We start from the raw sequence: 57,671 nt of genomic DNA, 5'->3' as shown, positions 1-57,671 counted from the left end.
TCAACGTTAGCAAGTACATCAAAGCTACCCAAATGCTTGCTTTGGATGTGAGTGCGGTTGAGGGCGAGCTGGCCGAACTACGCGAGAAGTTAGAGCCACTACGCAAAGAGGTGGAAGAAGATCGCCTACGTGCAGAGGGCGAGAAGCGCGGCAGTTGGCAGCACAAAACCTACCAACGCACCAAAGGCAGACTGTTTGCGCTAGAAAGCCAAATCAAAACCTATGAGGCAGCGATCAAAAACCGCGACAAAGCGAGCGATACCATCAAGAAATTGAAACCAGCAATGGAGCTGGCCATCAATGACGGTGTGTTAAAGGATTACCCTGACTTCCTAACTCATCCAGAGTTGTACATTGTTCGCAACGGTGTGATTGTGCGCAATGGCTACACCTACAAAGCCGAAGTTAAGAGCCGTTCTTGGAGCGCCGAGTACGATTCAAAAGCAACAATCATGATCACCAACTTCGACCGTAAATCTGGCACGGTGGACGGCTTTATTACTGAAATGGACGGCGAACCAGCGTCACGCAACTATGTCGATCTACCTGTTGAGCGCATCATTGAAATTGCGCCAGTGAATCAGGATAGAGCAGCACTAGAAGCAAAAGCGCTCCAAGGTGTACCACTAAGTGAAGTCGCTCATACGTTTGACCGTGAGACGTTCTTTGAACTGGTCGCAGAGAAGAAAATGAAAGCCTACGGTAACAGTCGCCGTTGTTTGGTGCGCAATGCTGACGGCTCATTCTCTACGCCGTGGGGATTGGATGTTGAACCAGACCAAACGCTGATTTATCCAGATGCGAGCGATAAAGCGATCGTGAAAGCCCTACTCGACCAAGTAACCAAGCAATTGGAAGATAAAGGCCGCGTGATGCTGGAACACGACATTCTAAGTTTCTTTATCGGTAGCGATTGGGACAAACAGGCGATGGAAAACGGCAACCAAGTGACCGAACAGGAAGTCGTAGAACTGGTGACACTTGAGATCAAAGCGTTCGAGGAAAAATACCCTGAGCTTTATCAAGAGGCACTACTGAAAGCGGAGACGACTTACAAAACGTCTATCACTTTCCTTAAAGACCTAGATAACCATCTAAGCAATTTGAAATGGACAGGTTACACCAACGCACACGAAGCGCGCCGCCTATCGGCTCGTGAGTTCACTCGTTACACCGATATTCTGACCGAACGCTCTAGCGAATACCGCACAGAGCTGGAAGATAAGCTATTCGCTGACTTCACTAAGCTGGTGGCTAACGACCCTGACCGTGCGAAACGTCTATCACAGATCGCGTACTGGATGACGCAATACAAACCAACGACCGATACTCACCTACTGAAAAAGGTCGATGCGATTTACGGGGAAAACTCACAAGAAACCATGCTTAAGGTATGTGCCGACCTACACGCTATTGGCGAACGTGAGTTTCTATCCGGTGATGGCCTAATCTTCTCGGATGACTGGTCATTGAATCGCATGAAAGGTGCGTATGGTTCGCTATTCACTTACCGCAGCACACAGCGCGAAGAATTTATCGAGAAGTACCTAAATGCGGATAAGCCGGAAAAGGCCGAGGTTCAAGTGACCGAAACGCAGAAAGTGAAAATCGATAATATCTCTGCCATTAACGTAGAGAGCATCGAGAAGTTTAGCGAACTAATGTCAGGCATTGGCATCGACGTTAAAATGGTGACTTCACCAATTAGCTGGAAGCCTAAGCGCGGTCGCAACCGAAAAGAGATTGTTGTAGAGCCATACGAACGCATTGGTTTGATGGACAACAACGGCCTTAAAGGTTCGCTGAAAGTGATGTTCGCTGGTGACAAGGAAGCCAAGGCCGAGTACGGCGCTGACTTCGCTTCGAACGCAAGCAGTGAGTTTAATGGTGGCTGGTGGTTTATCTCTGCGAAAGCGGATTTAGAACTGCTGGCGAAATCGCTATTAACCATTCACAACACGTTGGCCGAAGCTGCCTAACTTAAATTTTCGCATGCGAAAAAGTTCTCGCATGCGAAAACTTTTTGGAGATAACAATGATTACCCAAGTGAAATTGCCTACCGTTGAAGATCTACAGCCCCTACTCGATGAGGCGTTAGAAACAGCGCAAAGCAAAGAGGCATTTATCCAAGCTCAAGTAGATGGCATTTACAAAACACTTCAAGCCAATCCGCTCATGTACCGTCACTATGGCGCTTATTGGTGGGCGGTTAAATCACTCATGGCCAAGCATGGTTATGACCTTGGCAGCGATTCAGAAGTGATCACAGAGCAACACTTCAATTTCGAAGACCCTGCGATTTTGTTGTGTGCTGCGTGGGCGTACCAGCAAGAGCAAATTGATAAAGGCTACTGGCAAGCAAACCTACATACCTACTACGCCGATGATGAAGAATTTGAATATTCTATCGAAGACGTAAATCTCGAAGCGTGGAGTGTTAACAGCAGATCGATGCGTTAAGTTCTCGCATGCGAAAACTTTTTCTCATATGCCCGTCATCTTTGGCGGGTATTTTTTTGCATGGAATTTGGTAGAGAGTTCTCGCATGCGAAAACTATATGGAACGGAATGCTTTAAAGTTCTCGCATGCGAAAACTTTTGCTAGAAAAAAATAAACCCCGCCACTGAGAAAATGGCGGGGATTGCACGTTGAATCGATAAGCATAAACACAAGCACTACTACCCCTAATAGTTTTCGGCATCGCTTATCTGGTGTGTAATTTATATGAGATAAATTTCATATTCAACAGTTTTTTTAGTCTTTTTTATTAAAAACAATTGGTTATGCAACCGCTCACACTTGCTGATTACGCGCTGGCAATTCTGTCACTTTGCTGGATTGAGTAAGTAATAATTCTGTCAAAAAGTTTTCGCATGCGAAAACTCTCGGAATCAATCTCACATTTTTCTCAAAGTTCTCGCATGCGAAAACTTGTGCAATCGGTTCTGTTTGTTCACTTTTTCGCTTGTGCTGTTGCTTCTGGCAACGTATAGTGTAACCCCGTTGCCAGTGACAACAATTAAGAGGCGTTGATATGGCATCCAAGGAACGATGCGAAAGACTAATTCAATTAGTCGAGAAAGCAGGAAGTACCAGAAAAGCCAAGCTGCTTATTGATGGCGTTAAGGGAGTAAGTCCTTGTCACACTGCCATCTACAAAGCCATGAATGGCGGCGGTACGACCGACTATGTGGTTCAGTGCTATATCGATGATCTTGAAACAGCACTGAGCAAACCAAAACAGCAAACAAACTCCACCAGCAAAGGAAATCATTAATGAGCACTATCATGGCGATTGCCAACCAAAAAGGCGGCGTAGGTAAAACAACTTGTACTTACAACTTTGGCATTAGCATCGCTAACCAAGGCAAGAAATGTCTATTCCTGGACTTTGACCCGCAAAACAACTTGGGCGGCTCTATTGCACCGGAAATGGTCGAGAATCCAGAGTACACATCTGCGAGCTGCCTACACAACGCTTACAACCTTTTCGAAAATCCAGTAAAGGCTAAGCCTTTTGTAGTAAGCGAAAACGTACACGTTATTGGCGGCGATAAGCGCATGGGTAACATTACTCAATCACAAATCTTAAACGTGGCTGAGTCTATCGACCTTATCAAAGACGACTACGACTATATCTTTATCGACTGTCCACCAGCGGCGAACGCGCTACAGCATGCAGCGCTACTTGTGGCCAGTAAGCTACTTATCATTAGCCAAGCACAAAAAATGTCGATCAAAGGCGTTAATGAGCTGGTTAAGACCTCGCGCCAAATCCGTCGAATGAACCCTGACTTGGAAGTGTTAGGCATTGTCCTAAACCTTATCGAAGCCAATATCACAAACGACCAGCGCGAACAGGAAGCGGAACTTCGTAAAGAGTACGGCAACCTAGTTTTTGAAAACAAACTGATTAAAACAACGCGCGTAAGTGAAGCTCTAAACCAAGGCAAAGCACTGATTGAAACCAACCCTAAAGCGGCTGAGAAATTCGGCTTTACAGCGGTTTGTGATGAACTTTGCAAGCGCATGGTAGAGGTGACAGCATGACCAAAAGCTTAAGAGATCGAATCAAGCTTAGCGACCTAGATAATCTCTTGGATGAATCAGCGGTAGAAATCCGCGATGCAGCGAAAGTGCTGGCTATCCCTAAAGACTCTTTGTATTCAGTTGAGCAAGTACGTGAAGAATTTAACGATGAGTCACTACTTGAATTGTGCGAAAGCCTAGAAGAAAACGGCCAAATTCAACCTGTCGTTGTTTACCCGTTTGATGGCAAGGGATACAAAATCCAAGAGGGTGAACGCCGTTGGCGCGCCGCTATGTTGAGCGACAAGCTGACTCACGTTGAATGTATTGTCCGTGAAAAGGGCGATATTTTTGGCCAGCTCATTGAAAACATCCAGCGTGAAGATTTAACGCCAATCGAATTAGGTAAGGCGTTTGACCAAGCTAAGAAAAAGCACAATCTGGATAACCGTGGCTTGGCTAAGCGCCTTGGCAAATCAGACGGCTACATTTCGAAATACCTAAATGTACTTAAAGCCCCTGACTTTGTTTTGGAAGCATTCCAAAAAGGGATTATTGGTGATGTGGAGTCCATCAACGAACTACGCAAAGCAACCATCGATAACTCTGAGCGCGTTCGTGAAGCACTGGAAAGCGGCGAGAAGCTAACACGCCAAGATTGTGTGAAGTTACGCACCAATGCGTTTGGCAATGAGGTTGAGGTCAAGCTTAGCGAAGCAGATAAAGCAGACAAGGTAGAAAAGACCCAAACGACACCAGCAAGCAAAAAGCCTACGGCAAACCAAAAGCCTACCAGCATTTGTGTCATGGTTAATGGTCGTCATGGTTTGGTGTTCGCATCTGGTAAGCATAGCGACAAGCTAACGGTACTGTTTGATGATGGCGAACTTGAGCAAGTGCCAGTTGGTGAAGCTCAATTAGTCGGTTATCGCGTGTAAAGTTCTCGCATGCGAAAACTTTTTAAAGCGGGTGGCTGATAGGCTGCCCGTTTTTCGTTAAGACGTAGTACCCGCCGTCACGGTACACGCCAACCAAATAGTGATCGAGCGGCACGTCTTGCCAGCCAAATAGCCCTAGTTCGTCATCGCAGTAAGCGACGATATTCACCAGCTTCACCTTTTGGACATGCAGTAGATAGATATTATCTAGCGCCCCTTTGAATGGTCTGTAGATATACTCGCCATCTTTCCTTAAAGCGGGGATCTCATTCCCTGCGACTGAATGGCCATCGGCAACGCCGTCTTCGTTTATGTCGATTAGCCCGTAGTGATAACGATGCCTGATAGTAAACATCCCCCTACTCCCAAATGCAAAAACGCCAGATTTGACAATTAAATCTGGCGTTTTTTGTCGTGTCTTCTAGCTTGTCACAGGCTTGGAAGCCCAGACCTATTTTATAGCGGCATAATGGATTCTTGCAAGTTCGTCCGGTCGCAGAACAGACTCGAACATAAAGCCTGTTTGTACGCCCTCGTTTTCCAGCTCTTGATTCACTCGGCCAAGAATATCGATAAGCGATGCACCGCCACCGCCAAACATATCCCCTAGCGCTTGCCCTTGGTGAAGCAGTTCACTATTGATTGCCTCGGCCATTGTCTTAAATGCCAGCGTCATGCGTTTTGCGCTTCGGTTGTTAGCAGCAATGAATCTCGCCAGCGCTTCGGCCTCGGGATCGTTGTCGCCAAACAAACCGGACTGAGCCAATAGCTCGTCTATATGTTGGCCGGACTCTTTTGCCTGTCTTACCAACTCGGTTGCTTGCACCAGTGAGTCAAGTGCTGACTTAGCGAGGTCAGGTTGTGAAGCGTTAATTTCCACGGCCTCTGCCAGCGTTTCAGACGTGTTTTTGTGTACTTCCCCGCTAAAGTATTGCATCTCAACAAACGCGCTTGCTGCGCCGTTTAGCGCGCTCAAAATATTGCGAATTTCCGGATCGGCTTCCTCGGCTACCAGCTTCACCAACTTCTCGTTTTTGTACGCTTTGGCGAACACGGCATTTTGCATGCGCTCGATCAGTTGCTTGGTTGGTCGGCCATCTTCGGTCAGTAGTCCGGCGGTTGAGTTATCCCCAATTTCGGTTAGGAAGCTGTTTATAAATCCTTGGTTGGATTTGGCCAAAAGGTTGCCTGTTTCGCTCGGTTGGAACAGGGCAATCATGCGGTCATCGATGCGCTCTGCGTCAACCCAAGCCGTCTCGGCTGCGCTCATTTGTTGCAAGTCAGAGAGGTTGGAATCTCGGGCAAACTTAGCACGGTTAACTTGGGTAACACGTTCTCGAACCAACACTGGCTCGCGCATGCTTTCAACTTTCTCCGGTGATAGGTCGAAGCGCTCCGCATTGTCGATTAGGAACTGGCGGTACTTTTCAGCCTTGCCCTCTCTATACGCTTTGATGATAGCGATGGTTCGACCGTTCCCCGACTCCACCACATTGTCCGAGCCGACAATCGGTGCGCCGTGGCTAGATAGTCCAGAATCGGTTAATTGTTGTGGGCGCAAATCGTTGGCCATTTTTGAGATCTGCAATTTTGAGGATACGCGTGTACGGTCGCGCGGTTGCAGCTCTTGTGGAAAATTCGGATTGATTCGACCGTCCAAATCGTTCGATGGAATAAGGTCGCTGGCTTCCACGACTTTAAAGCCTGTTTCTACTTCGTCGCCTTTTGCTGTCACAACGTAGCTGGTTCGACCTAGCTTGGGTTTTGGATTGTCTGTTGCGTACAGTTGAACAATCGCGGCTAGGTCATTGATGTTTTTTGCCTCTTTGATTTCGGCGTTAATTGATGTGAGTTGATTCAATTTGACCGCTCCGGTTTGGAGTGGCGAGTTCTCGCATGCGAAAACTTTTGGGACAGGGAAAAAGGATTAAAGACTCTTAAGCAATGCGAAAAGCGCCTTGGCGTAGTTGTGACGCTCACTGGTTGCCAGTGCAAGGTTTAGAGATTGCTTGTAGTAATAGTCTGCTCGGATTTTAGTTAAAACATTCATTTTGGTTTTCTCAAGTTCTCTGAAAAGTTTTCGCATGCGAAAACTATATCGAATGCCATCTTTTAAAGTTCTCGCATGCGAAAAGTATATGGAATGTCATGTTTTAAAGTTCTCGCATGCGAAAACTTAAGCGGCCAGTTTGTCAGGATTGTGCTCGAACCATTCAATCGCTTTTTGCTTGATGCTATCTAGCTCCAAGCCCTCTGAGTGAACGTCTCGCATTACATCAACAAACACCGATGGTTTGGCGTTATTAAACTCGCCAGCAAGGAATCTCGCAACTAGATCGCTTTGCTCAACTGGACGTTCGCCATTGTCGCGCTCATTCTGCTCGATGTGCTTCGTAAGAGTCTTGATAGCCTTGTTACGGTCAGCGCGCGACCAGCTACCAAAGCCACCATTTTTCTTAGCTGAACCCGCATCGTTTTTCCAGTAGTCCAAACCTCGCGCGATATGCCCCTTGTAACCAAACTGGAAGCTTTCGCCATCTTTGTACACAACGTAGTTATCGCCCTTTTCAACCACTTGGTAGTTAGGGAAAAACGCCATTTCGTATTCGTACCAGTTAGGCAGAAATAGCACTTCATTGAGCTTTTCAATCTTATCGGAGCGGCCTAACTTGGAAAATTCTTCTACCGATATTGGCTCATCCGAACTTGATACCGGTTCCTGCTCAACCTTTTGGTTAGCGCCAGTCAGTTTATTAAGAATTTCCACCAGCTCACGGTTCTTTTTGATGCGTTCACCAATCGATAGCTGGCCACTCTTAAGCTCTTTCAACAAACCCGCAGCATCGCGGTTGAGCGTCATTTTTTCTCTTAAGCTTAACACTTGATTCTCTCCGGTTTAGGCCGCCGATGTGGCGGCCTTGGTTGTGATTAGATTTGCGCTTGGATCATGCTGGTGATGTTGCTTAGAGCGGCATCCATCAACGCTTCATTCTCTGCCACTTGGTCGTTAGCTTCGAAGTAGGCGTAAGCTTGTTCTAGTGCGGTTTGGAACTCATCAACCAATTCCGGCGTAGGTTCACCAGTGAAATCTCGGATTTCTTTTAGTTTCTCTACATGTTCCATTTCTTCGTTATCACCCTCTGTTTCAGATTGAGGCGCTTCACTACTTAGATTGAACGCTTTCACTAATAACGCTTCCATTTCCGCTGTATCGTCAAATTCACCGATCAAGTCATTGCCTTGGTATAGCGCGAACTTGTACTCGCCATCTTTAGCGATTGGGTAAATATCAACGTAGCGTTCGTTTAGCCATGAACGCACGGTTAGCGGAGCGTACACGTTCGCTGGTACAGAGCCATTTACTGAATGGATACCAGCCGCAACGCTTGGTTGTGCCAATGCGCCTTTTTCGTTGTAGTAGGTATCCGCAGATTGCCAGCCCTTAATCGTCTCAAGCTGAGCTTTCGCTTTTTCGCTTAAGTCGGTCGCTAGAATGTCGAACAGAACGTCTAGGCTGTAAGTTAGTCCGTCCTCATCTTTCGCATTAATCGACTTCACTCGGCCTGTTGGGAATGTCACTTCCTGCTTACCAAGTTTTAGCTCTAGGTTGGTAAAGGCTTCTAGCTGCTCAAGTGCTTTCGCTTCTTCTTCGTCTAGGCTTTCACGGAATGAGTTAACGTCTAGTACGTCATCCTCTGCCTGTTCGCCTTGCTGGTGAATTTCAGTTAGAGACGCGAGCTCTACCACTTTGCGCTCTTTACCAAAATCAAAGTCCACGGTTAGGCGGCCACCAAAGAAATTGCGATCGTGGTAATCGGTCATTGTGTCGCTGTTGTTGTAGTCGTATTGGCCTACATAAGCGTTAACGAACTCGATCAGCTGATCTACTGCTTCGGTATAACGGCTCATACCGTGTGGCGTTGGCGAGTTAGGGTTATCAATCTCGAACTGTAGGTAAGCTGGATTGTAGAGCATGACGTTTCTTGGCAAGTCAGTCAGCGTTAGATCTAGTGTACCGTAGCGAGGCTTGCGTACTGAGATTTTAACGTCATTACTGATTTTGCCAGCTTTCTTAAGCTGAGCGATAAAGGCGCGGATTCGCTTAGCGATTTCACCCGTATCTCGAATGCCCTCTTTCTCGTAGATTGAGCCAAATGAATATTGAGTTGGGTCTAGTGCGAGAAGTTGTTTTTCTTCCTCGGATGCACCCTTGCTCACTTCATCTGCTGTGTCAGATTCTACGGCGTTCTTAGCACCCAATAGCTCAAGCAGTTTGTTCGCACCGTCAACCGTTAGGTAGCTGCGAGAATTGGTGTTAGCGATAAAGCGTAGCTCTTTACCCTTGTTCGACTTCGCAGAGAAGAAACTGTAGCCAAATGTATTTTCCATTTGGTTCTCTTGTTCTTCGGTTAGCGCAATGCCGTTAATCTTGCCGTCATCGTCCAGCTTGGCCAGTAGCTTGTCGGCGTTCTCGCGTAGTGTTGGGCGCGAGTGAAGCGAACCTGAGCCGTTAATGGCCAGCGTTGAATACAATGATTCAAAGCCGTTGATTGTGGTGAACATAGCCGGACTGACAGGCTCAAGTGGTGCGCTGTATTCCGTCTCTGCAATTTGCTCAAGCGTTTTGCCGTCCTTAAGCATGTTAAAGATTGCAATAGTGCTTTCTTTCACTGCTTGGTCGTTTAGTTGAGTCGCTTTTTGCTGCGCTGCTGCGCCCTCTAGGCCAGTTTCTAGCACCTTGCCTGTGTACGTATCGATAACGCTAAAGTCAGCTTGGCCAGTAGTGCCTACTGGTGCGTAGCGCTTCTCGCGTGTCGCCTTGAATTGGCCTTTATGGTTCAAGTCAGGCAATGCAGCAAGGCTAGGGAAGCCACGGCTTTCGTATTCCGCTTCGATAGCTTTTGTGTACCACAATGGCATGACTGAGTTATGGATAGCGCGCGCCATCTGTTCATTGTCGATCTGCTCATCGTTATCCAAGAATCTAAAACCATGAATTGCCAGGATGTCTTGGTTGGTAACACTCGCCATTGCGTAGTGCTGAGCAAAGAGCTCATCTGAACTTAGTTCGGATAGGTCAGGGTAACTACCGTCATCGATCGCCTTAATGAAGCGCTCAACTTTTTGGTAGTCCTCGCCTTGGTCTGCCATTGCTGGAATGACGGTTTCACCTTTTGCCTTGGTGTAAGCTACGTCACCCTCATGGTAAACCGTAGTCGCGCTAAACGCTTTTTCTACGTCATCCAGTACCAACGCTTCGCCGTTCTCAAACTTCTCGTATAGGTCGCCACGTAGCGCGCGTAGGTCGAACATTTTCGCCGTTGCACTAAAGAATCCGTCACGGTAGTTCAAGATAGCTTGCAGTAGGTCAGCACGTTTCGCACGGCGGTTAAATGGGATGCGATGAGCCGTTAGGAAATCAGTGATCTCTTTGCGGTTCTTAAATTGCGCTTCCAATGACGCTAGGGTTTCACCTTGTAGTGATTCCACTAGGTGCGCTTGTTCTGAAATGCGCTTAGCTTGGTCATCCACTTTCTCGCCACGTTTTAGCGTTTTACCAGTACCTAGCGTTAGGTCAGCCAGCATAACAAGACGTTTGCGATCGCTTGGGCTCACTGACTGCATATCCTTAAGTTTGGATAGGGCAGTTTCTTGGAAGCGCATGCGGCCTTGCGTGTGTTCTGCTTGGCGCTGTAATTCAGCATCGCTTTGAACCAGCATTAGGTCTTCGGCAATCTCTTGAATCATTTCCGGTGTCACAAGGTCAATCGATGCGCTCCATAGCTTGTACGCTTTTGGATTTTCCTTGCGGTTCTTCATTTCCGGCTGCTGGCGTAGCTGCTTAGCGAACGCTGCTTTGAAGCCCACTTGTTTTAGGGTATCGAGCGTAGACTGAGGAATTTCATCAACGCCTTTGTCCTCAACCCATTGGTCTAGCGCTTCGGCTGCGATGCGCTCCGCTTCCTCTAGGTCGCCCTCAACCATGCCAAATAGCGGCTCTAGGTCAAAGTTGCTTACTAGCTCTGGTGGCAGTTTTTGGTCATAAGCGATCGCGCCGTGGCGAATGCCATTACCAGCGTCAGCGAATTGCTCTTGAGCCGATTCTGGATCGAGGTACTTAACCACTTGATGTTGTGGCGGCGTTGTACCCAAGCCATAAGGGCGTAGACGTAGGCCATACCAGAATAGGTTAGCTGTGGTTTCGTCTTTGTCTTGGTCGTTCGCGTTTGGCTCGTCGTTCTCAATTGGTTGCGGTTCTTCGTTGCTGTCATCGGTATCTTGAAGCAACTTAGATTCACGGTCGTAGTCAGCCAGAATAAGCGATTTAGCCGCTTCCCAACCTTGTAGATCGTCGCCACCAGCAAGCGGTGAACCCTCGCCGTAAGTGACAGCCAAGGTTTGGTTATCGCGCGCGTGGATCATGTACTGGCCAAAGCTATCATCGTCGTTCGCGTCAGGCGCTTCGAAGTAGACAAACGGCTCGCTGTCTTCGCCTTTATCCATCTTCCAACCTTTAGCAATAGTCTTGCGGCCAATAAGAGCCAATAGCCATTGTTTGCGCTCGATATTCGCTTTTCGTTCCCGTTCTTCGTCTGACAACTGAGGAAAATCATCTTCAATTGAATCACGGATGTATTCTTTAGCCTCTGAAAGCTCTGATACCGTCATAGCACCTTTATCGAGGTCATAAATCACATCATTGATGTACGACTCTGAATAAGTGCTAGGAACGTTTTGATTTGCTGCACCTGCAAACTCTAATGAGTCTTTAAACTCTTGGCTTAGCTGCTTAACAAAGGCATCGAGATCGCCATTGAAAGCGCGTTCAATGATGAAGTCGCGTTTCTCTTGCTTAGTCCATGAAGCGTCCCATTGCTCGATCACTTGAGACGGACTGCCACCAGCGTCCACATTGGTCGCTGCTGTATTTGCTGCTGGCTTGATAGCAGCAAGCTGTTTGCGTAGTTCTTCTTGGATTTCGTTTTGCGTAGCAATCTGAGTTTTTAGGCGTTTCTCTTTCTTGGCCAGCTCATCAAGTTTCTGTTCCAAGTCTGTTGTTTCTTCGCCTAGCTGAGCGGCTTGCTCATCGAGCTCTTGTGCCTTTTGTTGCGCTTCTTCCAATGCTTTCTTGTCAGCGTCTTTCTTCGCCTTAGCGGCGACAAACTTCTCGCTGTTGTTTTCAAGCAATTGCGCTAGCTTGTTGGTCACTTCCTTAAGGGATAAATCCATGTTGCCCTTTGGCGCGACTACGTGAGTAATGTCGCGTGAGTTCATTAGGAAGCGGAACGCAATTAGCGTGTCGTCTGGATTGATTTTTAGCGGATCGTTATCCGGCGCATGGAACGCAATAGAAATGCTCTGGCCATCCGAAAATGGGATTTTCACCATTTGGACAGCGACCGCACCAGATTTGCGCGGTTTACCCACTTCTACAGCTTCTACCGATAGCGTAGGCGTTTTACGTTCCAAGTGCTTACCAAATTGCTGAGCACGAAACTCAAGCTTTGACGCTTTCGATTTGAACGCCTCTAGCATCATTTGAGGCACTGGTTTGCACTGGTATAGGTAAGTGTTCTCCAAATCCTCAAGCGATAGTGCTTCTAGGATTTGGTCGGCGTTTTCACCTTGCAGTACCGCTTCGATTCGCTCCGGTGTTAGCGTTTTAGCTAGATGGTCGATGCGATCCACAATCTTGATTTGATTTTGACTGGTAAACATCATGCTTTGGCCGCCTCTAATTGCGCTTCAAGTTCCTTGGTTTCTTGCTTCTCTTGCTCTAATGCAGCTTCAAGATCGGCTACACGGCGTTGGTCTTCTTCCAATTTCGTGCGAACGCTGTCCCGAGCGGCTAGGGCGTTGGTGTAATTGGATTGTGCAACCTGCTCGGCTGCCTTGGCTTCTTCCAATCGCTTAGCAATAGAACGTGTGGCTGGTTGAATGTCTGAGGTGTCTTTAACGGCCTGTGCCGCTTTGCGAGCTACTTGCTTGTCAAACTTGCTTTGGTTGCGCTCCATTAGGCGAACCATTTCACGCGCAAGCTCGCGTTCGTTCTTCACGCTTGGGATAGGCTGTTTCGTGTTGTTCAGTGTCATTTGGTAAATGTCACCCTCATCACCAATAAACAGCGTCATGGACTGGCCATTATCAAAGAACAGTTTGGCGCGTTTTACTGTCTCGCCGTCTCGTCTCGTTTTCTTGTTCGAGGCTTCTACGTCTGTAACAGTCGCACCCGCTTGTTTTAACGCAGTGGTCAGACTCTTAAGGCCGCGTTCGGTCACGTTGTCAAAATCGACCACCACATAGTTGTGCGACTGGTCTAGTGCAAACTTGCTGTTGTTACGCAATTTCAAATTCCTCTGAATATGTCGTACAGGTAGGGAAGATTTTGTATAGCGGATTGATTAGGGAACAGGAGCGCTCAATCTTCACGTCCAGAATCCACTCGCCGTGTAGCTTTTCCCCTGCTTCACGTTCAAGCAATTTGCGGTCGAACGTTAGGTATTCGCTGTTATTTCCGGCGTGTGAAAAGTCGAGTTTACGTGTGCGAGTAATGACGGCTTTTGGTCGTTTCTTACTTCGCAACGAATAGGTTAATGTCCCATTCGTAATAGCTCGGTTAGATTGATAACCAAGAACGAATCGAATCACTTCGGGATCGTCCATCTGGTTTGCATGCAGTATTTTTACTGCGTTTCGTTTAAGCAAAAATCGGTCAGCAATGGCTAGGCCAATTACTGCAAATTCCATCATTTGCCTTGCCCTCCGGTATTAAAGAATCTCGCTAACGTGTGGCTAGCTAGTTTGCGGATAAAGTTAATTGAGTCTGCTCCGTTGTTAGACGCGATGAGGACAAGCGCGCTGGTGTAACCAGACTCCACACCCTCACTGTCACACAAGTAAGCGACTATCAAACCGACCACCAACGCCAGCGTTAGCTCGGTTAAAAAGTCAAGGAATCCACCAGCCAAACGTTGCTCGCGTATGCCTTGGAGATATGACCCAACACCACTGAGGACGGATAGAGCCAGAACGCTAATAGCAAAGCTCTCACCAACAACTGATACTGGCATTAAACCCCCCTTTTATATGTGTCCTGCAAAGTGTATTCGGAATGATGGCAATTGCTCAATAGACGGGCGTTACTTACTTTTTAAAGGCTGTAAAATAGGGCTTATTTTGAGGGAAAAGAGATTTATCAATGGTCTATGTAAAGAAAAGCCTCTCACCCAACGAGTGAGTGAGAGGCCAATTCAACCGTTTTGTCGCGCGGCAACGCGAGCAAAACATTCCACGAGGAAATGATGAGGTGAAATCTATATTTGAGAGATTTGGATTATATCCAATTTCGTTTTCGCATCAATATGCGCCAATGTTCTCGCATGCGAAAACTATATCGAACGGGATTCTTTAAAGTTCTCGCATGCGAAAACTTTTGCAAGAAAAAGGGACAGCATTGTGTCCCTTTGGTTGATGGTTATGGCTTGATGTAGCGAATTGTAAAATGGCCACCTCCTACTATTATTTCACCACCTACAGAAATGAACCTCACCGTGTCATTTACGTTAAGGTGGCCTACCCATTTAGCGGTTGGAGTTGCCAATGCGTTATCCCTAGCAGTACAACTATTGGTAATTTTCGTCGCGTTGTTAACTTGGATGCGAGCTGAAACAGTGTCGTCCTGACCTGTAGCACGCACTCGTCTATAGTCAGTAAATTCGATGTAATATGTGCCAGCTTTTACAACCTTAAATCCTGTTGTTGGGTTAACCCAAGTCATTAGCGATGCAGACTCCGTTGTGCGTCCAGCCCAGTTGCGAGCATGCCATGTAACATGACCTTGTAGCACACCAGATGTCGTGTTTGATGGATCGTTGCCCACCATAATATCGCCAACGGGCGCTGTTGGAATACTGTTAAACTTAGCGTCTACATAGTCTTTACGTGCGAGTGAGTTCCCCGCTGAACTTTGAGACGAACCTGCATACACATTGCCGCCATATACCTCTACGTAGTTACTTCTACGGTTAGTGTAGAATCTAATCCGACCATCAGAGTTTGTAAGAATCTGAATACCAGCACGAATGTTAGTTCCATCGTAGTAAGAGGCAAAAGCCCAATGAGCACCTGAGCTGTCAGGCTTGTTGACACTGAAAGCGGCTACTCCATTACCACCCCAAGTACCGTCGTAAAAGCTAGGCGCAACGCGAGCCACCCTTGCACTGGCAGCCCAAGAACCCGCAGTAAAGTCACCATCAGTACGAACCAATGAGCTACCGAAAAAGACACCAGAAGTAAATTTTCCTAAGTCATTGATGCGAAGCCAGTTGCCGTCTGTATTACGAAATGCAGCTCGCCCACCTAATGAAATGTTCTGATTGAGCATTACATCAAGCCCTTTAGCAAGCGTAAGCAGAGAGTAAGAGTAAAAACCGCTTGTGGCCTCGGTCTCCATGTGACAGTAAGATGAATTGCGTGAACCAATCCAAGTTTGCTTACCGCTATAAGTCAGCTTGATACCCTTAGCTGCCTCTATATCGACACCATCTAAAGGCTTATTGTAAGACGTGTAGTTAGTCACCATTAAGCCTTTAACCAGCCCCGCTGGTTGAGTTGCACCTTTGTTGCTAACGTAAGGTGTAATGGTGTGACTACACATGTATCGAATAAGAATGTTTATACTGTAGGCGCTGCGTGTTTTCACATAGATTGCGTACTCATCGCCGCTAGTGTTCACCCAACCAAACTCACTAAATGGCAAGCCGCTAGGATGATCCGTAATAACCTGACCATTTAGACCTTTAGGGCTACCGTTACTGGCTCGCAGAATTATTTGATGTCGTGACGACTGATAGTGCAAGTCAGTGTTAAAGCCAGCACCACCAAAAAACTCAATAACCGCAGTAGAGCTTGATTGAGGCATCGTTACGTTCGCTACCAGACACCAAGAATCATCACTACCTAAAGAGGTGCGCACAACCTCAGTGCGGTTAAACGCATCGGTAACTACCTTGCTCCCTGATATTTCCATAGGCACATTGCTGGTCACTTTGCTCTTACTTACGATCAGGTTTGTAGCCGTTGAGTTGTGCGCACCACCTACACCAATTTTTACCTCGGCTTTTGCATCGGTTGAGCCGTTAGTTAGATACATAATTTGGCGATTACCAATCAAACCGTAACCATCCATTTTTACATGGTCGGTTGATGGAACCGAATTACCTGCGCGTGTGCCTTGCACTTCAACACTACGGTTGGAAGATACCGATTCTGTTGCGCTTAGTGAGCCGTATAGCGTTGCTTGACCACCTTTGCGGATACTCAATCGACTTGAAACGTCACTCTCTACAATGTCAAATGAGCCATCGGTTTTCGTTTCTATATGGAATCGCTTACCTGTATGGCCTAAGTGAAGTTGTGAGACGTTACTTGCGCCCTCATCGATGATTAGGCCGCCAGTTAATGTACCGCCTGTCTGTTTCAGATAGCGGCCATCGGCTTGCGCTTGAGTCATCTTCGACGCTGCAAGGTCATACGCTTTCTTAACTGCACCTGCCGCCGCAAATTTCACGTCACTGGCATCGTTAACCGCCGCCGTGAATGCGTAGTTAGGCACGTTGGATAAGCCAACTTGCGCTTTTGTTACCTTGTGTGGGTTTGATGTGTCGGATTTGTGTTGAGCGATATTGGTTGTAATGGCCGCTACCGCATCACCTTGATCCATTAACGCATCACCTAGCTCTTTGATTGTGTCGAGCGCTTCTGCTGGCGCGCCACCAATCAAAGTGCTGATACGGTCGTCGGTGTGCTTGTTCGCGTTTGTCTCTGCTTGCTCCGCTCGGTCATAAGCAGCGTTACCGCGATTTAAACCCTCAACGCCTTTGTCGTATGCCTGTTTAACAGCACCAGCGGTCGCAAGTTTGCTGTTGGACGTGTCCGATACCGAGCTGGTGGCCGGATAGTTCGGTACGTTACCTAAGCCTACTTGTGCCTTTGTGACTCCGTGCGGGTTTGTTTTCTTGCTAGCATGCTCATCAACTTTCGTAGCGATTTCTTCACGAATTTTGCGAGCCGGACTACCACCAACTTGAGTCAATTTTTTTAATGCCATTCAGAAATATGCCTTTCTCAATTCATTGACTAGCAACTCCGACAAATCGTCGGAGCCACGTTGTTAGTGGGGAAAGTAGGAAAGGAAAGGGCATGGCTTATTTGAAGCCGATAACAGTCACAATGTCGCCAGCTTGTAGCTGTTCACCGAACGTAATTGTGTTGCCAGATAGGCTCCATACACCTGCGTTTTGCATTACACCGCATACGCTTAGAACAAGAACGGCAGAGATAGTACCTGCTGGTAGAGTGACGGTAGTTGAGGCTGATTCAACGGTAATATCTACAGTGCGGATCGCGTCTTTGATTGTTGCGGCTACGCTTGATTTGGTTGCGTATCTACCGTCAGATTCCGCTTTGGTGTATGACGCACCGCTAGCCGCTAGGCCGTTACGTGCTTCCGAAATGATTTGCGCTTTTGTTGCGTTCTCAAGCTTCGCAGCATTAGCGGCAGTTTCGCCAGCACCAAGCGCGCCCACGTCTTCTGCGGTTAGCTCGATGTTTTGGCTTAGTGCGTGACCGTTGATAGTGCGAGTATTAGGCACCGCATTCACAACGCGAGAGTCGTTACCCTGCATCACAGTGTTAGCGGCAGTACCAAAGTCTTTGTTGAATGCTGTTTTCTTCTCAAACGCTGGCTCCGCACCAACGTCTGTAGCTTCAAGCACTACGTTACCGCGCTGGCCGTTAACAGATGAAACCGCATCTGTTGGCGTTAACAGCTCTTGCCAGTTCGCTAGTGTGCTTGCTGGTTGGCGCATAAGAACGAATGATTTACGCAGATCCGAACGGATTGCCATATCACCCTCTTGCGCTGTCAGAGCAAGCATTTCCGCTTCTGATTTAACAGGGAACGTTTCTTTGATAGCGATAGCTGGCAATTGGCCTTGTGGGATCTTACCTGTGCTATCTAGCGTAGCCACGCCCTCTGCAACGCCTTTCTTGTTGTTAGGGATGTAGTCGTGCGTGTGGCTTGCTGGCGCTGCGCCCACATCTGAGTGAGTCAGAGTCACATCACCTGTTAGTGGCTTGTTATTGATAGTACGAGAGGTAGGGACAAGGTTCGCGCGCGCTTCACTAACAACTTGAGCTTTAGTTTTGCCCTCAAGTTTTGATGCGTCTGCCGCGCGAGCGCCTACTGGCAATGCGCCAACGTCTTGTGCTGTTAAGTCAGAAACGAGGCGGTTAATGCGAGTTAATTTGTTTTGTGTAGCCATAAAAGATCCAATTTATTTGTTAGTTAAAAAGGGCATTTATGGGGAATAGGTTTTGGGGAATGTAGAAACTGATTAGCCGACCAAGGTGATCTCCGTTCCTGCTGCAATTTCGTCAACAAACTGGATAACACCAGTGTCCGGCACAACGGTGTAAGCAAAGTCTTTCGATTGCTGCACACCTTGTAGGAACACAAGCTTAATCGCGCGCTCTGCAAATGCTGGCGGGATAGCGAATGTGTTCGAGGTATTAGGGAAGTGGCTATGGAATACTTCCATGGGCGAGCCAGTAGCGCCGCTATTGATGATGGATTCAAGCTTATCGATGTACTCTTGAAGCTCGGCAATGATCGTGCTTGATGTTGCCGATGGCGAACCAAGCGTAATCACCACTTCATCACCCGCCTCAAGTGGCTCGGCCACTTCGACTTCGTTCGTGTCTTTGAGGAACTGCCAAGCGCTGCCTTTGGTCTGCACAATGCCTTGAATGGACATTGCATCCACTTCCGGCACTTCATAAGGCAATGTGATTTTTGTCTCGCCGCCAACCGCAATATATGGCCAATGCTCAACCGCTTTGTTGTAGGCCGCGACCGCTTTATCGTGGACTAACTTGATCGCTTTTGCTGTGGCATACAGCTGATCGCTATCTACGTTAATCTCACTGGTTGCCGCCCAGTTGTTTACCAAGCCAAGGCCAACTTGAGCTTTGGTTACGTGGTGCGGGTTTTCACGGTCTGCGTAGTGCGCTTTAGCCTCGGCGCGCATCGCATATTGATTGTGTGGGTCTGGATGTGAAATGTGCCCTTCGAGGTCATAGCCGCCTTGCTTGCGGTCATCAAAGTTAAGGTGTTCGCTTTCCAGTTGGCTAGCGGTATCCGGCACGGTGACACGACACAAAATCAAATGATGATCTTCGACCGATTCCAGTGGCAGTACCTTAATTTCTGACGCTTCAATGTCGGACGCTAAATCGACTTGCTTTGTCTTTACGCCGAACTTATAGAACGCTTCGAGCACCACGTATGACGTAGCACCCGCCGAAATTTCCACATCAACATCATGCTGTTGGCGAACGGTCAATACATAGTCGTCGCGCTCAACTAACGCCACGCCAAATTCTTCACCACTGCTCACACGCAGTTTCATGCCACCAGCCGGAGCGCATTCAAAACCACGGAAAATACCAGCCCGAACGATGCCGTAAAATTTGCGGTTTAGACTGTTACTGGCCAGCGGTTCTAGGTACTGCGTATCGGTGATAAGCGGTAGCGCTTGCCAGTCCGTTAGCAGTGGTGGAATGATGATTGTTTCTTCGAAGTTTGGGCGACTCATTACGCACCAACCTGCGCCACTCTAGCGCTATCAGTGCGAGCCGTGTTGATCACGATTTCAATCGATAGGCCACGGTCTGAGTAAATCCAAACTGGTTGCGTGACAGCCACCAGAATTAGGCCGCCACTTGCATCTTTCACGCCCACGCAAGAGAACTGGTGTTGTTCATCTTCTGCTAGCGTACCCGCTGGCAAGTTTGCCGTGATCACGATGTTGCCATTCACATAAGCATAGTTGGCCTTAGAACGGTAAAACACGTTTTCAATGGTTTTCTTGTCCAGTGGAATAGGCATGCAGCTAGGCTTGCCCTCAATTTCTTGGATAAGGTCAAAACCCCATTCAAGATCGCCAAATTGGAAATAAGGCTCAGTACCATTGGTAGGCAACGACGACAAGGCGCGTTCGTCGTAATAACGGTTAAGCAGTTCACACTGCGATAGGACTACTTTTTGTGTAAGCACCTTTACGACCTCGTATAAGTCGTGGCGCTTTAATGGGACGGGGAATAGGAATAGGGATTAATAGTACCGTCTATCAATGGAGATCGCATCTAAGGGGATCGCATCCATTCGAGGTGTACCATACATCGGGCTAACTGGACGTTCTTCCTGTGTCGTCGTTCCAGTCCGAACAAAGTCCTGTTTATAGCTTGGTGTTGATTCTATATCGGTCGCCACCTGTTTTCCAACCGTAACATGGTCGGAATAGTGGGGAATTTCCACCATATCCATGACTTCGAACTCGATTGAGTACAATTGGCCATCTAAAACGATGCGTAGCGGGATAAGTGGATGTACCACGCGTCTGATTTTTGCTTCGAACGCTCGAATGGCTTCCTCGGTGATACCGTCCTCTCCTGCAATGTCATTCAAAGGGATTCGAATCGCGCCGCGACTGGTCAGGAAAAAGTCGCTCGGGTTTAGTCCGTTTTGCAGTTCTAACTCTGACTCGGGAACTAAGAACGTGCCGTATGGGAATCGCTCTTGGTCTACTGGTGCGTAGATTCGTTCCCACTTAACACGTAGCCCTTTAAACTCACGAGCGAGCGTAGAGATAAGCGGGTAGATGGTCTTTTTAAAGTGGATTTCGTCCTTACGCTGCATCACAACGTGCGGCAAGTCCTCATCGGCCACTTCGCCTAGTGGGAAGATTTTTCGCAGCTCTCTAATATCTTCTAGCAGCGACTCTTTATCCATTTCGTACAGAGACGAACGTGCCTTAAGCTTTTCAATGTATGACTCTACGTGGGTTTCAATTGACTCTGCGATCGCGCTTGCTAAATCTACCCAAGCGGTTTCCTTTTGACGCGCCTTGGTTAGCTGGCCAGATAGCCATTTTCTGAAGTCTCCAAATGCCATGTTTTTCGCCTTATTGGTGTAAAAGTTTTCGCATGCGAAAACTATATGGTATGTTGTGTTTTAAAGTTCTCGCATGCGAAAACATCCGTGTCTTTCTTGCTCCGTGCGAAAACTTCTATGAGTAATCGAAGTTCAGTTGAATGGTTGACGCATTCACATCTAAATAGTGGTAAGTATCAATCGGGATGCGGTCAAGAATCCCAATAACTTCGACCTCAAACTCTTTAATGCCCAAAGTCACGTTGAGCTCTTGGATGACATCCCAAATTTGGTTTTTGGTAATGCGCTCATTGCGACTTGTCTGTTTGCCAAATTTCTCATCTAACGCATCGGCCAGTACCTTTGTCGCCCATTCTGGATTTGAACTTGGGTAAAGCTTACCTTTGACCGTCACGGTAAATGGTACGTCCTTACGCTCCACCAGCTTATAGCGCTCGTTATAGCCCTCTCGGCCAGCGAATAGAAGTTGGATTTCCTGATTCAAAATCTCGTCGGTTTTATCGGCAGAGTAAGCGCAAATAAAGATCGTGTTGATGTTGCGAACGTCAGGTTTTCCAGTGAGTTTTTCCTGCTCCGCTTCGCCCCAAATAGACAACCAAGTAACACCAGAAATATTACGCTTAACAAAGGTCATGTAATCCGAGTCCCACGCAATCTGCTCGTCATAGATTGGCGAGTAAAGGGCGTTGTTTCGGATAGATTCAATATCCTCTGGCTCTGCGCCACCGATAATGCTGGTGGCCGTTTTAATGGCGAGCTGGTCTTTATAGGCGCTTTGAATACCCATATCGATGAGCTCTAAAGGCTGCGCATCGAGTAGGGTAGTTACACCATTAGTCAGCCATAGCTCAAACTCAATCACATCGCCCGTAGCTGGCGCGCGACCGTTATTGTTGTTACCAAAACGAACGCCTAGCTGGTCGGTTGGCTTATAATATTCCATGTAGGCTTTGGATTTGCCGTCCGTATTCCGAAACTTAAAGACGTGCTCCCACACTTCACCGTTCACGCGCACAATGATGTTATGAATGCGCTTAGTCAGCTCTTGTGGGAACGCAACGGCTAACCAGTTATGCCCCTCATCGACCGTGTAGGTCATCTTGGACACTTCGAACTGTTGAACCTCTACAGACGCGCTTTCCTGTGACATGAGATCGATGGCTTCCATTAGCGTGTAGCGTAATTGGTTGCCAGCAACGCATTGGCTGTATTTCGGCAAAGTAACGCGATTAGTTCCGGTATTGGTCACTAGCGCACGGCCTTTTGATGGCGCTGCTTTTCGACCTACATAGCCCTCAGTTTCAGCACCCGCCAAAATGGAAGTGCGCTTAGTCGCTAACGTCAAATAGGACTCTTGCAAAGCACGGCTACTGATCGCTGCCACACGTTCAACAATCTTGGCCACAAACAAGCAAAGGTAGTCAACGAACTGCGAACCAATATGACGCGACCACCAGCTTGAACCAGCAATCGCCTCGTTAAAGGTCTTTTTGACTTCTTCTAACTTACTCAAAACGTAATACCTCTTTCCAACGTTTGACCGTTCACAACGATCGTCAATTTGTAGGCATCGATACCGCTGACGTTTGGCTCTACGGCAATGCCGTGAACCACCGCGCCTTTCACGTCAATTGGGAGGGTTAATAGGATTGAGTTTTCGATAGCTGCTGCTGTGGTTTCGTTTACTGGTTCATGCTTGTATGTTCCTAATCTGTTGCCCCATTGCGGAGCGCCCCAAACTTGGCCTTGAGGTGTATCGAGCCATTCAGAGACGCGCGCAACGATCGCGTGTTTCTCATCGGCTACTTTTACACCGTCAATATCGACCCGTAGTAAGTAATCAATTTCTTGGCTCATTTATTACTCCATATCAGCGCTTTGACGCTGTAACGAACGGTCATCAAAGTTGAGAGGAATAGAGCCGCTAGCCTTAGTGGCTGACGCTGGTTTGTCTTTGCTTGAGCCACCGCTAGGCGCTGCAAAGATAGTGGTTGGTTTGGTTGCATCACTGCCGTTAACCGCGCGCCCAATGGCATCCAGTGAATGCTTGCTAAGTTCCACGGTTTGAGGCTTACCGCTCTCTTTGAGGTCTTTCATCGCTGCTTGTGCTTGCAGCTCGCTAACTCGCTCATTGCGTTGGATGGATGATTGAGTTGCAACCGTCTTATTCGAGGTGTTTTCGGTATCCACTTTCACCACGGATTGAGTGTCCGTTTTCTGCTTACTTAGCTCGGTATTGATGGATGATTCATGGCTGGCTGTGGTCACGCTGTTGGTTTGCGTGTTGTTTGCTGCCTTGGTTAGAGCGGCTACTGCCTCGGCCTCTTTACGGCGTTTGATCCCCGCATCGACGGCGGAAACCTGCTCGGCTTTCTTCTCTGGCGAGTAAACTTGGCCAAGCTCGGGATGCTCGACCATGCCGGACATATCCATGCCTGTTTCATTAGCCACTTGCACACGTTTGTCCTGGCTAATACGTTTTTCTCTTTCTACAGCTAAGTAAGCTTCTTTGTAGCTAATCCCTTGCTCGCTGGCCTTTTGCGATGCCTCTTGAGAGGTCACTTGAATTGAGTTTTTCGCATCAAGTTCGCGCATGGCTTGGCTGTCATTGGACGCTTTAGCCGTGTGGTAGGCTTCGGCGTTCTTAAGGTGTTCTTCTTTCTCCGGTTGAGCTTTCTCAGCCTTAGAATCCTTAGCCTCTTTGTCGTCCTCAATCTCACCGCCAAATAGCTTGTAAATGCCTTTGGCCATATCGCCAGAATCAAAGGTCAACGCTTCCTTAGCGCCATCAAAACCGAACGCCCCAAGCGCCGAACCAAGCAAACCAGCACCGCCACTGACTAGGCCACCCAAATCGAGCGCGTTTGCCAATGCCATTGAGCTTTTCTGGCCAGTTGTCGCCTCTTGGCCATCTTTGAGGTTGAACGTCTCTTTCTGTTTGTCTTTGTCAGTGAATCCGCTAAACGCATCGTAGGCCATTAAGGCCGGAGCAAGGAAAGGGATCGCCTTGCCAGCAACAGAGCCGATTTTAGACATACCTTTAAAGGCGGCACCCGCCATCGATACGCCCTTGTTGGCCACGTTCGAGGCTTTGCTGCCAATGCCTGACATTACCGATTTGATTCGGCCACGTTTGCCACCCGCTTTACGGCCAGCACGTCCACCAGCACGGCGGCGTTCAAACATATCGCCAGCTAGATCTAATAGGCCACCTTGGCCATCGTTCGCCACTGCTTTGGTTGCCGAAATCAGATCATCGAGCTTATCTAGTACATCATCGAATTGGCGTTCACGATCAGCACTCGATTCATGGAGCACTTCAAGCATGTTTGCTCGGTAGCTCTGTTCTTTGGTGTTTTTGATCTCACTAGCTGTGCTTATCCGGCTAGAATCACTCCCAACAAGATTGACAGGCACGTTACCCCTAGCATCATCACGGCTAGGTCGATCACTAGGCGTAACTTGAGTTGAGTGGTTCGTCTCGAACGAATCTTTTGTCGCTGATAGTTGTTCATGGCTAACTGTCTCTATGGCTGTGACGGCCTGACTGTCTGCCTCTGGCGCTTGTTTGCCTCGGGTAAAGAGTCGGCCTAGTTTCGATTCTTTTAGCTTGTCCTTGGTTGAGGGGACTTTTTCAGTCACATCATCCAATGCTTCTTTAGCGTCTTGCCCCAAGTGATAAAGCTCTTTAGCGGAGTAGAAGAACGAACCACCAGCCGCAGCGCCAGCCGCATCGGTCGCGTCGTTTTCTTCCTGTAGGAACTCTTTCACGTTATTGATGGCCAGTTGCTTAAGGCTGGTGGCCACCTTAGCAAAAACGTTCTGGCTTTCCTTTTCCGTGTCGGTTTGCTTTTCAATTTGGCGCTCTAATGCGGTTTGCTGTGCGTTCTTGTAAGCCGATTGCTCTTGCTTACTCGCATAGCGACCATCGGAGCGTCGAAGCTTGCCGTTAGCGTCTTCCCAATAGCCCTCAAACTCTGCCAGTGCGTCAGAGACAGCCTTTTCTAACTTCTCTGGCACATCATCAAGGATTGAGGTATCCAAACGTTCAGAATTGGATTCTGGCGCTTCTACATTCACGACAACGGGCGCTTGTTTTACCGGCTCGCGCGCGTCCTCGCTTTTCAGCGTGTCAGCAATCGACTTTACGCCACTTACAGAGCTGCTTTGCTCGATCGCTTTGGTGTCCGGCTTGGCTTGTGTTTCTGCTGGCTGATTAGGCGCAAATGACAACTCAATTTCACCTGTACGCTTGGTCTTGGTTGCACTTGGTTTAGGTGTGCCGCTTGATTGTTTTTTTAATCCTTTTTGTGGATTAACGCTCGGAATAGTAGAGGCGTTAAGAGAGGCATTGGAAACGCCCTTAGTTACCGCCTTTTCGATGCCCTTTGTATCCACTGCAAGGACGGCCTTTTGTTGGCTCGTTGGTAGAGTCTTGCCATCGAGTTTGCGACTAATCTCAGATAGCACGGTCAGCTCTTTGTCACTGGCTCGCTTCACTGCATCAACAACCAGTGAAAGATCAACCTCTTGTTGGTTTCTGTCCATTTTTCACCTTGTCTTGGAGCGCTTTATCTAGGCTTATGGCCATCGTTTGAGGTGTTTTGAATACCGCATCGATAGGCTGGCCACCGTAGATCGTTAAGTTCTCAATCAGTACGTTCCAACCAACGTAATCAAAACGTTGTAATGAAGTCGTTATGCCGAAAGGGTAAGAGCAACGTTCGAGTTGCTTCACCTCCTTGCTCGATAACTTTCTGGCACTGCGGAATAGTGGCGACTAGGTAGTAACGCCCCTCGTCGTACTTGGTGAGCAATCCGTGACGCGCATTGCGTAGGCACTTTTCAACCTTGGCAAAGGCCACACGAAATTCCGTGTTGAGGTACATCGATTTCAATAGGTCGATTTTCCACACTAGGGCATCGTCTTGGTCTTTGGGTTGATCTTCGAACGTTAGGCAGTAGGCCAGCTCAGTGAGCGCCATGTGATTCGCTTGCTGCTTCCATTCAGCGCTGTCCGGTTCGTACTGGTCGCGCTCATTGCGAATGTTCTCAAGTTGCTCCGCTTCGTAACCGGTTAGTGGTTTCACGTTCGCTAGGTATGACTTGCCTTTCACGCTTAAGGTGATCTCTTGTTTTGGCAATCCATTGAGAGCTTTGGCCGATTCCATTAGCTCGCCCATATTGAGATCGAGATAGTGAGTTTCTTTGCAGTGCTCGCACTCATAGCTAAAGGGAATAGTGCCTAGCTCGCTGGTGGACATAAAAATCCACCACAATGCTGCGCGGCGATCTTCACCAGTCCATAGGCCGCTATCACTCATAGGGCGCTTACTGGTGTCTTGCATGTGGTTCAGATAGCGAGTTGTGTTGGCTTCCTCTTGGTACTCGTTGAGGTCGCAGAACAATAGAGCGTCTTCCACGGTTGGGACTCGAAACTCAATCACTTCTGAAATGTTACTTGGTAGTGGAAATGATGGAATGTGCATTACAGTACCTTGTTACCTACAGACATAAATTTTTGGAGAATGAGCGGGAATGACTGGATCTGGTTGCCGTTTTCGCGTGAAAACATCACGTTGCCAATCTTGGTAGGAAAGACTTGATAGCTCTTATAGAGTGACTTTTTGCCGTCCTCATTGAGCGTGAATATGTTGATTTTGAACACGTACTCTTTGGGGATGTTGAGTGTGCCGTCTTGGTTTCTGACTTTCTTGATTCGGCTTTCAAACCATTTAGAAACAGTCAGGTTTTGGTCATCACGAACCGTTAGCGTGATTTCGCCAACACTGCTGTATGTAGGCAGCGCAATAGAGCCCGAACCGACTTGGAATGAATCCGCATCGATAGAGCCAGCACCAAAATCAATATCCTTTACGTAAATATCAAAGTCCGTTGGCGCGTCCGGCGAGTCGATTTCTACCGCCCATTGCCAGCCTTGCAGCCACGGCTTATTCATAAAGTTATTGGTCGCGCGTTTGGCGAGCTGCATGTATGGATTCATGGCCACCTCGCTTAGAGCAACGATACTGGTGGAACAATGGCACGGTTCGCGCGCATTGAGTTTTCAATCTCGGCTTTACGTGCGGCTAAGTCAGGTTCGGCAGCAATATCGGTCACATCCAACTTGCCAGCTATGGCAATACGGCGTTGACGCTCTGCGTTCGGGATAGTGATCAGCAATTCCAGATAGTCGCCAAGCAAGCTAATGCACGGCGTTGGAAGCTGGAACGAATCAAACGGCTCATTGAGTACGTTTTGCATGTACATCAATGTCAGTGGGAATGTTTCTGCGCCCGTTAATTTCAGTTCAAGAACGTTGCCCCAAACCTCGCTACGCACATAACGGCCACGGTCATCTTTGACCACCAGCCTTGCAGCAAAGTCGGACGGTAATTCAAACTGATTGCTATCGGCTAAGTCGCTTTGTTGGATGCGGATTTTAGTGGTAAATCCGGCAATCTCTTGGTACTTGGCCAGCGCTTTACGCAGTAGGCTTAACAGCGCCTTTTCGTCGTCGTGGAGCAAGATAGGGAATCTCGCTTTCACGTCTTCGAGTAGTTCAATCGGTGTCATGGCCGCTCCGGTAGTGGCGGCGCATTTTGAGATAGGGGATAGGCTTGGTGAATCTTAACTCAAACCAATAGGGCACGCGATTTAAACTTTGTTATTGTCGATGGACAACAAAGACCGAAACTCACTGGTGGACAAAACCGATTTAGACAGCTAGCTCAGTTTGTATCTCTCTAGGTAAGGTTTTACATTGGAAACGTCTAAACAAGTGGTCACCTTTGAAAGTCACCAATAATCACTAGTATCTTGGATATTTCTAATTATTAGATGTGTTAGGCTTGGCGAAATAAAGCAAATATGGGACCTGTTTTTATGTTGGGTAAATTCACTAATGTGACTGACTATTTCTCTGAGATGGGTGTTCCGCCTCAAACGGTTAAACCCTTCTTAACTCAATTTAGATTGCTTTCACTAAACCCAACAGATATTTTGCTCGCACAGGGCTCTCAGCAGGACTACGGCTATTTTATCATGTCCGGAATACTTAGAGCTTGTCATTACGGTGAGAATGGGCTTGAGCGATGCAAAGAGTTTTACTTTAAAGATGAGCTATGCTTCCTCTATTCAAGTTGGTTACAGGGGGTGCCTGCCCAATATCAAATTGAAGCGATTACTGCAACAGAAGTAGTAAGGATCCCCTTGAATTTACTTGCATTGCCTTCGTTCTCACAAACCAGAATTACACTGTTGCAACAACAGTTAATATTCAAGGAGCAGAAAGAGGCCCTGCTATTACTCCACACACCTGAACAAAGATATCGGCACTTGCTGCAGTATTGGCCACATTGGTTAGCCAAACTTAATAACATTCAGATAGCCAGTTATATCGGTATCAGCCCTGTCAGCCTATCGAGATTGAAAGCCAGAATTAAAAGCTAAATATAAGGTAGGAATTAACTTTAGTTAATTCCTACTTTGGGAGATATGCGCATAATCCTACCTCCATATTTATTTTAAATTCTGTAGTAGGGAAGCATGTCGGTATTTCTTTGGTCCCAAATATTGATAGCAATCGCCATCGTACTTGACCTGATATCATTTCAATTTAAACAAAGGCAAAAAATTGTCTGTTGCTTATGTATATCTGGAATCTTGATTAGCGGCCACTTTGTTCTATTAGAGAAATGGACCGCCGCAAGCTTAATGTTACTCGCGAGTGTTCGCTATTTCGCTAGTATCTTTACTACATCGAGAAGGTGGATGTTTCTATTTTTAACCTCTGCGTTAATAATCACTGTACTGACCTTTGTTGACTTAATCAATTTGATTAGTTTTGGCGGAACGCTATTTCAGACCACAGCTGCATTTTATAAAAGTGATCAGCGTTTACGTCAATTAATGATTGTCGGAACTTTTCTCTGGCTAATACACAATTATCTTGCAGGTTCTCCTACCGCTGTACTGATGGAGCTGTTGTTTCTTGGCAGCAATATTATCGGCTATTATCGTTATTCTGGGATACATCTGAGTCTGTTGATTAAAAACAAGTCTATATGAATGCATATGTTAATACTTAAGTGACAAACACGATGAAAATGGAAGATTTTTGGTAAGGGATATTCATAAGGTCTAAATCACTATTAACTCTAAATCATTTTTGGACAAAAGTTGGTTACAGTCTTTGCTAAATTAGCATTTGATGGATAACTAGATATATTGCAAAACCTCTTATCGATTGGTCAAATCAACTCATTCACTACATATTAGAGTGAAAAATATCATGTCCAGTTTTTCTCTGGGTCATTACATATGTTACAACCAACTTAATTAATCTAGTCACGTTTAAAGTGATTGATCGGTATTGCTAGCCAAACAGAAATAAACAATGGAACACCTCCAATAGTTATCAAGGAGACTTGCGTTGTGCTCTCAATTTCAAAAACAACCATAGCTTTTATTACTAAAGTCGATAGTGCGAATAGATGCAAACATAAACTAAAGCAAAATGCAATTTGTACTCTCAATCTAGCTTTAGTGTTTATTTTTTTAATGAGAGAAGTGGTATGCAAGTTTATTAATACTAAAGAGAAAGTGTATGCTAACATCCAAAATATCATTGTAAATCCCTAACGGTTAGCAAACCTCGACGTAACAGTTCCTCTCGGGCTTTCTTAACTTCTGTATCTGTCATCATTTTCATTACGCTTGCTAAAACAGTAACAATTACTGCGCTTCTTCCGATATTCGATATAGTAGTCTGTGAAACACTTATACCCGTTTTCTTTGATGCTAGGGTTAAAGACTGCTTTGCTATCCCGCCACCTGACGCCTCGATTGCATGATTTCCTATTCCTACTGTTACTAAAGAAAAGATTGAACTAGCAAGAAATGCAACTTCTAGTTTTGGTTCTACTGTGAAAAACCACGTGCCTATTAACTCACTAACTAGTTTGTTTGATTCAAAATAATTTCGCAACTCACCATCAGATAAACACCATTTGTTCCAAGCAGGATTTGCGAGGTTTTGGGCGAGAAGAGTTTGTATAGCACCAAAAAACTTAACGTTTCCCAGAGCTTTAGCTTGCGGTAAAACATTTCTTTTTTCTGTATGGTTGAGCTGCCGATAAAGTAAAACTCCACTTAGTACTGGTAATATGCAGTCTTTATTTTTCCGTATAAACGGTATGTGTGCTTGAAGATTCATTAAATTTGCAAGGTAGACGACAGGCTCTTGTACTGCGTTTTCAAGCTTATAGTTTCTAGTTTTAATCACTCCCACGTATAACTCCTTTATTATTAATTATAGCGATAAATAGCACGTTACAACAATTGCAACATGGCAACAGTGCATGTGTAAAATGTCAATTGCAAACATGTAAAAGCACTTGGTTTTACTTTTTAACATAACATTAGATGGTTCATCTTGAATATGTTAAGTGAATCAGTATTTATCGAGTACAAAAAATAACAAGACACTCACATCGCAAAAGGTTTTTATGGTGAATTATGTAAATAAATTATATAGAGAGCTAACTAAACATTGACTCTTGTAAATGATTAAACAATTAATATCATTAATAGACATTAACTAGTGTATCTCGTACCCTCTTGTGCTTTGCAGTTAGTATGACCCCAAAGAACTAGACATTGCACAGATAAGAAGAATTTGGGCAAAATCATCAGTGGCGGGCTAGTTCGTTTAAGGGGGTAAACACGAAAGGGGCAAAGGTGTGTTTGCCGTGATCGGCGCTGGCATACCTCTGGACAAAACCTTGCTAGTGCTTTTGCTAAATTAGAAAATCATCAATAACTACAGGTATGGCACATTTGTGAACTTACGTTATCAAAAATCGGTGTTCATTATGCCGATTATGGTAAATAGCTAAATTTGATGCCGCTTTTGGCTTCCATGGTGTCGCGGCTTATATTCCCCCACAACAAATTTGCACTCAGTACGAGCAGAATTTCAAAGATGGTAGGGTATGGAATGGCATCACCAAGATATTGTGACATAAGATATTTAGTAACTGAAAGGCAGCTTTTGGCTGCCTTTCTGGTTAGGTTCAGTCTTTGAATAAATCTATTATGTAGATCAATCCCTTGACACATAAATTTGGATTTAATTTCAATGTCGTAATGATAGACTTTAATACCTTACTACATAAGGATTTAGAGCTCTTAAAAAGCATAATAGTCACCTTTGGGGTTCAATAATGTGTTTGCCAATCGGGTGACTGCTGTTCTATAGTCTCTCTTGTTAGGTATCGACAAGATACAAGTAGTCACTTTCGAGTAGTTGGCGCTACTCTAGATTGGCTTCGATTTTAAACCCCACCTTTTGTTGGGGTTTTTCGTTTCTATCACCAGAAACGAGTCAGTGTAAAAAACACTCACACTGTAGGCTGCTTTGGTACAACAACCTTGCTGTGCCTAGCGTCGCGGAATATAAGATAGTTTGAATGATTTGATAATACAAGGTACAGATTTGGGATGCCTTGTGGATAACTAACAAAATAAAAAAATCAGTAAGTGAACACTAACTGATGGATAGAGATGATACCGTACGAGAGAAAATTGCGTTTTTCAGATCGGTTCATAAGTAACCGTACATAAAAAGATTTTTCTTGATCTTTGACTAGTTTTACCCATGAACTCATAAGCTTGAGCGTTCTCGCTGTGCTCAGTTCATTCCGTCGTTTTACTCCTCCCACGATAACTAACCTCAAAACGAAATCGGTCTTTGCACCAGGTTCGTTCCTCACTTGGTGCCATTCCTCTTTCTGTTCGGCTTAGTTCCTGTGTGTCAGGAGTCAATAATGTTTGATCGGTTTTGTACTAAAACTGGTAGAGCTGGCCATTTTTGAAGCTAAAGTTTGATCGTTTTTCAGAGATTTACCATTTTCAAAGAGCCAAAAAAGTACAACAAAGATTGTTTGCTTTTAAGCTCATTTTTGGACAGAACCTTGTCAGTTATATTACTAAAATAGGATATAACTGATTGGCTGAAACATGGAAAAGTAACGCCACATTAAGGTGTGAGCAACGCAATACCGATGCCGCCTAAACAATAAAACTAACGCATAGTAAAAAATTCCACACATGCCGAATCACTCTTGAATTGTTTGTTAGCCGCTCATGCCAACGATAGCTCACCATCAACTACCAGCGTGTGAACGACGATACAGCTGGCTTTATCTGATAATAAAAATTCAATCGCATTGACGATTTCGTCGATTTATCCAAAGCGATTGATTGGTTCTACGTCAGAAACATCAGCGCGGATATTAGAGTTTTCAAATTGCCTTTCTTCCCATCGGGGCGTGCACGTTACACCGGGAGCAACCGCATTGATTCGAACTCCAGATTTGATGCTTTCTAGGGCAACAGATCTAGTCTGCCCCTCAAGAGCATGTTTAGTAGCATTATACATTGATGCATTAGGTGTTGGCCTAAGACCATTTATAGAGCTTACATTTACTATGGATGCGCCTGCTTCCATTAGTTTTAGTTCAGACCTTAAACACAAAGCTTGACACAAAAAATCAACATGAAGTGTTTCTTTGAGAAGTGGTACATCAACTTGTGGCAGATAGCCTCTAGAAGCAAGAGCCGGAGAAGCGTTGTTGACCGCTACATCCAACTTCCCGTAGCATTCTGCAATGTGAGTTGTTGCTCATCGGCTATATCAATCGAATGGTAATCGACAGGTTTTAATTCTGGATATTTTTGCATGGCATTTAACCAAACCTCTTTCGAACGAGAGCACGTAATAACTTGATATCCCTGCTTCATGAGCCGAAGAACTGAATACAAACCGATTCCTTTTGAACCACCAGTGACCAATGCGATTTTCAATTTAGGACTCCTTTCCTATTTGTGTGCTTTGACGGCTAACGCCCTGTTAAGGTGTTAGCAACGCGACCACAAAACTTAACTATACACCCGTAAACAAGAAACCCAACGGTGGAATGAAAACTACCAAGTGTTGGGAATCACTCTTAAACAGTTTGTAAGGTGATGTGACTCCAAATATTACACCAGCCACAGAACATAGATGTCCTATCAGGAATAATATATGCAACCAAGTCTACAAGAAAGGAGTTATCATGGGGAAACCCGCCGCAACAATAACATCAATGCACATTTGCCCCAAAGTTACCGCTAAAGTTCCTCATGTGGGCGGCCCTGTAGTCGTTGGTTCACCCAATGTTAAAATTGGTGGGTTACCTGCGGCTCGAAAAGGGGACCGTCTTGTTTGTGTTGGTCCACCAGATTCCATAAGCCAAGGCTCTAGTTCGGTGTTTATCAATGGAAAGCCCGCAGCTCGTATGGGGGACGGAACAGCTCACGGCGGTAAAATAGTAATTGGAAACCCAACAGTGCTCATAGGAGATAGTGGCAGTCAAGCTTCTACGCCAAAACCTAAAAGTGCTACATGCTCTGCGACACAGACAAACTCACTAACTAATGATTCAGTTGAGAATATTCCCCGTGAGCAGAAACCAATTGTTAAGGTTAGTGCAGGACAAGCTTCTGGCATAAAAGGGAAACAGGGATCGTGGGCGAGTGAACTAGAACCTCCTGCACCGAATACCCTATATGAGGTAACCTCAACTCATGAAGGAAGCCCAGTAACGTACACCTACGAAACCGATGCACAAGGTAGAACAATACGAGTAACGGGGAAACTGCAAAAGTCTCCCATTAAAAATCAATCTATGCGTGATAAACTGCACCGTAATTCATCTACTCAATCAAAGTATGGAGGGGATGACCCAAACTATGATGGTGGTCACCTCATTGCTACTCTATTCCAAGGACCAGCTGAAAAAGTGAATCTGGTGCCTCAACTGAAGGAGCAGAATCGACATGGTGAGTGGCGGCAGATGGAAAGGGAATGGGCTGCAGACCTAGATGAGGGAAAAGGCGTAGAAGTGGATATTCGTATCAAATATAGTAAGGGTTCGACGCCTTCTAAGCTTATTGCTATGTGGACTGTAGATGGTGGTTCCACCAATCGTTTGGTATTTAAGAATTAAGGTAAATTTATGTTTTCAACAGCAGAAGAAATTTATAACCATATTGGAGGAGCTATCTTGGAGGTGGTTCCCGAACAGTGGTGTGTAGCTTGGGTTGATATTGCTATGAACCTTTCTACTAGAGCGGTGTATTTTCAAGATCGTTACTTGGTAGATGCTAACTCAGATGATGTGAAGGATCTCGACATCTATAGTTCTGACAACATTGAACTTGACGATGCCTTTAGTGACTTATTTGATTTAATGTCTAGTAAAGAGCAGAGCAAGGCTTGGAACAAAGCTCGCTTTATTGTTCATCCTGATGGTGATTTTGAAATTGAGTTTAAATGGGATGAGGATTGGGCATGGTTAAGTTCATTAAACCCAGATAAAGATATATATCCTGATGGCGATACAGTTAGAACTATCCGATCATGGGATGGTCTTGGTGAAAATGCGTACCGCCCTTGGTTTGATACGGATTCAGCCATGTTTAAAAAAGATTAACGAAAACTTATAATAAAACTCCATGACCAATTATGAAATGAAGTAAGTGGTTGTGGCTTTAATCTAAAAGAACTAGCTTATCACCTAATGTCCGATTAAGGGGTGAATAACGCAAGATCGAAACCATCGCATACCCACTTAATCAACAAGTTCAACGCGTAGTAAAAGTGCCACGCGTTGCACATCCGTCTTAAAGCGTTTGTTAGCATTCAGCACCAAGTCATACTATAAATTTTCTACGTTATTAGGCTGCTAACTTTCTACTGTCTTTTTGCCGCACTTTTCACAAACTAGGTGACGCTCAAACTCATCCATAGAAGCAACAAATGCTCCAAGAGCCCAGCCTTTAATCGCGCCTGCTATAAATTCCTTAAACTTCTGATTTTTGGCATCTTTAAAAGCACTCGGTTTTCTGACCAAGACAACTACGTGATGAGTATCCGTACCGCAATCTGAACAGTAACGAGCTTCTGTTTTATGAGACATTCTTTTTCTCCATGAATACTAACGCCCAATTAAGGGGTGAGTAACGCAACACCTATGTCACAGCAGACCACCTTAATCACTGAAATCAACGCATAGTAAAAATGCCACGCGTTACGAATCCCTCTTGAATTGTTTGTTATAAAGCGGGCTTTACGTTAAACGCCTTTTCTAACCACACGGAACTGATGTACTGCCCATGTTTCTTAGCATACTCATTGAAAACACCGACTTCTCTGAAATCAAACCGTTTATGTAATGCTACTGATGCGTCGTTTGGTAGTGCAACACCCGACAATACACGATGGACACCATAAGCACTAATGGATGAAAACAACTGAGTATACAGCTTAGAACCTAAACCTTTCCCTTTGGCCTCTTGTGCCAGATAAACGGTCACTTCTACAGTGTCGTCAAAAGCTGAAATTTCTCTGTACTTTTGGGAGCATGCAAAACCTAGCAACACGTTGTTTTCTACGGCCACATATAGTTGATATTTGGTAGTGCTAGAGAACTGAGAGAACCATTCCTGACGATTTTCCAGAGTAAATGGAAATTCCTCAAAGCGTGCATTGGTATGTTCAATATAAAAGTTAAAGATGTCGGTAATGCCAGCAACATCTTCAAATTTACCTGTTCGAATTTCCACGAAATGTCCTTTTTCTTCGAGCTTTATAACGCCTTGTTAAGTGGTGAATAACGCGACCACCCGGCCTAAGTCATTGTGCCATATGCACTTAATCTGAATCAAACCCAAAATGCTAAGCGTTGTGAATCAGTCTTAAACGCTTTGTTAGCGCTTTGACAAACGACGACAAACCGACCTATACACCTCAACCAAGAGCAAGGGAGCTGCTGTAATTAAGTTCGAGTTCATATACTCTTCTGAGACATATACAAAGTTTGACTTATATTGCTTAATTGCCTCTTTTGTTGAAGCTGAAAGGATAACATCATCTGAAACCTCAAATCCTTGACTGAGTGACGCTTCCTTCTCTTAGAGAAAGCCGTCAATACTCATATCCAAATAAGTGAACTCTTTACCATTTGTATTTGGTTTACAATCACCGCGACGAATCAAGTAGGGCTCTTTAATTAGAATACTTAAACTCCAAATGATCGAGATAGTGATAGTTTAGCGAGTCTGTGAGATCTTGAAGTTGAACTCGTTGTTATGCACTTCTAAATACTTTTCGAATCGATCACGATGCTGTCCACTGATCTCTTCAGAACAAAGTTCTTCACCACCTTGAATTCCCAAACCTTTTAACAGTGAAGTATCAAGGTTGGGTGACAACTGAGATATGTACTTCGAGCCCTTCTTTGTGAAGGTTAGCAGGTGCGCGTCAAAGAGTTTATCAATATGAGCACAGAGTAGAATACCATTTGCCCCATCAAGCCTCTGCTCATCACTTTCGCATTTAGACCAAGGCACTATATGAGATGCAATTAATATCTCGCGCACCGGTGTAAGGGTTAACGCACAGCTCTCACCATTACCCCAAACGTTGATGACGTTTTGTCTAAATTGCCCTTGTCCAACACGAGAAAGTACTAGGCTTTCGCGCTCAGTCTTATTTGTAGTAGTACCGAATATACCATCGATGTCTTGTGCTACGTTGGGTAAAGGCATTTTAGAGTGCTTTGCTTTATGGTTACCAACCGCATAGTAATCACCGCCAACAATATCTAGAGACATGTCAGAGACTTCTTCAATATACTCTTTTATCTTGGCGCTGCCTGTATCTGCGTAACCGTCGTTATCTTCATCCCATATTATTGGGAATGTTCTTAATGAATAACCTTCATTCTCTACTAGTTTTATATACTCAAGAGCTTCGCCAAATGCATTAACCCTACGCCCTTCGTTATTGAACTCCCAGGCCATTGAAAAAATCAACGCTCTGTTTCCGTTTGTATTGACATCCCACGCACCAAAATATACTTCCTTTTTTTCGTGATTCACAAAGGCCCAGCCATACCGAGCGTTGCGATTAGTTGCGCCGTAGGATTCCATAAATTTTTTTCGTGACATTATCTACCTTACTTAGTAGTTAGTTTTTATTTGTGTATATATAAATGTTTGATTAGGTTAATAGGCGCTAGTTCTTAACTTTTGACCAGCATTACTTTTTGCATATAAAAGTTAACAGAAAATCTATGCTCATACTTTGGTTCATCACTTGTTTCGGTGACAAGGCGTGGTTGCCGAGGTCAGCCACAACAGGTTTTGGGGCACTTATAAGTGTTACGAAGTGAATTTGAGAGTGACTTCCTGAAAAGCCAACTATTCGAAAGGTTTTGAACTTTACTGTCTACCGACAGTTGTTGATCACTGGCATAAAATATTGATCGATTGGGATGGAAGTTAAGGGGGTAACTGTATTATTGAAAGTATTCAGAAAAGCATTACACCCCTTGAAACTCCCAGATGGATAAGAGATTGACTCCCGCTGCCTGTGTGCAATACTAGATATATTAAACATTTTAAAAAAGTTTCACGGTATGAGCAAAAAGATAGCGGGAGTCAGCATCCCACCAGAATTACCAGCCGATTTCAGTAAAGTTGCCTCTCTAATCCGCAAACTAGATCCAATTAAATACGGATTTGATAGCAGCGGTAATTACTTGCATTGGAACGACTTTCAGTACCGTTCAAAAGAGTTTAAAGGCGATCAAAAGGGTTACGCTTGGCATGCCCTAAAAATTAGACGTGGCCTTAACGACATTTCGCTTGTTGATGAAAATGGCAATCCGTTCCAGCTTAGTGCCGCCAGTCTCGACGCTAAGCTATTCCGCATCGATAAACAGCTTAAACTAGAAGATTTGCCGCTATCTGCTCAAGACAAAAAGGCACACCTAGTGAAAAGCGTGATTATGGAAGAAGCCATTAGCAGCGCTCAATTGGAGGGAGCAGCCACAACGCGCAAGGTGGCCAAGGAAATGCTTGAAACAGAACGTGAGCCTAAAGATGACTCCGAACGGATGATTATCAATAACTGGCGTTTGATCATGATGGCCGATGAACTTAAGGATGTAGAGCTCACACCAGAATTGATTAGCGGGTTTAATGGCATCGCCACCGATGGAGTGTTAGAGAATGAGCACGTTGCTGGCCAATACAGAACGGATGCAGTCATGGTTAGAGACGTGGCCACTGGCGATATTATTCATGAAGCGCCAGAACATGAGCACGTTTTGAAGCTCATCGAGCGACTATGTGACTTCGCCAACACCGACCATACCACCAGCACCAACTTTATTAACCCAATCGTTAAGGCTTGTATTCTGCACTTCATGATTGGCTACATTCACCCATTCATGGACGGCAACGGGAGAACGGCTAGGGCGCTTTTCTACTGGTCCATCCTTAAGCATGGTTATGAGAACTTTAAGTACGTCTCGATCTCTGCGCCACTTAAGAGCGCGCCATCCAAGTACGTTAGAAGCTACGTTTACACCGAAACGGACGACAATGACTTAACGCACTTTGTGGACTACCAGCTAACGGTCATCATCAATGCGATTGAGCGCTTTAACGAGTACATCAAATCTAAGATTGAAGATACGAGAGAGGTGCGCGAGCTGCTAGGCGAGTCCAAGCTTAAGAGCGTGTTGAAACTGCCGCACATTGTGATTCTGGCCAAGGGATTAGAAACAGCCGGACGTGTCTTTTCTGTTAAGGAAATCCAGTCTGATTTTGACGTGTCTCATACCTCTGCGCGCAAGTATCTTGAGAAGCTGGTGGAGCTGAAATTGCTGTTCAAATCAAAGGATGGCAACGAGAATACCTACATTGCACCAGCCGACTTGAAAGATAGGCTAACCAAAGCTTAAGAGCATCAAAAAAGCCGCCAAACTGGCGGCCTTTTTGTAGGGAATAGAATAGGACTGGTTGGCGATTAGAAATCTACCCAGTTGTATTGCAGTGTGATAGCTGGCTTAACAAGTGCTGCTGAATCTTCTGTCGATAGGTCGATCACGTCTGAACGTACTTTTACGTGCTCCAAACGGAATCGATGCGAGGTTGCACCCTTACCCTTAGTTGATTCAGGCGTAGACTCGATAACGACAGTGACCATTTTCTTTTCACGAACGATCTCACGTAGCATTTCTAGCACTGTACCTGTGATCGTTTCTACGCACGTCACCGCGATTTCGCCTTTGTTCTCAAGCGCACCATTTTGGATGTAGCCCAAGCCCATTTGGCCAAAATCTTCTACGTCTGCACGACCCATTGCTGGAAACTGAGTAGAACGCACCAAAACGCTAAGATTAGGGTATTCTTCGATTTTCATCTCGAACTCTGTACCCATCATCTTTTCGCCAGCTTGGACGTTCTTAGTGAATTTCTGTTTTAAGAAATTCATATCGCCTTTTGCGTTAAATGCTCCGGCCATAATTACACCTATTCTATTGGAAGTGATTCGGAATCTGTGACTGATTAATCATTTGCTTAGGAGCGGCGGTAATAGTTACCGTGTTGTAAGCGAAATTCCCGTCTCGCGTCCTAGGTGCGTTAATGTCATAACTCACCTCGCTAATACGCATGGGTAGATTGAGCGCTTTGCCAATCTTGAATCGCGCATCACTTGGAACACGGCCACCAAGGCCATCGGAACTGACTGGAACAGTATTTTGCAGCTCGGGACTTATCATCTGAGCCAGGTATTTAATGGGATCATTAACCTCTGATTTGGCATTGGTGAACGCGACAAATTTCAGCGTTGCTGTGATTTCTGGCGGTTCGTTTCCTTGCCAAACTTGCTGACTGTTCCATAGTGTTTTACTCGTCTTATCCGACACGGTTTGCGCGACTGAGGACGTTTTATCTAGGGCATTGATGTTACCCACGGAATCGCCCTCAAACGGCGCTTCCCATATCGCTCTAAAGGCAAGCTGACACTCATTAGTCATGTAACCAATGACCGTAACCTCTTGACCGCCTATGACTTGTGTAATGGCGCATTTATTGTGGATAGACACGCCATCATCATTAGGTACGCCGACAATTACAGCCATTGCTTACCCTTACTTGTCCATACCGCGAGAATCGCGCATGCGGTTAGACTTTTTGCGAGCTGCTTTAGCCGCTGAGCTGTGAGCTTTCGCGCGCGCTTTCTTAAGTGCTGCTTTTTGTGCTGCACTCATACGGCGCTTACGGCGATTCGTTTTGATGTAAGTTACCTTGCCATCACGGATCACTTTCTTAAGCGCTTCAAGCATCATGGATTCACGAACGGCGAACTCTGCAATCGCTTCGTCTGAGTCCACGTTGTCTAGGCCACGCTCTAGGGATTCAAAGATGCGATCTGCTGCTTCTGGATCTTCCAGTGCTTCTAGCATGTCGCCCTCTTTTGGCTGGCCAACTTGAGCAATGAACTCGCTAGCCGCTTCTTGTAGCGATTCGTATAGTGCTGCTTGGCCATCGGTTAGCTCGGTATCGTCATCGCCACCAGCCATGCCAAATAGCATTGCGTCTAGGTTGTCGATTGAGCTGTCACCACCGTTAACCCACTGAACACAAGCCGCTGCTGCGTCTTGGCGAGCCATGATGTTTGATGCACGGTTGATTGACTCAAGAAGTTGGTCTTCTGTTACAGACTCAAAAAATGCAGTTTCAGTTTGTTCCTGCTCGGCCACTTGTGGCATCACAAATGGGCGAGCAAGAACAGAACCCTCAGAAAACATTGATTTCATTCTATTCTTGCTCTTTGTTGATTAACGGATTAGTACAGGTTCACCAAGGATTCGACGCGCTGAGCCAGTTGGACAGAACGACCAAGTGACTTTCCAGTAGTCGATTTCGACTTGCTTAACTTCCAACGTCCAAGCGTTCTCGCCGTCTTGTGCTGGATTACGAGGTGTCACTAGCGCACCAACGGCTTCATAGCCTTCAAGGATGCTGGCCATACCGTCAGTTAGACCCTCAAGCGTTGCACCGTCAGGTTGGTGTTTTAGGCGATTACCTAGTGCGTAGAAGTCGCGTGAGATAGCGTCAGCAATAGACACGACTTGCTCAAAACGTAGGTAATTTTCAGCCGCAGATGACGTTAGAGAGTCATCAATGAACAGGTTGCCGTTTTCGTCTGTGCCTAGTTTGTTTAGACGTGCCTTGTACATTTCTTGGTAGTTAGGCTCGCCAGCACCTTGGATTGGTTTTAGGCCAGTACGTTGGATAACAGCACGTTCAACACCTGCTGGTGTGTAGTGCCAACCGCCGACCGGAGAGGTCTTAGCAACGCCAAGCGCTTTAGCTGCAAAGCCGATACCCGAGCCGCCCCATACCGCCATGTTGCCGTAGAAACGACACTTAGCTTGGTAAGGGATATGCACGAATGAAGCGCGATGGTTGTTGAAGTTCAGACCTTTTTTGAACTCCAATGCCGCTTCGTGCGTTAGGCGAGGATCAACATCGAAGTAGCCAGAAATGCGTTTGTCTTTACAGATTTGCGCAAGGTCAGTGATTACCGCAGTGTCGTAGCAGCCCAAACCACAAACGTAGTTAAAGCTGTAAACGGTAGTGCGTAGTGCTTTCACTGCTTTCTGGTAATCGTCAGCCGTAATGTCGCTAATATTGCCGTTGGTCGCGCCAGTGAATTTGGTTTTCGCAATTGCAGTAACTTCGCGTTTCGCTACTTCTGCATCGATGCGACAAGTTAGGTACTGCGAACGTTCTTCAAGAACAGTCTCGATAAACGCAGCGCTACCCATTTGATCTACTGCTGTAGGCTCTAGGGATACAACCCATTCTTCTAGCACTACAGAGCCACCAGCCGCCTGTTCTTCCTCTAGGGTAAGAGTGAACATGCCAGCGCCGTAAGTCGCTTCGTCTGCTTTCGCAAGCGTGATAGAGCGGTTATCGGATTGCGCACCGTCTTTGATAGCGATCGCTAAAAATTCGCCATCTTCAAGTGACAGGTCAGCCGAGTAGTTGATCGCTTCGTTAGTGATTGTCACTTCGTCTGCTGGTTTGGTTAGCTTGATAGCTGGATAGGTTGCCGTTTTTGGTACGACACGAACCACAAGGCCATTACCGCCGCGCAAGGCTTCATCAAGAACGCGCATGCCGTCAGCCAATTTGCCAAGGCTTGAGTGGTAAGGCTTACCTAGCTTGTCTAGGAAGTTAGCCGCCGTTACCTGAATCACTTCGAACGGCTTACCTTTTTTAGACACAATCACACCGCCAAACACTAGCTGGTTAGAGCCAGTGCCTTGCTTAGTTGTCGAGTCAGCGTTAATTGGCGAAACCGCAACTTGTGAGACGTTATCCATTGAAAATTCAATCTTACTCATTATCTGTCTCTTTCAGCGTTAGATCCTGTGCTGCAAGCTGGTCTACAATTTCTTGCAAACCCGCTTGAGCAATACCTTTCACCGCAATCACGTTGTCTTTCGTCATTTCGGTTAGTTGCTCAACCGTTGTCACACCGTGGTTAATCAGTGCTTTTTCAACGCTTGCACTAAGCTCAAGCGCGGATAGCGCTGTGCCGTTATCGCTGGTGGCTGTGTCTGGTTGCTTTTGAACTTCTGGTAAAACCGTTGGCTCAAGGCGAACCGAAACGAGGCCGTTTGGATAGGCCGCTTCCACTTCGTGTTTGAAGCGGTTCACGTTGAAAACTGAGAGAGGGAAATCTTTGGCCAGTGGCGGCATAACGCGACCCTGTACCGTGATTTCCTTTGGTGTGTGGTTGGTGATTAAAACGATCGTTTCTTTCATCGAATCCCCCAAGAGCGGCAGCCCGTAAGACTGCCGCTTACTTGCCTTATGCCGCTGCTTCTACAGGAGCTTCATCGATAAGTTTCACGCGGTAGAAGTAGTCTTCTCCGTCGAATGGATGGATTTCGCCGTAGGCCAGTTCGTATAGCGTGTTAGACGCTACTAGACCTTTACCGATTGGATGCGTGTACATGGTTGCTGCGATTGCATCACCTGCTACGTAGCCCGCTTCTGAGTGAGAAGAACCGCGACCGTAACAAAGCATGTCGTTCGTACCGATCACTACCGGACACTCGAACACTTTCCACATGCCGAACAACTTGCCTGCGTAGTGGATAGCGTTTTTCTGTTGGTAGTTAGCCGGAGCTACGAAATATGGAGCACCTAGTGACTTAAGGATTGTTGACGCGCCAGTACCAGCAAAGATACCTGTCATGCCAGTTGTGCGAGTCGCTTGTAGGATCTTCGTAGAAACGTTTAGAAGAACTTCGTTTAGACGTTCACGATGTAGACGCCAATCTTCACCAGCCGATACGTAGATATTGAATGTTTCTTCGCGCGTACAAGCAAAGTCCATATCTACTAGGTGGCGAGTCGCTTTTTCCGATGCCAATGTGTTGCGCATGTGGCTCATCTGTAGAGATTTCAGATCTTGGCCAAACTCGCGTTGCATTGTGAACATCGCTTGAATAGTCGCGTCTGCTGCGATTGCGTTTTGACGTGGGCGCAGTATACGAGAGTCCATATCATGGTCGATCGTTGGGATAAGGTCAGGGCGTCTTTCAATGTCTACTTCGAACTCGATGTGCAGAACGGTCCCTGCTGGTAGGGCTGATGTTGGAGTCACGGTAACTTTGCCCTTTGCATGGTCTATCTGACAGTTAATAACCATACCGTTGTGAGTACCTGTCATTATTTGACTACCGTTGCTGTCTAGGTCGCGAGCCACACGTTTATGGTTAATAAATAGGGAAACAGATGTCTTAGTGAATGGGATCTCAAACTTGGTGTGTTTTAGGTCAGTCTTAGAGTCAAACACATGAGTTGTCTTAGTGCCGTCTGGTTGCTGTTCATCGACAAACTTGTAACGCTGACGCATAGACGAGTATTGGCCAACCGTTGCTTGGTCGATTTCAGTCCCCGCTGCGAAGTCACCAAAATTTGAGCCAGTGCGGCGGTAAACTTTGAAGATCTCAACTTCGTTCGCACCTGCTGGGATCATGGTTACAGCGTCAAGTGTTGCTGTCTCAAGGAGAACAGGAAGCACTAGGCCAACCATCTTCGCACGAATTTCAACACCCTCAGATGTTGATAGAGATTGACCGATAGACTCAAGCATCATTGCGCCTGTTGAGCCGTCACGCTTTGCGCCGTCTAGTGTCATCATGTTACGCATAGTTGCGTGAGCAGATGCCATTAGCTCATCGCTAGGTAGGTGGCCGTAAGTATTTTCGTATTCACGCACCGCAGACTGCATGCCTGATACGATGCTAATCGCTGTTTCTTGAGACACTGACTCGAACATAGGCTCATTCGCAATGGCTGACAAAATAGCCGCGCCACGAGAATTGTCGTCAGTTAGAAATATGCCTGTTTGTGAATCGAATTGGGATTCGATACACAGATTGCGCATTGCTTGTGCGCCTAAATGGATCGCCTCAATGCGCTTGTTGAAGTTAGAACGTTTATCTGCCATGTAAATAAACCTTAGTTATTTATTGGGTGCGTTCGGAATGATTAAGCCGCAGGAAAGCGGTAAAAATTCGCTCAATTTCGGATAGTAATTAAGATTTATTGCGAAAAAAATAGGGGTAAAGTTTCGTTTAAATTATTGTTATATAATGAATCTATTTCTTTTTGTGCGCTTTTGTGGGAATGGTAACGACAGGGGATTTCTATGTCGTTGATCGTGTGTTTTTGTTGAGAGAAAAGGGGATAGGAAAGGGCATCTAAAAAAAATTTAAAAAATTTTCAGTTGTTATAGGGTTCCTGCCAAAAAGCCGAACACGTTGCTTAGTAGCTCTTGTGTGTCAGTCTCTATGCTTGGAAGCTCAACCCCATAGAAAACGGCCAAAAAGTCACGAACAATGAGTTGATAAACGACCACCAGCGCGATGCTCCACATCATAGCGGCGCGTCCAGTACGCACCAATGTGTTAGAGCTGGCCGCTTCAAGCTCTGCCAGTTTGTAGGCAAACTCTTTGCGTTCTTCGTCACTGGTAAACACACGATCACCAAACTCGGTCAGTTCGTGGATAATGCCACCTACTTTCTCGCTGGTGGCGCTCTTAAATAGACTACTTGTAAACACTTTTGCTAGTCCCATCATTAGTTGCTCTCTTTAATGTGTTCTGCGAACGCTTCTGCCAGTGCTACGGCTAGCTTTTCGCGCAGTTCCAATCCCTTTTGTAACGACTCGTCGTTAGACAAAAAGAACGGCTCCAAAATCACGGCTGGCATTTTGGTTTTCATCAAGAAACGCCAACCGCGAGTATCAGTACCAGTGTTCGAGATAGGCTTAAGGCCACGATCACGCTGTCCGATAAGTCCAGCCACCGCTTTTTGTAGGCGCTGAGCAAGTGCTTGACTCTTGTCCGACTTATGCCAATGCAATGTCTCTGAGCCTTGAACGTCCTTATTGGCCACGCTGTTACAATGTAACTCGATGGCGTAGTTAGCGCCCGAACCGTTCACGTCATCGATCATGCGTGAGTAGGTATCTCGATACATGATCACTGGAAGAATGTCGCGCTTATGCAGTTCGGCAGCCAATAAGCTGGCTAGGGGATGGTTGTATGTGTATTCATTAATTCCGAATGATTTATTGTATGCGCCACCATCTTTGAAGCTATGACCAACAATAATACAGACTTTTTTCATTTTCGGATTTCCAAACTCAAGTTAACTAACATAGGGTTAGGGATTGACTCTGTTCGGAATAGGAAATATATTATTTAGGTCAGCTCGTTGTCCTAGTCGAGCTGCGGTCATTGACACTGGATGAGTGTTTTAACTTCATTCAACTTTACAAGCCTGTAATTTAGCTTCTGCACTTGCCGCGAACCATCTCACTGTCGCGGCTTTTTTTTGCCTGTCGCATAGAAAAAAACCAGCGCGAACGCTGGCTTTACTTGGATTATGGTCGGTTTTGAACTGGCTCTATCTTGTTTGATTTAAAGTAATCAATAATAGGGCTTACTCGATACGGCTCTACATGGAAGCTGGCCATTACCTGATCGTTGCGCATCAAGTAAAACTGATTTCCGTTGTATCGTACCGCATCAAATATCACGTTCATCCGGCATCCATCGTACATGTACTCGCCATCGACGCTAAGGCTTTTGCGTACCACAAAGGATAGGCGCGCTTTGGTGGATTTAAGCTCGTTTCGAGCTCTAAATAGGTTAATTGCCAGTACGATGATAAGCGACATTAATCCGCATAGTTCATATGCGTTTAAATAAACTGAATAACTCATTTTGTCTTTTTCTAGTGCGAATAGGAAAGGGATTAGCAACAAAAGCATTCTACAGTCTAAATACCTGTTCTGTCGCGTATTTGATGCTCGTTTTTTTCGTCTGGTTGCTACAAATGGTAAACGAAATCGCCTTAGTGAAGTAGTCCAGCGCTAAAGTACGTTCCTCTTTTGACGCAATGATCATTGCCTCAATCACTTTGCTTGAGCTGGCCACACCACCAGCAAGGGGAGCCATTACCTCATTTAGTGCATCGGCCTTGTTGGCCAGTTCTGGCGGCAAGACTGGCGGCGGTAAGGTTGCACCACCATCTGAGCCACTACCGCCCGTTAGTGGCGCTGGTGGCGTTAACGCACCATTGATTTGCGTCATTAGGGACACGGCTTCATCAACATGGCCAGAAAGACCGTCGATCACTGCCTCAAGCGCTTTCAGTTCTTCCTTGCTGGTAATTGGCAAGATACTCGGAGCGGGTACGTTGTCCTCTGTGCCATCTACCTTGTGTTTGACGTTCACACCAATAGACACTTGTTCGAGGTCGGTTGGGTCGGTGATCAACACTAGGTGCTCATTCCATTGCGTTAACGTGGCCACGGTCGCGCTCACTGAGTCATTTAAGCCCTTAAGCGTTGCGACTAGCTTTGATGCGCCTTGGTAGTCCTCAATATCCTCGCTCACGCAGCCTGATAGCTTCTCTGACAAGCTTTCACACTTCACCTTAAGGGATTTGCCTCGGGTAAGGTTCTCCGCTTCCTTGAGGCCGCCTAAGTCTAAAAACTGGCGAAACTGCTCGATTTGCTCTTGTGTGTCTAACATCAAATTGCCTCAATCAATCGTCATCAAGTCGTTACCGTTCACCAGCGTAGCGCCACACCCAAGGGCATCGCCTACCACGGCGACCGGAACGCCATTAACAGTAAGTTTTGAACTACCAGTAATAACGCCAACGTGCGGCGGGTTATCTGGTTTTACGTGCATGACGGATATATCACCCGTACCTAATACATTGATTCCATTCACGGTCAGTAGTGGCCGACCAGTAACAAAAACACCTAGACTAAAGCCACCATGACCACTATCTACACTCCCTACAATTCCTACGGCTGGCATAGTGCATTACCCTAATGTAAATGGAGCTGCGGCAGCTTTAACAGCGAACTGGCCACCAGCGTCGATATTGACGTTACCACTCGCTTTAATGGTCACTTCATTGCCCTCTAGGTTGGCTTTACCGGACGCTTTAACGGTCGCATTACCACCCGCCTCGATGTTTGCATCGCCTTTCACTTTGATAGTTAGTGCGCCACCGACTTGCTCCAATGTGTTCCCTGTTGAGCTGCGAAACGCATTGCCCTCGACGTGGATAACACATTGGCCATCTGGTGTGATTTCAATGGCCGTGCCGCTTTGGGTATGCGTTACTGAGTAGCCGCCTTGATGCGTGATGAGCTCGCGCAAACCAAATCGCACAAAGAGCGCATCTTTGCGGTCATAGGCTGGTGGCTCGGGTTCACCCTCGGCTCGTTTAGGCTGATAGGCTTCGCCGTTCACCTCGCTTGGTAGGTACGATTCGTAGTTAGGCGCGTAGTAAAGCGATCCGGTAATACGGGGATAACGGGTATCGCCATTGCGAGGAAAATCCACCCAAACCAGATCGCCTTTTTCCACTGGCACGACTTGGCCACAACTCGGTTTTGCACCTAATGGCAGTAGAAACTCGGCAAAGGGGAGATCTTTATCGGGGATAGCATCCCAATAGCCAAGCAAGCGAACGGATACCATGTACAAGCCTTTCGGATGGACAGGATTAACCACCTCGGCCTGATAGCTACCAAACAAGCGGTTAGTGACGTTGGTGCGTGTTCTGTTCTCTGACGAATCACTCATAGATTTCGCACTCCTAACTCGATACGACACTGATACCGGTTCCCACGTTGGCAATGGGCGACACGGTTCATGATTTGTTTCTCTGGCATGGATTCATCCAGCTCGGTAGCGGGTAGCCGTTTATGGAATAGCACTGAGCACACCGAAAGAGGCATAAAGGCGGTATTTCCGGTGAGCTCCACATCCAAAATAGGGATGATGGCCATGTGTTGATTATTCAGCGCCTTGGCTTGTGGAACGCTAACCATAACCATAGCGCCCGAACGTTTACCGCCTTGGAAGCCCTCGACGGTATCCCAAGAGGCATAGTTACGGTTAAGAACGCGCTCAAACAGGGCTTCCTCTCCGATAATGGAGTAGTTCGCAATGCTGTGCTCTGCTTCCTCTGGATTCGACTGTTCCAGCTTGAATTGCTCGCTCATATCCATGTTCTTGAGCGACTTAAAGTGCATAACACCACGGCAGATAAACGCCGCTGAGCCGTAATCTCTGGCCATTGTTCGAATTAGGCGAGACTTAGTGCCACCAGCGTTTAAATGGTACGTAGCGCCACGTTCAAAGCTGTCACATTCGATTTTTAGGTCGGGTAATAGCTCGGCCAGAATGTCTCTAGGCTGCATTTCGACAAAGAATCGAGGCGTTGTGACTGGCTCTTTAAGTAGGTGCGCATCCTTTTGGAACGCTTGAACCGTTAGCATGCCGTCAGCGCTGGTGGACTTGGCCACAATGAATTTTTCAATCCAAACCTGATCGCCTCGCTCGTTCACATCGGCCATCGTGACCTCGATCTCTGAACCGCGCTTAATCCCGTAGTCATCCCGATAAACGGCAGCCTGATCCATGATTTCCATTACCAGCTTATTGCCGTCCATCGAAGCGCACTCAATGTAGGTAAACGAGTGAACGTCCTCGATGGTGATGTCATTTCCGTTGGTGACAACTTTTTGGGCGAGAAAGTATTCTTTGTTACTCAATGACTCGACCTCCCACACCAATCGCGCCCTGACGGACAGTGATCGACTCGGCCTCATAAACCTCTGCAATCACTTCAAAAGAGATTGAGGAAGCAAACAGGCGAGTATTTTCATGGTCTACTTCGGCGGGTTCGGTCATCGCATCTTTACGGTCACGTATCTCGATGCTGATTTCCATTTCAGCACCAGCAAGCATGGTTTTCGCTCTGAATACATGCTTACGCTTGCCCTTGGTATGACGTAGCCAAACCATTAAACCTAGCGCTAGGCGGCTAAGGGTAGACTGGTTCCAAGCTAGGGCATTAATGCGGTAGGTAAGCGCGACAAAGGACTTATTAATCACGGCATAAGGTTGGCCTTGTTCATTGGCCAGTTCGCCATAGTCAGCAATATCGACGTACTCCCCGCCATCAACAAACCCAATCACCGGATCGCGCGTGATGTAGCAAACAGGTAAAAGCTCATTACGGTTTGCTTTCACCTTGTCGCCCAATTTTGCCGTTAACTTAGATAGGAATGACACTGGATCGTTAAAGTTGCCGTAGTAAATCTTTCTCGACTTATCACGGCCAACAAAGCGAGAAAACTCACTGTTCTCTCGCCGTTTAGTGTCAGTCACAACTAAGGAATCAAGCACGTTCTGGAAAAAGGCAGCCACCGCACGATCAATGTCGGTTAGCTCTGTGTGTTCCACCTTGCCATCGAATGTCACTACATCGCATGGGATTTCAAAGAACGCATCGTCCAGTTGCATGATTAGTCCTCCAAATCGTCCAGCTCGTAATACTTACGGCCTTTCACGATAGTGATGCACTTATCGCTTCGGTGTAAGGTCACATCGAACTTGTGGAAGTTACTCGTTAGGATAGGGAGGTAAGCCGATACTGGCTCATTGCGTTGGTAGCCGTCTCGCGTTTTGCGGCCTTTACCGGATCGGTTGCCCTCATAGATTTGAATGACCGCGCAATCAAAATCAATCTTGGCCATGTCTGCGATCGCTGCATCGAGATCTTTGCACACGTTAAGTACGTTCGCGCATAACATGACGCAAAAACGGCGTTTTGAGCTGTCAATTTCGGCAATATTGTTCACTACGCCTTTCGCTTTCGAGTTCGGGTCATAGTGAGTGACCGTCATGATCTGCTTGTGGTAGTTAGTGAGGTATTCTTCTGTTAGGTCGGGAAACTTACCGCAACCAAAGTTAAGAATGTTGTTCGCGTATGACCAGTTAGGTGCAAGTCTGCTAAGGCGCTTGGCACTGGCTGGCACTTGCTTTCGGCTAGTCTGTAATGTCATGCCCACTCCAAAATTGGAGCGGCGCTTTAAGGATGGGGTTGACTAGGGCTGATTTGAGCGCAAATTATACACCTCGACGCGATTAACCCTAAATAATCAAAATGGCGCATATAAATGTAATGCGCATCAAATACATCTTGTGAACTCTCAAGCCAATTGCGTTGCGTTTGATGTTTAAGGTGCATGCGGCGGCATTCGGTAATGCGTTGCTCACACCTTAACAGGACGTTATATGCCAGTAATCAGAAAGTCGATGGCAGAGATGATCTCGTCTCTAAAAGTGCTTAGATCGTTTACAGGCTCTCTTAGAATTTTGGTTGGTACACTTGCCATTTGATGAGTCAGAATTACGAAGTCACCTTCATCAATATGGATTACCGGACATAGATGACTGGGCGCTTTTTTCTCTAACAACTCAGTAGGCGTTAGCGGAATAACTAATCGAGTGTTCAATGTATCAAGCAGTTCACTTTGAACGTCAACAAAGTATGGATATGCGGTTGAAGTGCTCTTATCGTTGTTTTTGTATAGCAAAAATTGCGGCATTAGAATACTCGGTAAGAATCAGAAAATAGTCCGTGGTTTTCAGTTAGCTCGTTGCAAGCATTAATGGCATCAGCATTTTGCTCTAACCATTCAGCTTTCAGGCGTTGACTCACTTCTTTCTCAAGTGCCTTTTCCATTGTTGCTGAAAGATTAATATTTAAGCGCTTAGCCTCAGCAAGTAACTCACTATTTAAGCTTAAGTTTGTAGCTTTCTTGGGTGCTTGCGTACTATATGCGTTTCTCATAACAGTAACCTATGCGTATTGTGTGTGCGCATAAATTATAGGCACAGTACAAGCATATAACAAGGTGCTTAAGATGGGGTCAAGCCTACTCCAAAATTGGAGCGGCGCTTTAAGGATGGGTTGGAATAGGGCTGATATTAACGTTAAAGCTCGATCACTTCACCGTCTTGTAAGTTTTCTTCCGGTTCTGGTAAGAAATCTTCCTCCTGCTCTGGCTTCGGTTCTGGCTCAATCGAACTATCCGGTAATTCCGGTAAGTTCGCTGGTGGCTGGTTAAAATCACGCATTGGTATGCAGATATAAATCACGCCCACGTTCGCCGTGCCATAGCCAACGGCCTTGTGTACGTACCACCACACGGTTCGTAATCCCTCGGCGGTTTCTTCATCCCATTCCAGTACACTACCGATAGGCACATGGTGCGAAGCAATACGCAGCATTAGCGGCTCTAAGGACTCGCCAAGGTTTTCGTCGCCATCATCCATCATGAAAAAGTTCTCTTGCTCATCTGGACAATCCAACACGGCCACCAGCTCGGGATCGCTATAAGTAAGCGTGTCTTGGTTGGTTTCTAGCTCTAATACTGACTCGCTTTGGTAGTTATCATCCGTTGGTGCCGATTCTGGCTCAACAGGGCGATACAGGGACGCTTCAAAGTGATCAGGTGATAGTTTGATAGCCTTAATCCAATCCTCCCTTAAAACGCGATTAAAGGGCTCATGGCCTTGGTATCGAACCTTTCTTACTACAGGTTTAACTACGTCACTCACTTGATGATTCTCTCTAATCTGCTTGGTGTTACGTTCATCAATTTTGCGAAGTCGGCTAGCGCTTCACCCTTAGTCTTTCCTTGCAGCTTGTAGCCGTCATGGAAGTTCTGGAAGCCGACCTTAATCATATCGATATAACCTTTCTTCTCGTTGGACTCCTTACGCAGTTTGCGCGCTTGGCGCTTGATGGTTTCGCTTTCCCGTTTCTGTTTGGCGATCTGTTTTTCCATTGCTTTCTGAGCGCGTAGGTATTTCGCGTGTTCTCGCGTAGCGGCGGCCTTATCCACCACCGTTTTACGGTTACGTGCGGCAGCTTTCTTCTCGCGTTCGTTGAGCAAGTACGTTTTGTTATCTGAGCCAAAACCAACACGGCGCGCTTGCTGCTTCATTTGGTTGGCCAAGATGCGTTGCCATGCCAGCGATTGCAGCATGGTTGTTGCTTTCAAAACGTGTTTACATGCCACACCGGACAATTCAGGGTTTCGGATTTTCGGGAACGCAAACTCTTTAGGCGGCGCTATGCAGTAGTTACCCATAGTGGCCAAGTATCGATACCAATACTGGTGACGGCCACAGTCGCAATCAAAGGAAATACGGCCAGCACACGCCAGTTGCACCGCTTGGTTGTAATCTCCATTAGGCGGTTCGTGTAGTAGTTCATCCCACTGCTCAAAACGCACCTTTACTCGGTGTTCCTCATGTTTCGATACGCTTGAGGCTCGGACACGAATAAGCGCGATATTGTTCTTAATACCGATTAACGTGGCCTTGTGAATGCCTGTACCGTCATCGACACGGTTGTTTGCACGGTCTACGTCGATTTGACGCGAGTTCTTCACCAAAAAGGCATAGGTGATACCCGCTGTCTTGCTGTCATAGACCTCTTTGTGTCGCTGGCGAGCCTTGTCGAACTTGATCAGGTCTTCTTTGGTAAACCGTTGCCCTTTAGCCTTTTCGCCTAGCGCCTTTAACGCCTTGTTGGTTGGTTTGGTCAGCGTTGAGGCGGTCAGCGTTCGCTTGGCATTGCGGCGGTTTTTCTTTTGCGCCTGTTCAATCTTGTTGAATAGCTGGTTGAACTGCTTTTCATTGAGGCCAAGGCTGGCAAATGAGCCGTTATCCCGTTTTTCCGCTTCAAACTTCTTCGGCATAGGTTACAGCCCCATTTCGTCCATGAATTGACGCATAGAGCGGCGCACCCACGCTGCTGGTGGTAGTTTGATAGTTTGGCCAACGGGTAGCGGATTCATTGGATCGTCTACGTCACAAACCAGACTCACTAGCCAATCAAGCTCAACCGTGCCATAGGCGCGATAAGAGGCCAGATCGGCACGGTAGGTTTCATCAAGTCGAATGGTGTACTCAAACAGCTCGGTATTGCCCGAACGGTTGACGTATTCCATGACGATGGCAAAGAAATGTGCCCGTAGAATATCGTCCTCGATGTTCTCTGCTGAGAGGCGGGATAACTTACTCATTATTACCTCCCATACGATACTTACCGTCTGCGATTAGCCCCGTTTTAGCCTTAAACAGTCCAAACGCGCGCGAGGCCATTTCTGGCTCTTTCTTGGGCTTGCGTAACATGCCAAACAAGCTCTTAAGCGTTACCGTGTCGCTAAGGCTGTCTTGTGTGGCCGCATAGACCACAAACATAAGCGCGTAGGTATCAGGGCGCAGTTCTGACCAGTCGATGTTGTACATTGGCTTGCCATCCGTTCCCCGTACTTCTTCCACGATGGACGGCGACACTTCATAGCGGCCACCAGCATTAGGCGGGTAGGTGATAGAATTTAGGGATGAGAGATAGTTATAGGCTTCCATTGCCGACACAATGATCGGTCTGCCTTTTGCGTCCGGCTCGGATAAGCGAACGGCGCGCCCATACTTCGCAAAATAGGGCGTAACCTCGTCCACCAGCACAATAAAACCGCCTTTTTTGAGCTTTTCTAGCTTCTTAGGCAAGGTAAGTTTGAGGCTCATTAGAGAGCGCTCTAATTGCTGGCATTCGATGATATGGAGTTGGCCATCATCCACACCAGCAAGCATAATCCGTGGCTGGCCGGATGATAGAGTAAGTACAGCTATGCGCTTTCGTGCCATGTTGTGACCTCTAAGCGCGCTTTTTAAGATGGGGAATCTTGGTCAGTTTAACACCATTAACCAAGCTTTTTAGCCTCGTTAATGGTGTTTATATTAATTAATGTTCGGAATGCTTGGGATAAATATTTTCCAGTAGTTCAAGTGACAATCCCGCCAGCTTATAGACCTTAAACAACAGTTCTATCTCTGTACCGTTGTAGATCTTCCATTGCGCTTTACCGCCGTATTTCCCTTTCGCATGGAGCGGTATCATATCTGGATATTGCTCGCGCTTTTCTGCTTCCAGTAGTGTGTCGTGGTGATAACAACACAAGGGTAATACATACGCATGCGCCCGTTCTCCAACACGGCCAAACACATGATGTAAGGAAATCACCGGATTCTCTCGGCCATGCAGCCAACACGCGATACATGGTAAGCGGCCAATGGCATCCATAATGCGCCTTTCCTCTGCCGTTGGCGTTCGGCCTTTCAATCCCTTACTGGCGATCTTTTTGGTTGGTTTCTTCACTACAGGCTTTGCTTTTTGGCGCTCGATGCGCTGTTGCTGTTTGTCACGCTGCTTTTTCTGATATTCGGGATCATTTAAGCGCTCGATTTGGCGCTGGCGCTGACGCTCTTGTTGTTGTAATTGCTTTTTGAAGCGCTTCTCCCGTTCCTCGGGGTCATTCATCTTGGCGATTTGCTTTGCGCGCGCCCGTTCCATTGATTGTTTTTGCTTCTCTCGTCGTCTTTGAAGTTTCTCTGCTATTGTCAAAGCCATTAAAAACACCTACTATTTGTTTGCTCTTGTTTCACATTTGCTGGTGGAACATGAAAAGGCTGGTAACTCGAATTTGCTGATTCGAACTGTTTGCTAAGGCCAGCCGCAAAAAAACCGCGTTTATTCGCGGTTTTTTTGTACCTATCAAAAGTAACTCTCAATCAAAACCCGATGGTATGGCTTGCCGTCATCGTTACGCATCAGTTGCCCCAAACTGACGATCTTCATGAGCTTGCCCTCGTAGTCCCAAGGCTGATTTCGAGTTAAACACTCTTTGGCTCGTTTAAGCGCTGGCGAGCCAACTAAAAGATAAACGGCTTTGCGAGGTTTCACGCAGCATTCTCCGTAGCAATGTTTGAGGAAGTGATCATAGACAGTGAACGTTCGGCAAACTTAAGCTCTGCTTTGCGCATATCAATGTCGCGCTCTACATGCAGTGTGAAGTTGTCACAGAACACGCCTTTCTCTTTCTGGTGCGCGTTCAGCTTCTCTTTAAGTTGAGTGATTTCTTGATTGAGTTTTTCAATGTACGACTTGAAGTAAGTCTCGCTGCCGATTTCCAGCATCACCGATGCAGGACTACGAATGATAGACAGGTCATCGCATGTAGATTCGTTGCGTAAAAGGTTAAGAACACGCTCGCCATCTTGAGTTAAGCTGTAATTCTTGCGGTCTGGTTTACCGTCTTGCGCTTCAATTTCGTGTGACACTAAACCCTTTTCGGTCATGCGACCGAGTTCGCGGTAAACTTGCTGGTGGCTAGCTTGCCATGCGCCAGATTCAGGCATTGTTCGGTTTGTTAGGTCATAGCCTGTTTGTGTTCTCTGTTCAAGAATTGCTAGAAGTAGATTACCCAAAGTCATAGTTAGTTACCTTTTGTTATTGATGCCAAATTTCACCCGTATCCTCGTCAATAAATCCATGACATAGATACTCTCTACTTGTTGAGTAATGCGTAAGTCTTCCCTTTAACGCCTTTTTGTTGCGGTTGTGCCAGTGCTCGTATCCGGCAGTAAACGCATATTGGTTGTTGTTGTAGTCTGCATAATGCAGATCTGAGCCGTTGCGAGCCTCACTCACTCCCGCCGACCAGCTTGCTAGAAAATCGTCACGCTCATTGAGTTTGATAGCTTGTCGCTCATCATCATGCACCCCAAGTAACGTGATAATTCCTAGCCCTTGCATGCGGTCAATGACGGTCGTATCGAAATAGCCGATGTAGATTTCATCGTGCGGGATAAACTCTACTTGTAGTGGCATTTCGTAGACCGTTCCATCTAGCGGTAGAGCTTCCATAAGCTCTATGAGTAGGCTCAACTGGTTTTTTGGAATTGCCATTGGCCAGTGCCTTGTCTAGTTGTTTAACCACATCTGCACACATGGAAAAGCGAGGCATTTCATTTCGTATCGCTTTTTCGTCTGCGCCCTCAATAAAGGCTTTCGCCTCATCTGCACTCCCTAACACCCAACTCACACACACGTTTGCTACCGCGCCAGCGTTGCGGCTAATGGCCATCGATACTGTTGCTCCGTGGTTAGACAGGGCAATAGTGCCTTTGCTGGTATTGAACGTTTTTATGGTCATTTTCTACAAATGATTAAGTGTGTTCGGAATGAGGGGCGAGACTACCATATCAAAATTAAGATATGCAATAGCTAATTTACCCCTTAACATCAAAAAAATATATATTGATATAAAGCTGCGTGTTCGGAATAAAAAGTTGTTGCCATAATCCAAAGATGGGATTGGATTACGCCACAAGCAAACAGTTGGAGCCGTTTAAGAAATGAATCTAATTCACGGGTTTTGCAGCACTAATCCACTAATTAACCCTGATATGGTGCTAATACAGAGAGGTACATACGCCCACCAGCTAAAACGACTTTTCACTGACAGCAAACTACGTGTCGGTCATCTTTATGAGATGAAAACGACAGCAAGTAGCAGTGTTAAGTTTTGGGATTCACTCTCTGCTTATTTTGATGAGATTACTTACAAAGCAAAAGAAAGCTACACGGAGATTGATTCTCAATATCAATTTTTAACCTATCTAGCTGATGCGGTTTACTTGATTGAAAAAAAGGGCATTGATTGGGATGTCTCCATCCAGTCATTGATTTTGGACGATGACCAAACGCAAGAAACCCACGATCAACAGCTACGCAATATTAGCCACCTTCTGAAGATGACAAAGATGTACGCAGAACAGTTTTAACGATGCTGACGATCTACCCATTGGACGAATTTATTAAGGCAAATTTCCGAAGCAATTCGGAGTTTGCCAGGATACATGGCGTTGTTACTGACCAGCTCAAAGAGTGGCAAGAATGCTGCAAATTGGCTCGGGATATTCGTGACGTTCGCCACCTAGTGAACGTTAACGACATTGACCCTATGAAGATGACCCAAGCGCTATGTGATGAAGTGTTGGCGGTGATTGCCAAGCTACCACGAAAAGCAAACGGCTATTAACTTTCCATTGGCTGCCAGTTAGCTGGTGGCCATCCCTATCCTGATTTACGGCCACTTTAGATGAACGCCAACGGATAGATGCAGTTATAAACTCTGGTGTATTATGCACACCCTAACTACCCAAAAGATATACAGAAATGACGCCCTACAAAACTAAACTTGCTTCGCTTTTACTGTTAGTGCCAGCTTTGGCAATGGCTAAGACTGACGTTATCGATATACCCGCAGAACAGAACCGCTCATCGTCTTACAGCTGGAAGATAGATGAGGATACGACATTGACTATATCTCGATACTGCGCCCCTGAATGGGATAAGCTCCGTATTTTCGCATCTTACAGGCTTTGTTGCTTAATTCGATGAGAAGACATGGTAGCCCCATGTTGTTCAGTTCTTAAACAACATACTGAGTTTCAG

Annotated in this window: 60 protein-coding genes and 2 pseudogenes (1 of these 62 running past the window's edge); 13 read left to right on the top strand and 49 right to left on the bottom strand. The window is 46.3% G+C overall.

Features of this window, described 5'->3' with window-relative positions:
- The 5 genes from R7P72_RS18130 to R7P72_RS18110 form a co-directional block, all read left to right on the top strand.
- Positions 1-1,979: the 3' end of an SNF2-related protein gene (locus tag R7P72_RS18130; protein WP_213986478.1), read on the top strand. The gene continues 4,741 nt to the left of window position 1, outside the view; 1,979 of the gene's 6,720 nt are visible here — the last part of the coding sequence; the start codon falls outside the window, past its left edge; the stop codon is at positions 1,977-1,979.
- A gap of 56 nt (positions 1,980-2,035) precedes the next feature.
- Entirely contained in the window at positions 2,036-2,461 is a 426-nt protein-coding gene (locus R7P72_RS18125) for a hypothetical protein (protein ID WP_213986477.1), read from the top strand.
- 575 nt (positions 2,462-3,036) lie between these two features.
- Positions 3,037-3,279 carry a hypothetical protein gene (locus R7P72_RS18120; RefSeq protein ID WP_069497778.1) on the top strand — a complete coding sequence of 81 codons (243 nt, stop codon included), beginning with the start codon at positions 3,037-3,039 and terminating at the stop codon, positions 3,277-3,279.
- Positions 3,279-4,052, top strand: a complete 774-nt coding sequence (locus tag R7P72_RS18115) for a ParA family protein (protein ID WP_069497779.1) — start codon at positions 3,279-3,281, stop codon at positions 4,050-4,052. Before R7P72_RS18120 ends, R7P72_RS18115 begins: the two co-directional genes overlap by 1 nt.
- On the top strand, positions 4,049-4,969 hold the full coding sequence (locus tag R7P72_RS18110) for a ParB/RepB/Spo0J family partition protein (protein WP_213896419.1): 921 nt from the start codon (positions 4,049-4,051) through the stop codon (positions 4,967-4,969). The genes R7P72_RS18115 and R7P72_RS18110 overlap by 4 nt, the downstream gene beginning before the upstream one ends.
- A gap of 22 nt (positions 4,970-4,991) precedes the next feature.
- Here R7P72_RS18110 and R7P72_RS18105 read toward each other — a convergent pair whose 3' ends face one another.
- The 19 genes from R7P72_RS18105 to R7P72_RS18015 all read right to left on the bottom strand — a co-directional run bounded on the left by R7P72_RS18105 (position 4,992) and on the right by R7P72_RS18015 (position 27,560).
- Complete coding sequence (locus tag R7P72_RS18105) at positions 4,992-5,324, bottom strand: hypothetical protein (protein WP_213986476.1); 333 nt, start codon at positions 5,322-5,324, stop codon at positions 4,992-4,994.
- A gap of 96 nt (positions 5,325-5,420) precedes the next feature.
- Positions 5,421-6,830, bottom strand: coding sequence for a hypothetical protein (locus R7P72_RS18100; RefSeq protein ID WP_213986475.1), 1,410 nt, complete (start codon positions 6,828-6,830; stop codon positions 5,421-5,423).
- A gap of 66 nt (positions 6,831-6,896) precedes the next feature.
- On the bottom strand, positions 6,897-7,019 hold the full coding sequence (locus R7P72_RS18095) for a hypothetical protein (RefSeq protein ID WP_258500649.1): 123 nt from the start codon (positions 7,017-7,019) through the stop codon (positions 6,897-6,899).
- Between the two features lie 126 nt (positions 7,020-7,145).
- Complete coding sequence (locus R7P72_RS18090) at positions 7,146-7,829, bottom strand: hypothetical protein (protein ID WP_213986474.1); 684 nt, start codon at positions 7,827-7,829, stop codon at positions 7,146-7,148.
- Positions 7,830-7,897: 68 nt separating this feature from the next.
- Complete coding sequence (locus tag R7P72_RS18085; RefSeq protein ID WP_213986473.1) at positions 7,898-12,691, bottom strand: hypothetical protein; 4,794 nt, start codon at positions 12,689-12,691, stop codon at positions 7,898-7,900.
- Positions 12,688-13,314, bottom strand: coding sequence for a hypothetical protein (locus R7P72_RS18080; protein ID WP_213967943.1), 627 nt, complete (start codon positions 13,312-13,314; stop codon positions 12,688-12,690). The genes R7P72_RS18085 and R7P72_RS18080 overlap by 4 nt, the downstream gene beginning before the upstream one ends.
- Positions 13,307-13,720: a hypothetical protein gene (locus tag R7P72_RS18075; RefSeq protein ID WP_069497785.1), complete on the bottom strand. Its 414-nt coding sequence runs from the start codon at positions 13,718-13,720 to the stop codon at positions 13,307-13,309. The genes R7P72_RS18080 and R7P72_RS18075 overlap by 8 nt, the downstream gene beginning before the upstream one ends.
- Positions 13,717-14,040, bottom strand: coding sequence for a hypothetical protein (locus R7P72_RS18070; RefSeq protein WP_069497786.1), 324 nt, complete (start codon positions 14,038-14,040; stop codon positions 13,717-13,719). The genes R7P72_RS18075 and R7P72_RS18070 overlap by 4 nt, the downstream gene beginning before the upstream one ends.
- 404 nt (positions 14,041-14,444) lie before the next feature.
- Complete coding sequence (locus R7P72_RS18065; RefSeq protein WP_318110737.1) at positions 14,445-17,078, bottom strand: hypothetical protein; 2,634 nt, start codon at positions 17,076-17,078, stop codon at positions 14,445-14,447.
- A 97-nt stretch (positions 17,079-17,175) separates the two neighbouring features.
- Positions 17,176-18,294, bottom strand: coding sequence for a hypothetical protein (locus tag R7P72_RS18060; protein WP_213986471.1), 1,119 nt, complete (start codon positions 18,292-18,294; stop codon positions 17,176-17,178).
- A gap of 72 nt (positions 18,295-18,366) precedes the next feature.
- On the bottom strand, positions 18,367-19,626 hold the full coding sequence (locus R7P72_RS18055) for a hypothetical protein (RefSeq protein ID WP_213986470.1): 1,260 nt from the start codon (positions 19,624-19,626) through the stop codon (positions 18,367-18,369).
- Positions 19,626-20,087, bottom strand: a complete 462-nt coding sequence (locus tag R7P72_RS18050) for a hypothetical protein (RefSeq protein WP_158157462.1) — start codon at positions 20,085-20,087, stop codon at positions 19,626-19,628. The genes R7P72_RS18055 and R7P72_RS18050 overlap by 1 nt, the downstream gene beginning before the upstream one ends.
- Positions 20,088-20,144: 57 nt before the next feature.
- Positions 20,145-20,984, bottom strand: a complete 840-nt coding sequence (locus R7P72_RS18045) for a phage tail protein (protein WP_213896410.1) — start codon at positions 20,982-20,984, stop codon at positions 20,145-20,147.
- A 115-nt stretch (positions 20,985-21,099) separates the two neighbouring features.
- Positions 21,100-22,497, bottom strand: coding sequence for a hypothetical protein (locus R7P72_RS18040; protein ID WP_213986469.1), 1,398 nt, complete (start codon positions 22,495-22,497; stop codon positions 21,100-21,102).
- Entirely contained in the window at positions 22,494-22,841 is a 348-nt protein-coding gene (locus R7P72_RS18035; RefSeq protein ID WP_024703838.1) for a hypothetical protein, read from the bottom strand. Before R7P72_RS18035 ends, R7P72_RS18040 begins: the two co-directional genes overlap by 4 nt.
- Positions 22,842-22,844: 3 nt before the next feature.
- Positions 22,845-25,532 carry a hypothetical protein gene (locus tag R7P72_RS18030; RefSeq protein WP_213986468.1) on the bottom strand — a complete coding sequence of 896 codons (2,688 nt, stop codon included), beginning with the start codon at positions 25,530-25,532 and terminating at the stop codon, positions 22,845-22,847.
- Between the two features lie 128 nt (positions 25,533-25,660).
- Complete coding sequence (locus R7P72_RS18025) at positions 25,661-26,473, bottom strand: hypothetical protein (protein WP_033905439.1); 813 nt, start codon at positions 26,471-26,473, stop codon at positions 25,661-25,663.
- Entirely contained in the window at positions 26,473-26,988 is a 516-nt protein-coding gene (locus tag R7P72_RS18020; protein ID WP_054866402.1) for a hypothetical protein, read from the bottom strand. The genes R7P72_RS18025 and R7P72_RS18020 overlap by 1 nt, the downstream gene beginning before the upstream one ends.
- Before the next feature lie 11 nt (positions 26,989-26,999).
- Positions 27,000-27,560 (bottom strand): hypothetical protein, encoded by a 561-nt coding sequence (locus tag R7P72_RS18015; RefSeq protein WP_042522733.1) that lies wholly within the window; start codon positions 27,558-27,560, stop codon positions 27,000-27,002.
- A 309-nt stretch (positions 27,561-27,869) separates the two neighbouring features.
- On the opposite strand from R7P72_RS18015, the gene R7P72_RS18010 reads away from it, so the two are divergent.
- Together R7P72_RS18010 and R7P72_RS18005 are read left to right on the top strand one after the other, a co-directional pair.
- A complete protein-coding gene (locus R7P72_RS18010; RefSeq protein WP_213986467.1) occupies positions 27,870-28,436 on the top strand; it encodes a Crp/Fnr family transcriptional regulator in 567 nt (188 codons plus the stop codon).
- A gap of 96 nt (positions 28,437-28,532) precedes the next feature.
- Positions 28,533-29,054: a YgjV family protein gene (locus R7P72_RS18005; RefSeq protein WP_213986466.1), complete on the top strand. Its 522-nt coding sequence runs from the start codon at positions 28,533-28,535 to the stop codon at positions 29,052-29,054.
- 556 nt (positions 29,055-29,610) lie between these two features.
- On the opposite strand, the gene R7P72_RS18000 is transcribed toward R7P72_RS18005, so the two are convergent.
- Positions 29,611-30,276 carry a hypothetical protein gene (locus R7P72_RS18000; protein ID WP_053349478.1) on the bottom strand — a complete coding sequence of 222 codons (666 nt, stop codon included), beginning with the start codon at positions 30,274-30,276 and terminating at the stop codon, positions 29,611-29,613.
- A 1,854-nt stretch (positions 30,277-32,130) separates the two neighbouring features.
- Positions 32,131-32,852, bottom strand: a pseudogene (locus R7P72_RS17995) (SDR family NAD(P)-dependent oxidoreductase).
- A 251-nt stretch (positions 32,853-33,103) separates the two neighbouring features.
- Between R7P72_RS17995 and R7P72_RS17990 the strand changes: the two are divergent.
- From R7P72_RS17990 to R7P72_RS17980, 3 genes and pseudogenes are all read left to right on the top strand, one after another.
- A pseudogene (locus R7P72_RS17990) lies at positions 33,104-33,388 on the top strand (PAAR domain-containing protein); the annotation flags it as partial.
- A complete protein-coding gene (locus tag R7P72_RS17985; RefSeq protein ID WP_309303823.1) occupies positions 33,377-34,036 on the top strand; it encodes a DNA/RNA non-specific endonuclease in 660 nt (219 codons plus the stop codon). The pseudogene R7P72_RS17990 and the gene R7P72_RS17985, both read left to right, overlap by 12 nt.
- 9 nt (positions 34,037-34,045) lie before the next feature.
- Positions 34,046-34,522: an immunity protein YezG family protein gene (locus tag R7P72_RS17980; RefSeq protein ID WP_213986464.1), complete on the top strand. Its 477-nt coding sequence runs from the start codon at positions 34,046-34,048 to the stop codon at positions 34,520-34,522.
- A 252-nt stretch (positions 34,523-34,774) separates the two neighbouring features.
- Here the strand turns inward: R7P72_RS17980 and R7P72_RS17975 are convergent, their stop codons facing one another.
- The 3 genes from R7P72_RS17975 to R7P72_RS17965 all read right to left on the bottom strand — a co-directional run bounded on the left by R7P72_RS17975 (position 34,775) and on the right by R7P72_RS17965 (position 37,040).
- Entirely contained in the window at positions 34,775-35,008 is a 234-nt protein-coding gene (locus R7P72_RS17975) for a hypothetical protein (protein ID WP_213986462.1), read from the bottom strand.
- A 136-nt stretch (positions 35,009-35,144) separates the two neighbouring features.
- Entirely contained in the window at positions 35,145-35,654 is a 510-nt protein-coding gene (locus tag R7P72_RS17970) for a GNAT family N-acetyltransferase (RefSeq protein ID WP_213986461.1), read from the bottom strand.
- A 486-nt stretch (positions 35,655-36,140) separates the two neighbouring features.
- A complete protein-coding gene (locus R7P72_RS17965; protein ID WP_213986460.1) occupies positions 36,141-37,040 on the bottom strand; it encodes an HNH endonuclease in 900 nt (299 codons plus the stop codon).
- Positions 37,041-37,510: 470 nt separating this feature from the next.
- On the opposite strand from R7P72_RS17965, the gene R7P72_RS17960 reads away from it, so the two are divergent.
- Positions 37,511-38,842, top strand: a complete 1,332-nt coding sequence (locus tag R7P72_RS17960) for a Fic family protein (RefSeq protein ID WP_213986459.1) — start codon at positions 37,511-37,513, stop codon at positions 38,840-38,842.
- Positions 38,843-38,907: 65 nt separating this feature from the next.
- Here the strand turns inward: R7P72_RS17960 and R7P72_RS17955 are convergent, their stop codons facing one another.
- The 25 genes from R7P72_RS17955 to R7P72_RS17835 form a co-directional block, all read right to left on the bottom strand.
- Positions 38,908-39,405 carry a hypothetical protein gene (locus R7P72_RS17955; RefSeq protein WP_042522736.1) on the bottom strand — a complete coding sequence of 166 codons (498 nt, stop codon included), beginning with the start codon at positions 39,403-39,405 and terminating at the stop codon, positions 38,908-38,910.
- Between the two features lie 13 nt (positions 39,406-39,418).
- Positions 39,419-40,027: a hypothetical protein gene (locus R7P72_RS17950; RefSeq protein WP_213986458.1), complete on the bottom strand. Its 609-nt coding sequence runs from the start codon at positions 40,025-40,027 to the stop codon at positions 39,419-39,421.
- Positions 40,028-40,036: 9 nt separating this feature from the next.
- On the bottom strand, positions 40,037-40,705 hold the full coding sequence (locus R7P72_RS17945) for a hypothetical protein (protein ID WP_213986457.1): 669 nt from the start codon (positions 40,703-40,705) through the stop codon (positions 40,037-40,039).
- 21 nt (positions 40,706-40,726) lie between these two features.
- Complete coding sequence (locus R7P72_RS17940) at positions 40,727-42,301, bottom strand: hypothetical protein (protein ID WP_213986456.1); 1,575 nt, start codon at positions 42,299-42,301, stop codon at positions 40,727-40,729.
- Positions 42,294-42,725 (bottom strand): DNA-directed RNA polymerase subunit alpha C-terminal domain-containing protein, encoded by a 432-nt coding sequence (locus R7P72_RS17935; protein ID WP_042522739.1) that lies wholly within the window; start codon positions 42,723-42,725, stop codon positions 42,294-42,296. Before R7P72_RS17935 ends, R7P72_RS17940 begins: the two co-directional genes overlap by 8 nt.
- 46 nt (positions 42,726-42,771) lie before the next feature.
- Positions 42,772-44,421, bottom strand: coding sequence for a hypothetical protein (locus tag R7P72_RS17930; RefSeq protein ID WP_213986455.1), 1,650 nt, complete (start codon positions 44,419-44,421; stop codon positions 42,772-42,774).
- A 282-nt stretch (positions 44,422-44,703) separates the two neighbouring features.
- Entirely contained in the window at positions 44,704-45,054 is a 351-nt protein-coding gene (locus R7P72_RS17925) for a hypothetical protein (RefSeq protein ID WP_213986454.1), read from the bottom strand.
- Entirely contained in the window at positions 45,054-45,605 is a 552-nt protein-coding gene (locus R7P72_RS17920) for an N-acetylmuramoyl-L-alanine amidase (RefSeq protein ID WP_213986453.1), read from the bottom strand. Before R7P72_RS17920 ends, R7P72_RS17925 begins: the two co-directional genes overlap by 1 nt.
- Before the next feature lie 256 nt (positions 45,606-45,861).
- On the bottom strand, positions 45,862-46,203 hold the full coding sequence (locus R7P72_RS17915; protein ID WP_213986452.1) for a hypothetical protein: 342 nt from the start codon (positions 46,201-46,203) through the stop codon (positions 45,862-45,864).
- A 49-nt stretch (positions 46,204-46,252) separates the two neighbouring features.
- Positions 46,253-47,017 (bottom strand): hypothetical protein, encoded by a 765-nt coding sequence (locus R7P72_RS17910; protein WP_213986451.1) that lies wholly within the window; start codon positions 47,015-47,017, stop codon positions 46,253-46,255.
- 9 nt (positions 47,018-47,026) lie between these two features.
- Positions 47,027-47,311 carry a PAAR domain-containing protein gene (locus R7P72_RS17905; RefSeq protein WP_213986450.1) on the bottom strand — a complete coding sequence of 95 codons (285 nt, stop codon included), beginning with the start codon at positions 47,309-47,311 and terminating at the stop codon, positions 47,027-47,029.
- 6 nt (positions 47,312-47,317) lie between these two features.
- Entirely contained in the window at positions 47,318-48,088 is a 771-nt protein-coding gene (locus R7P72_RS17900) for a hypothetical protein (protein ID WP_024703862.1), read from the bottom strand.
- A complete protein-coding gene (locus tag R7P72_RS17895; RefSeq protein ID WP_213986449.1) occupies positions 48,085-49,062 on the bottom strand; it encodes a hypothetical protein in 978 nt (325 codons plus the stop codon). Before R7P72_RS17895 ends, R7P72_RS17900 begins: the two co-directional genes overlap by 4 nt.
- Positions 49,055-49,816 (bottom strand): hypothetical protein, encoded by a 762-nt coding sequence (locus R7P72_RS17890; protein ID WP_213986448.1) that lies wholly within the window; start codon positions 49,814-49,816, stop codon positions 49,055-49,057. Before R7P72_RS17890 ends, R7P72_RS17895 begins: the two co-directional genes overlap by 8 nt.
- Positions 49,817-49,818: 2 nt before the next feature.
- Positions 49,819-50,358 (bottom strand): hypothetical protein, encoded by a 540-nt coding sequence (locus R7P72_RS17885; protein WP_069497720.1) that lies wholly within the window; start codon positions 50,356-50,358, stop codon positions 49,819-49,821.
- A gap of 228 nt (positions 50,359-50,586) precedes the next feature.
- Positions 50,587-50,904: a CcdB family protein gene (locus tag R7P72_RS17880; protein ID WP_169629034.1), complete on the bottom strand. Its 318-nt coding sequence runs from the start codon at positions 50,902-50,904 to the stop codon at positions 50,587-50,589.
- Positions 50,904-51,149: a type II toxin-antitoxin system CcdA family antitoxin gene (locus R7P72_RS17875; protein ID WP_017420672.1), complete on the bottom strand. Its 246-nt coding sequence runs from the start codon at positions 51,147-51,149 to the stop codon at positions 50,904-50,906. Before R7P72_RS17875 ends, R7P72_RS17880 begins: the two co-directional genes overlap by 1 nt.
- Before the next feature lie 143 nt (positions 51,150-51,292).
- Entirely contained in the window at positions 51,293-51,919 is a 627-nt protein-coding gene (locus R7P72_RS17870) for a hypothetical protein (RefSeq protein ID WP_213986447.1), read from the bottom strand.
- Complete coding sequence (locus tag R7P72_RS17865; RefSeq protein ID WP_213986446.1) at positions 51,916-53,067, bottom strand: phage tail protein; 1,152 nt, start codon at positions 53,065-53,067, stop codon at positions 51,916-51,918. The genes R7P72_RS17870 and R7P72_RS17865 overlap by 4 nt, the downstream gene beginning before the upstream one ends.
- Before the next feature lie 3 nt (positions 53,068-53,070).
- Positions 53,071-53,394 (bottom strand): hypothetical protein, encoded by a 324-nt coding sequence (locus R7P72_RS17860; RefSeq protein WP_074518809.1) that lies wholly within the window; start codon positions 53,392-53,394, stop codon positions 53,071-53,073.
- Positions 53,387-54,019 carry a hypothetical protein gene (locus tag R7P72_RS17855; RefSeq protein WP_213986445.1) on the bottom strand — a complete coding sequence of 211 codons (633 nt, stop codon included), beginning with the start codon at positions 54,017-54,019 and terminating at the stop codon, positions 53,387-53,389. The genes R7P72_RS17860 and R7P72_RS17855 overlap by 8 nt, the downstream gene beginning before the upstream one ends.
- Positions 54,020-54,116: 97 nt before the next feature.
- Entirely contained in the window at positions 54,117-54,782 is a 666-nt protein-coding gene (locus R7P72_RS17850) for a Ref family recombination enhancement nuclease (RefSeq protein ID WP_213986444.1), read from the bottom strand.
- Positions 54,783-54,926: 144 nt separating this feature from the next.
- A complete protein-coding gene (locus R7P72_RS17845; RefSeq protein WP_213986443.1) occupies positions 54,927-55,115 on the bottom strand; it encodes a hypothetical protein in 189 nt (62 codons plus the stop codon).
- Positions 55,112-55,645 (bottom strand): PadR family transcriptional regulator, encoded by a 534-nt coding sequence (locus R7P72_RS17840; protein ID WP_054866672.1) that lies wholly within the window; start codon positions 55,643-55,645, stop codon positions 55,112-55,114. Before R7P72_RS17840 ends, R7P72_RS17845 begins: the two co-directional genes overlap by 4 nt.
- Before the next feature lie 16 nt (positions 55,646-55,661).
- The gene (locus R7P72_RS17835; RefSeq protein ID WP_048626724.1) at positions 55,662-56,120 is read right to left on the bottom strand and encodes a hypothetical protein; all 459 of its coding nucleotides are present in this window, start codon (positions 56,118-56,120) and stop codon (positions 55,662-55,664) included.
- Between the two features lie 449 nt (positions 56,121-56,569).
- On the opposite strand from R7P72_RS17835, the gene R7P72_RS17830 reads away from it, so the two are divergent.
- Together R7P72_RS17830 and R7P72_RS17825 are read left to right on the top strand one after the other, a co-directional pair.
- Positions 56,570-56,998, top strand: a complete 429-nt coding sequence (locus R7P72_RS17830) for a hypothetical protein (protein WP_213986441.1) — start codon at positions 56,570-56,572, stop codon at positions 56,996-56,998.
- 2 nt (positions 56,999-57,000) lie between these two features.
- Positions 57,001-57,255 (top strand): hypothetical protein, encoded by a 255-nt coding sequence (locus R7P72_RS17825; RefSeq protein ID WP_140203153.1) that lies wholly within the window; start codon positions 57,001-57,003, stop codon positions 57,253-57,255.
- Positions 57,256-57,671: the final 416 nt, after the last annotated feature.

Origin of the sequence: Vibrio sp. Vb0888 (assembly GCF_033338835.1) — a bacterium.
GTDB lineage: Bacteria > Pseudomonadota > Gammaproteobacteria > Enterobacterales > Vibrionaceae > Vibrio > Vibrio alginolyticus.
This window is presented reverse-complemented; position numbering and strand designations above follow the sequence as displayed.

Coding starts and splice junctions, on each gene's coding strand:
- R7P72_RS18125 (WP_213986477.1), top strand. CDS start 2,036: ATGATTACCCAAGTGAAATTGCCTACCGTTGAAGATCTACAGCCCCTA.
- R7P72_RS18120 (WP_069497778.1), top strand. CDS start 3,037: ATGGCATCCAAGGAACGATGCGAAAGACTAATTCAATTAGTCGAGAAA.
- R7P72_RS18115 (WP_069497779.1), top strand. CDS start 3,279: ATGAGCACTATCATGGCGATTGCCAACCAAAAAGGCGGCGTAGGTAAA.
- R7P72_RS18110 (WP_213896419.1), top strand. CDS start 4,049: ATGACCAAAAGCTTAAGAGATCGAATCAAGCTTAGCGACCTAGATAAT.
- R7P72_RS18105 (WP_213986476.1), bottom strand. CDS start 5,324: ATGTTTACTATCAGGCATCGTTATCACTACGGGCTAATCGACATAAAC.
- R7P72_RS18095 (WP_258500649.1), bottom strand. CDS start 7,019: ATGAATGTTTTAACTAAAATCCGAGCAGACTATTACTACAAGCAATCT.
- R7P72_RS18090 (WP_213986474.1), bottom strand. CDS start 7,829: ATGACGCTCAACCGCGATGCTGCGGGTTTGTTGAAAGAGCTTAAGAGT.
- R7P72_RS18085 (WP_213986473.1), bottom strand. CDS start 12,691: ATGATGTTTACCAGTCAAAATCAAATCAAGATTGTGGATCGCATCGAC.
- R7P72_RS18075 (WP_069497785.1), bottom strand. CDS start 13,720: ATGATGGAATTTGCAGTAATTGGCCTAGCCATTGCTGACCGATTTTTG.
- R7P72_RS18070 (WP_069497786.1), bottom strand. CDS start 14,040: ATGCCAGTATCAGTTGTTGGTGAGAGCTTTGCTATTAGCGTTCTGGCT.
- R7P72_RS18065 (WP_318110737.1), bottom strand. CDS start 17,078: ATGGCATTAAAAAAATTGACTCAAGTTGGTGGTAGTCCGGCTCGCAAA.
- R7P72_RS18060 (WP_213986471.1), bottom strand. CDS start 18,294: ATGGCTACACAAAACAAATTAACTCGCATTAACCGCCTCGTTTCTGAC.
- R7P72_RS18055 (WP_213986470.1), bottom strand. CDS start 19,626: ATGAGTCGCCCAAACTTCGAAGAAACAATCATCATTCCACCACTGCTA.
- R7P72_RS18045 (WP_213896410.1), bottom strand. CDS start 20,984: ATGGCATTTGGAGACTTCAGAAAATGGCTATCTGGCCAGCTAACCAAG.
- R7P72_RS18035 (WP_024703838.1), bottom strand. CDS start 22,841: ATGAGCCAAGAAATTGATTACTTACTACGGGTCGATATTGACGGTGTA.
- R7P72_RS18030 (WP_213986468.1), bottom strand. CDS start 25,532: ATGGACAGAAACCAACAAGAGGTTGATCTTTCACTGGTTGTTGATGCA.
- R7P72_RS18025 (WP_033905439.1), bottom strand. CDS start 26,473: ATGCACATTCCATCATTTCCACTACCAAGTAACATTTCAGAAGTGATT.
- R7P72_RS18020 (WP_054866402.1), bottom strand. CDS start 26,988: ATGAATCCATACATGCAGCTCGCCAAACGCGCGACCAATAACTTTATG.
- R7P72_RS18015 (WP_042522733.1), bottom strand. CDS start 27,560: ATGACACCGATTGAACTACTCGAAGACGTGAAAGCGAGATTCCCTATC.
- R7P72_RS18010 (WP_213986467.1), top strand. CDS start 27,870: ATGTTGGGTAAATTCACTAATGTGACTGACTATTTCTCTGAGATGGGT.
- R7P72_RS18005 (WP_213986466.1), top strand. CDS start 28,533: ATGTCGGTATTTCTTTGGTCCCAAATATTGATAGCAATCGCCATCGTA.
- R7P72_RS17980 (WP_213986464.1), top strand. CDS start 34,046: ATGTTTTCAACAGCAGAAGAAATTTATAACCATATTGGAGGAGCTATC.
- R7P72_RS17975 (WP_213986462.1), bottom strand. CDS start 35,008: ATGTCTCATAAAACAGAAGCTCGTTACTGTTCAGATTGCGGTACGGAT.
- R7P72_RS17965 (WP_213986460.1), bottom strand. CDS start 37,040: ATGTCACGAAAAAAATTTATGGAATCCTACGGCGCAACTAATCGCAAC.
- R7P72_RS17960 (WP_213986459.1), top strand. CDS start 37,511: ATGAGCAAAAAGATAGCGGGAGTCAGCATCCCACCAGAATTACCAGCC.
- R7P72_RS17955 (WP_042522736.1), bottom strand. CDS start 39,405: ATGGCCGGAGCATTTAACGCAAAAGGCGATATGAATTTCTTAAAACAG.
- R7P72_RS17950 (WP_213986458.1), bottom strand. CDS start 40,027: ATGGCTGTAATTGTCGGCGTACCTAATGATGATGGCGTGTCTATCCAC.
- R7P72_RS17945 (WP_213986457.1), bottom strand. CDS start 40,705: ATGAAATCAATGTTTTCTGAGGGTTCTGTTCTTGCTCGCCCATTTGTG.
- R7P72_RS17940 (WP_213986456.1), bottom strand. CDS start 42,301: ATGAGTAAGATTGAATTTTCAATGGATAACGTCTCACAAGTTGCGGTT.
- R7P72_RS17935 (WP_042522739.1), bottom strand. CDS start 42,725: ATGAAAGAAACGATCGTTTTAATCACCAACCACACACCAAAGGAAATC.
- R7P72_RS17930 (WP_213986455.1), bottom strand. CDS start 44,421: ATGGCAGATAAACGTTCTAACTTCAACAAGCGCATTGAGGCGATCCAT.
- R7P72_RS17925 (WP_213986454.1), bottom strand. CDS start 45,054: ATGATGGGACTAGCAAAAGTGTTTACAAGTAGTCTATTTAAGAGCGCC.
- R7P72_RS17920 (WP_213986453.1), bottom strand. CDS start 45,605: ATGAAAAAAGTCTGTATTATTGTTGGTCATAGCTTCAAAGATGGTGGC.
- R7P72_RS17915 (WP_213986452.1), bottom strand. CDS start 46,203: ATGAGTTATTCAGTTTATTTAAACGCATATGAACTATGCGGATTAATG.
- R7P72_RS17910 (WP_213986451.1), bottom strand. CDS start 47,017: ATGTTAGACACACAAGAGCAAATCGAGCAGTTTCGCCAGTTTTTAGAC.
- R7P72_RS17905 (WP_213986450.1), bottom strand. CDS start 47,311: ATGCCAGCCGTAGGAATTGTAGGGAGTGTAGATAGTGGTCATGGTGGC.
- R7P72_RS17900 (WP_024703862.1), bottom strand. CDS start 48,088: ATGAGTGATTCGTCAGAGAACAGAACACGCACCAACGTCACTAACCGC.
- R7P72_RS17890 (WP_213986448.1), bottom strand. CDS start 49,816: ATGCAACTGGACGATGCGTTCTTTGAAATCCCATGCGATGTAGTGACA.
- R7P72_RS17885 (WP_069497720.1), bottom strand. CDS start 50,358: ATGACATTACAGACTAGCCGAAAGCAAGTGCCAGCCAGTGCCAAGCGC.
- R7P72_RS17880 (WP_169629034.1), bottom strand. CDS start 50,904: ATGCCGCAATTTTTGCTATACAAAAACAACGATAAGAGCACTTCAACC.
- R7P72_RS17875 (WP_017420672.1), bottom strand. CDS start 51,149: ATGAGAAACGCATATAGTACGCAAGCACCCAAGAAAGCTACAAACTTA.
- R7P72_RS17865 (WP_213986446.1), bottom strand. CDS start 53,067: ATGCCGAAGAAGTTTGAAGCGGAAAAACGGGATAACGGCTCATTTGCC.
- R7P72_RS17860 (WP_074518809.1), bottom strand. CDS start 53,394: ATGAGTAAGTTATCCCGCCTCTCAGCAGAGAACATCGAGGACGATATT.
- R7P72_RS17855 (WP_213986445.1), bottom strand. CDS start 54,019: ATGGCACGAAAGCGCATAGCTGTACTTACTCTATCATCCGGCCAGCCA.
- R7P72_RS17850 (WP_213986444.1), bottom strand. CDS start 54,782: ATGGCTTTGACAATAGCAGAGAAACTTCAAAGACGACGAGAGAAGCAA.
- R7P72_RS17840 (WP_054866672.1), bottom strand. CDS start 55,645: ATGACTTTGGGTAATCTACTTCTAGCAATTCTTGAACAGAGAACACAA.
- R7P72_RS17835 (WP_048626724.1), bottom strand. CDS start 56,120: ATGGCAATTCCAAAAAACCAGTTGAGCCTACTCATAGAGCTTATGGAA.
- R7P72_RS17830 (WP_213986441.1), top strand. CDS start 56,570: ATGAATCTAATTCACGGGTTTTGCAGCACTAATCCACTAATTAACCCT.
- R7P72_RS17825 (WP_140203153.1), top strand. CDS start 57,001: ATGCTGACGATCTACCCATTGGACGAATTTATTAAGGCAAATTTCCGA.